The 55,146-nt window shown below is 72.3% G+C and carries 55 protein-coding genes and 1 pseudogene (1 of these 56 running past the window's edge); 33 read left to right on the forward strand and 23 right to left on the reverse strand.

The features are described from left to right. Window positions 1–212 carry the 5' end (the start) of a hypothetical protein gene (locus tag ACIP4P_RS07495; protein ID WP_400915706.1) on the reverse strand. The gene continues 352 nt to the left of window position 1, outside the view, so the window shows 212 of its 564 coding nt (coding positions 1–212); it begins with the start codon at window positions 210–212; its stop codon lies off the left edge, out of view. 126 nt (window positions 213–338) lie between these two features. Between ACIP4P_RS07495 and ACIP4P_RS07500 the strand changes: the two genes are divergently transcribed. Further along, window positions 339–1,292 (forward strand): phosphorothioated DNA-binding restriction endonuclease, encoded by a 954-nt coding sequence (locus tag ACIP4P_RS07500; protein ID WP_400915708.1) that lies wholly within the window; start codon window positions 339–341, stop codon window positions 1,290–1,292. Between the two features lie 51 nt (window positions 1,293–1,343). Here ACIP4P_RS07500 and ACIP4P_RS07505 read toward each other — a convergent pair whose 3' ends face one another. Both ACIP4P_RS07505 and ACIP4P_RS07510 read right to left on the reverse strand, forming a co-directional pair. After that, entirely contained in the window at window positions 1,344–1,658 is a 315-nt protein-coding gene (locus ACIP4P_RS07505) for a cold-shock protein (RefSeq protein ID WP_400915710.1), read from the reverse strand. 88 nt (window positions 1,659–1,746) lie between these two features. Continuing rightward, entirely contained in the window at window positions 1,747–3,159 is a 1,413-nt protein-coding gene (locus ACIP4P_RS07510; protein WP_400915711.1) for a hypothetical protein, read from the reverse strand. Between the two features lie 627 nt (window positions 3,160–3,786). Between ACIP4P_RS07510 and ACIP4P_RS07515 the strand changes: the two genes are divergently transcribed. Further along, complete coding sequence (locus tag ACIP4P_RS07515; protein ID WP_400915713.1) at window positions 3,787–4,383, forward strand: histidine kinase dimerization/phospho-acceptor domain-containing protein; 597 nt, start codon at window positions 3,787–3,789, stop codon at window positions 4,381–4,383. A gap of 85 nt (window positions 4,384–4,468) precedes the next feature. On the opposite strand, the gene ACIP4P_RS07520 is transcribed toward ACIP4P_RS07515, so the two are convergent. Next, window positions 4,469–5,518, reverse strand: coding sequence for a hypothetical protein (locus tag ACIP4P_RS07520; RefSeq protein WP_350512405.1), 1,050 nt, complete (start codon window positions 5,516–5,518; stop codon window positions 4,469–4,471). 315 nt (window positions 5,519–5,833) lie between these two features. Between ACIP4P_RS07520 and ACIP4P_RS07525 the strand changes: the two genes are divergently transcribed. The 6 genes and pseudogenes from ACIP4P_RS07525 to ACIP4P_RS07550 all read left to right on the forward strand — a co-directional run. Next, a complete protein-coding gene (locus ACIP4P_RS07525; RefSeq protein WP_400915715.1) occupies window positions 5,834–6,268 on the forward strand; it encodes a hypothetical protein in 435 nt (144 codons plus the stop codon). A gap of 487 nt (window positions 6,269–6,755) precedes the next feature. Beyond that, window positions 6,756–6,920 carry a hypothetical protein gene (locus tag ACIP4P_RS07530; protein ID WP_400915716.1) on the forward strand — a complete coding sequence of 55 codons (165 nt, stop codon included), beginning with the start codon at window positions 6,756–6,758 and terminating at the stop codon, window positions 6,918–6,920. Between the two features lie 38 nt (window positions 6,921–6,958). Then, on the forward strand, window positions 6,959–8,140 hold the full coding sequence (locus tag ACIP4P_RS07535; RefSeq protein WP_400915718.1) for a sensor histidine kinase: 1,182 nt from the start codon (window positions 6,959–6,961) through the stop codon (window positions 8,138–8,140). An 813-nt stretch (window positions 8,141–8,953) separates the two neighbouring features. After that, window positions 8,954–9,469, forward strand: coding sequence for a SigE family RNA polymerase sigma factor (locus ACIP4P_RS07540; protein WP_350512384.1), 516 nt, complete (start codon window positions 8,954–8,956; stop codon window positions 9,467–9,469). Then, complete coding sequence (locus ACIP4P_RS07545; RefSeq protein WP_400915720.1) at window positions 9,466–10,398, forward strand: hypothetical protein; 933 nt, start codon at window positions 9,466–9,468, stop codon at window positions 10,396–10,398. Before ACIP4P_RS07540 ends, ACIP4P_RS07545 begins: the two co-directional genes overlap by 4 nt. 211 nt (window positions 10,399–10,609) lie before the next feature. Further along, window positions 10,610–11,533, forward strand: a pseudogene (locus ACIP4P_RS07550) (glycosyltransferase 87 family protein); the annotation flags it as partial. A 365-nt stretch (window positions 11,534–11,898) separates the two neighbouring features. Here ACIP4P_RS07550 and ACIP4P_RS07555 read toward each other — a convergent pair. Beyond that, entirely contained in the window at window positions 11,899–13,569 is a 1,671-nt protein-coding gene (locus tag ACIP4P_RS07555; protein WP_400915721.1) for an AMP-binding protein, read from the reverse strand. A gap of 272 nt (window positions 13,570–13,841) precedes the next feature. Here ACIP4P_RS07555 and ACIP4P_RS07560 point away from each other — a divergent pair, with 272 nt between their 5' ends. Continuing rightward, the gene (locus ACIP4P_RS07560) at window positions 13,842–14,711 is read left to right on the forward strand and encodes an arylamine N-acetyltransferase (protein ID WP_400915723.1); all 870 of its coding nucleotides are present in this window, start codon (window positions 13,842–13,844) and stop codon (window positions 14,709–14,711) included. Window positions 14,712–14,997: 286 nt separating this feature from the next. After that, window positions 14,998–15,927: a phenylalanine 4-monooxygenase gene (locus ACIP4P_RS07565; protein WP_400915725.1), complete on the forward strand. Its 930-nt coding sequence runs from the start codon at window positions 14,998–15,000 to the stop codon at window positions 15,925–15,927. 57 nt (window positions 15,928–15,984) lie between these two features. Here ACIP4P_RS07565 and ACIP4P_RS07570 read toward each other — a convergent pair whose 3' ends face one another. After that, window positions 15,985–18,330, reverse strand: a complete 2,346-nt coding sequence (locus ACIP4P_RS07570) for an MMPL family transporter (protein ID WP_400915727.1) — start codon at window positions 18,328–18,330, stop codon at window positions 15,985–15,987. Window positions 18,331–18,646: 316 nt separating this feature from the next. Here ACIP4P_RS07570 and ACIP4P_RS07575 point away from each other — a divergent pair, with 316 nt between their 5' ends. From ACIP4P_RS07575 to ACIP4P_RS07585, 3 genes are all read left to right on the forward strand, one after another. Next, window positions 18,647–19,951 (forward strand): sensor histidine kinase, encoded by a 1,305-nt coding sequence (locus ACIP4P_RS07575; protein ID WP_400915728.1) that lies wholly within the window; start codon window positions 18,647–18,649, stop codon window positions 19,949–19,951. After that, window positions 19,948–20,661, forward strand: a complete 714-nt coding sequence (locus ACIP4P_RS07580) for a response regulator (RefSeq protein ID WP_400915730.1) — start codon at window positions 19,948–19,950, stop codon at window positions 20,659–20,661. Before ACIP4P_RS07575 ends, ACIP4P_RS07580 begins: the two co-directional genes overlap by 4 nt. 183 nt (window positions 20,662–20,844) lie before the next feature. Beyond that, a complete protein-coding gene (locus ACIP4P_RS07585; protein WP_400915732.1) occupies window positions 20,845–21,678 on the forward strand; it encodes a hypothetical protein in 834 nt (277 codons plus the stop codon). A gap of 59 nt (window positions 21,679–21,737) precedes the next feature. On the opposite strand, the gene ACIP4P_RS07590 is transcribed toward ACIP4P_RS07585, so the two are convergent. Continuing rightward, a complete protein-coding gene (locus ACIP4P_RS07590; RefSeq protein ID WP_400915734.1) occupies window positions 21,738–22,829 on the reverse strand; it encodes an ADP-ribosylglycohydrolase family protein in 1,092 nt (363 codons plus the stop codon). A 74-nt stretch (window positions 22,830–22,903) separates the two neighbouring features. Then, window positions 22,904–23,521 (reverse strand): hypothetical protein, encoded by a 618-nt coding sequence (locus ACIP4P_RS07595; protein WP_400915736.1) that lies wholly within the window; start codon window positions 23,519–23,521, stop codon window positions 22,904–22,906. Between the two features lie 346 nt (window positions 23,522–23,867). Here ACIP4P_RS07595 and ACIP4P_RS07600 point away from each other — a divergent pair, with 346 nt between their 5' ends. Then, window positions 23,868–24,128 (forward strand): hypothetical protein, encoded by a 261-nt coding sequence (locus ACIP4P_RS07600; protein ID WP_400915737.1) that lies wholly within the window; start codon window positions 23,868–23,870, stop codon window positions 24,126–24,128. A 114-nt stretch (window positions 24,129–24,242) separates the two neighbouring features. Here the strand turns inward: ACIP4P_RS07600 and ACIP4P_RS07605 are convergent, their stop codons facing one another. Further along, a complete protein-coding gene (locus ACIP4P_RS07605) occupies window positions 24,243–24,833 on the reverse strand; it encodes a hypothetical protein (protein ID WP_400915738.1) in 591 nt (196 codons plus the stop codon). A 318-nt stretch (window positions 24,834–25,151) separates the two neighbouring features. On the opposite strand from ACIP4P_RS07605, the gene ACIP4P_RS07610 reads away from it, so the two are divergent. Next, entirely contained in the window at window positions 25,152–25,937 is a 786-nt protein-coding gene (locus ACIP4P_RS07610) for a DUF4232 domain-containing protein (protein WP_400915739.1), read from the forward strand. A 57-nt stretch (window positions 25,938–25,994) separates the two neighbouring features. Continuing rightward, complete coding sequence (locus tag ACIP4P_RS07615) at window positions 25,995–26,120, forward strand: hypothetical protein (RefSeq protein ID WP_350512371.1); 126 nt, start codon at window positions 25,995–25,997, stop codon at window positions 26,118–26,120. A gap of 12 nt (window positions 26,121–26,132) precedes the next feature. Here ACIP4P_RS07615 and ACIP4P_RS07620 read toward each other — a convergent pair whose 3' ends face one another. Then, complete coding sequence (locus tag ACIP4P_RS07620) at window positions 26,133–26,639, reverse strand: NUDIX hydrolase (RefSeq protein ID WP_400915741.1); 507 nt, start codon at window positions 26,637–26,639, stop codon at window positions 26,133–26,135. 153 nt (window positions 26,640–26,792) lie between these two features. Between ACIP4P_RS07620 and ACIP4P_RS07625 the strand changes: the two genes are divergently transcribed. After that, window positions 26,793–28,004 (forward strand): alpha/beta hydrolase family protein, encoded by a 1,212-nt coding sequence (locus ACIP4P_RS07625; RefSeq protein ID WP_400915743.1) that lies wholly within the window; start codon window positions 26,793–26,795, stop codon window positions 28,002–28,004. Between the two features lie 63 nt (window positions 28,005–28,067). On the opposite strand, the gene ACIP4P_RS07630 is transcribed toward ACIP4P_RS07625, so the two are convergent. Then, on the reverse strand, window positions 28,068–28,769 hold the full coding sequence (locus ACIP4P_RS07630) for a response regulator (RefSeq protein WP_400915745.1): 702 nt from the start codon (window positions 28,767–28,769) through the stop codon (window positions 28,068–28,070). Next, window positions 28,766–29,965 carry a sensor histidine kinase gene (locus ACIP4P_RS07635; protein ID WP_400915747.1) on the reverse strand — a complete coding sequence of 400 codons (1,200 nt, stop codon included), beginning with the start codon at window positions 29,963–29,965 and terminating at the stop codon, window positions 28,766–28,768. Before ACIP4P_RS07635 ends, ACIP4P_RS07630 begins: the two co-directional genes overlap by 4 nt. A gap of 143 nt (window positions 29,966–30,108) precedes the next feature. Between ACIP4P_RS07635 and ACIP4P_RS07640 the strand changes: the two genes are divergently transcribed. Next, window positions 30,109–30,837 (forward strand): ABC transporter ATP-binding protein, encoded by a 729-nt coding sequence (locus ACIP4P_RS07640; protein ID WP_400915749.1) that lies wholly within the window; start codon window positions 30,109–30,111, stop codon window positions 30,835–30,837. Further along, entirely contained in the window at window positions 30,834–33,254 is a 2,421-nt protein-coding gene (locus tag ACIP4P_RS07645; protein WP_400915751.1) for an ABC transporter permease, read from the forward strand. Before ACIP4P_RS07640 ends, ACIP4P_RS07645 begins: the two co-directional genes overlap by 4 nt. Before the next feature lie 79 nt (window positions 33,255–33,333). Here ACIP4P_RS07645 and ACIP4P_RS07650 read toward each other — a convergent pair whose 3' ends face one another. Together ACIP4P_RS07650 and ACIP4P_RS07655 are read right to left on the reverse strand one after the other, a co-directional pair. Next, window positions 33,334–33,699 (reverse strand): DoxX family protein, encoded by a 366-nt coding sequence (locus tag ACIP4P_RS07650; protein WP_400915753.1) that lies wholly within the window; start codon window positions 33,697–33,699, stop codon window positions 33,334–33,336. Between the two features lie 75 nt (window positions 33,700–33,774). After that, the gene (locus ACIP4P_RS07655; RefSeq protein ID WP_400915755.1) at window positions 33,775–34,269 is read right to left on the reverse strand and encodes a cupin domain-containing protein; all 495 of its coding nucleotides are present in this window, start codon (window positions 34,267–34,269) and stop codon (window positions 33,775–33,777) included. 81 nt (window positions 34,270–34,350) lie between these two features. Between ACIP4P_RS07655 and ACIP4P_RS07660 the strand changes: the two genes are divergently transcribed. Further along, the gene (locus tag ACIP4P_RS07660) at window positions 34,351–35,223 is read left to right on the forward strand and encodes a LysR family transcriptional regulator (protein ID WP_400915757.1); all 873 of its coding nucleotides are present in this window, start codon (window positions 34,351–34,353) and stop codon (window positions 35,221–35,223) included. A 73-nt stretch (window positions 35,224–35,296) separates the two neighbouring features. Here the strand turns inward: ACIP4P_RS07660 and ACIP4P_RS07665 are convergent, their stop codons facing one another. Further along, on the reverse strand, window positions 35,297–36,049 hold the full coding sequence (locus tag ACIP4P_RS07665) for a hypothetical protein (RefSeq protein WP_400915759.1): 753 nt from the start codon (window positions 36,047–36,049) through the stop codon (window positions 35,297–35,299). A gap of 153 nt (window positions 36,050–36,202) precedes the next feature. On the opposite strand from ACIP4P_RS07665, the gene ACIP4P_RS07670 reads away from it, so the two are divergent. After that, a complete protein-coding gene (locus ACIP4P_RS07670; RefSeq protein WP_400915761.1) occupies window positions 36,203–37,558 on the forward strand; it encodes a hypothetical protein in 1,356 nt (451 codons plus the stop codon). Window positions 37,559–37,564: 6 nt separating this feature from the next. Here the strand turns inward: ACIP4P_RS07670 and ACIP4P_RS07675 are convergent, their stop codons facing one another. The 3 genes from ACIP4P_RS07675 to ACIP4P_RS07685 are packed head-to-tail and all read right to left on the reverse strand — an operon-like array spanning window position 37,565 to window position 39,798. Next, window positions 37,565–37,966, reverse strand: a complete 402-nt coding sequence (locus ACIP4P_RS07675; RefSeq protein ID WP_400915763.1) for a hypothetical protein — start codon at window positions 37,964–37,966, stop codon at window positions 37,565–37,567. A 30-nt stretch (window positions 37,967–37,996) separates the two neighbouring features. Further along, window positions 37,997–38,869, reverse strand: coding sequence for a hypothetical protein (locus ACIP4P_RS07680; RefSeq protein ID WP_400915765.1), 873 nt, complete (start codon window positions 38,867–38,869; stop codon window positions 37,997–37,999). Next, complete coding sequence (locus ACIP4P_RS07685; protein ID WP_400915766.1) at window positions 38,866–39,798, reverse strand: ATP-binding cassette domain-containing protein; 933 nt, start codon at window positions 39,796–39,798, stop codon at window positions 38,866–38,868. Before ACIP4P_RS07685 ends, ACIP4P_RS07680 begins: the two co-directional genes overlap by 4 nt. A 133-nt stretch (window positions 39,799–39,931) precedes the next feature. Here ACIP4P_RS07685 and ACIP4P_RS07690 point away from each other — a divergent pair, with 133 nt between their 5' ends. From ACIP4P_RS07690 to ACIP4P_RS07715, 6 genes are all read left to right on the forward strand, one after another. Continuing rightward, window positions 39,932–41,161, forward strand: coding sequence for a sensor histidine kinase (locus ACIP4P_RS07690; RefSeq protein WP_400915768.1), 1,230 nt, complete (start codon window positions 39,932–39,934; stop codon window positions 41,159–41,161). Further along, complete coding sequence (locus ACIP4P_RS07695) at window positions 41,158–41,829, forward strand: response regulator (protein ID WP_400915770.1); 672 nt, start codon at window positions 41,158–41,160, stop codon at window positions 41,827–41,829. Before ACIP4P_RS07690 ends, ACIP4P_RS07695 begins: the two co-directional genes overlap by 4 nt. Window positions 41,830–41,964: 135 nt before the next feature. Then, window positions 41,965–42,255: a DUF4287 domain-containing protein gene (locus tag ACIP4P_RS07700; RefSeq protein WP_400915772.1), complete on the forward strand. Its 291-nt coding sequence runs from the start codon at window positions 41,965–41,967 to the stop codon at window positions 42,253–42,255. A gap of 60 nt (window positions 42,256–42,315) precedes the next feature. After that, the gene (locus ACIP4P_RS07705; protein ID WP_400915774.1) at window positions 42,316–43,125 is read left to right on the forward strand and encodes an alpha/beta fold hydrolase; all 810 of its coding nucleotides are present in this window, start codon (window positions 42,316–42,318) and stop codon (window positions 43,123–43,125) included. 204 nt (window positions 43,126–43,329) lie between these two features. Continuing rightward, complete coding sequence (locus tag ACIP4P_RS07710) at window positions 43,330–43,569, forward strand: DUF397 domain-containing protein (RefSeq protein ID WP_400915776.1); 240 nt, start codon at window positions 43,330–43,332, stop codon at window positions 43,567–43,569. A gap of 123 nt (window positions 43,570–43,692) precedes the next feature. After that, window positions 43,693–44,640 carry a helix-turn-helix domain-containing protein gene (locus ACIP4P_RS07715; RefSeq protein WP_400915778.1) on the forward strand — a complete coding sequence of 316 codons (948 nt, stop codon included), beginning with the start codon at window positions 43,693–43,695 and terminating at the stop codon, window positions 44,638–44,640. Between the two features lie 71 nt (window positions 44,641–44,711). Here ACIP4P_RS07715 and ACIP4P_RS07720 read toward each other — a convergent pair whose 3' ends face one another. From ACIP4P_RS07720 to ACIP4P_RS07730, 3 genes are all read right to left on the reverse strand, one after another. Next, complete coding sequence (locus tag ACIP4P_RS07720; RefSeq protein ID WP_400915779.1) at window positions 44,712–45,515, reverse strand: SAM-dependent methyltransferase; 804 nt, start codon at window positions 45,513–45,515, stop codon at window positions 44,712–44,714. A gap of 303 nt (window positions 45,516–45,818) precedes the next feature. Further along, window positions 45,819–46,325 carry a hypothetical protein gene (locus ACIP4P_RS07725; protein ID WP_400915781.1) on the reverse strand — a complete coding sequence of 169 codons (507 nt, stop codon included), beginning with the start codon at window positions 46,323–46,325 and terminating at the stop codon, window positions 45,819–45,821. A gap of 285 nt (window positions 46,326–46,610) precedes the next feature. Further along, window positions 46,611–47,867 (reverse strand): alpha/beta hydrolase, encoded by a 1,257-nt coding sequence (locus tag ACIP4P_RS07730; protein WP_400915782.1) that lies wholly within the window; start codon window positions 47,865–47,867, stop codon window positions 46,611–46,613. 184 nt (window positions 47,868–48,051) lie between these two features. On the opposite strand from ACIP4P_RS07730, the gene ACIP4P_RS07735 reads away from it, so the two are divergent. Beyond that, window positions 48,052–48,510, forward strand: coding sequence for a MarR family winged helix-turn-helix transcriptional regulator (locus tag ACIP4P_RS07735; protein ID WP_400915784.1), 459 nt, complete (start codon window positions 48,052–48,054; stop codon window positions 48,508–48,510). A gap of 53 nt (window positions 48,511–48,563) precedes the next feature. Here the strand turns inward: ACIP4P_RS07735 and ACIP4P_RS07740 are convergent, their stop codons facing one another. Next, window positions 48,564–49,382: an MBL fold metallo-hydrolase gene (locus ACIP4P_RS07740; protein ID WP_400915786.1), complete on the reverse strand. Its 819-nt coding sequence runs from the start codon at window positions 49,380–49,382 to the stop codon at window positions 48,564–48,566. Window positions 49,383–49,496: 114 nt separating this feature from the next. On the opposite strand from ACIP4P_RS07740, the gene ACIP4P_RS07745 reads away from it, so the two are divergent. The 4 genes from ACIP4P_RS07745 to ACIP4P_RS07760 all read left to right on the forward strand — a co-directional run bounded on the left by ACIP4P_RS07745 (window position 49,497) and on the right by ACIP4P_RS07760 (window position 53,724). Continuing rightward, a complete protein-coding gene (locus tag ACIP4P_RS07745; RefSeq protein ID WP_400915788.1) occupies window positions 49,497–50,141 on the forward strand; it encodes a helix-turn-helix domain-containing protein in 645 nt (214 codons plus the stop codon). Between the two features lie 133 nt (window positions 50,142–50,274). Further along, window positions 50,275–51,018: a hypothetical protein gene (locus ACIP4P_RS07750; RefSeq protein WP_400915790.1), complete on the forward strand. Its 744-nt coding sequence runs from the start codon at window positions 50,275–50,277 to the stop codon at window positions 51,016–51,018. Window positions 51,019–51,301: 283 nt separating this feature from the next. Continuing rightward, entirely contained in the window at window positions 51,302–52,462 is a 1,161-nt protein-coding gene (locus ACIP4P_RS07755) for an ATP-binding protein (protein WP_400915792.1), read from the forward strand. A gap of 338 nt (window positions 52,463–52,800) precedes the next feature. After that, window positions 52,801–53,724: a hypothetical protein gene (locus ACIP4P_RS07760; RefSeq protein WP_400915793.1), complete on the forward strand. Its 924-nt coding sequence runs from the start codon at window positions 52,801–52,803 to the stop codon at window positions 53,722–53,724. Window positions 53,725–53,770: 46 nt separating this feature from the next. On the opposite strand, the gene ACIP4P_RS07765 is transcribed toward ACIP4P_RS07760, so the two are convergent. Then, window positions 53,771–54,460, reverse strand: a complete 690-nt coding sequence (locus tag ACIP4P_RS07765) for a hypothetical protein (protein WP_400915795.1) — start codon at window positions 54,458–54,460, stop codon at window positions 53,771–53,773. Between the two features lie 205 nt (window positions 54,461–54,665). On the opposite strand from ACIP4P_RS07765, the gene ACIP4P_RS07770 reads away from it, so the two are divergent. Continuing rightward, entirely contained in the window at window positions 54,666–55,130 is a 465-nt protein-coding gene (locus tag ACIP4P_RS07770) for a DUF4279 domain-containing protein (protein ID WP_400915797.1), read from the forward strand. The last annotated feature ends 16 nt before the right edge of the window (window positions 55,131–55,146 follow it).

Raw genomic sequence — 55,146 nt, forward strand, 5'->3', positions numbered from 1 at the left:
TCCTCGTCCGTGACGCCCAGCAGGTGGCCCAGGCAGCGCAGGATCGCATCCTCGCGCATGGCGCTGAGGGTGTGCTCCACGTCCTGGAAGTTGGCCCCGCCTCCGAAGCGGCTGGCCTCGTGGGCCTTCCGGTGTGCTTCTTCCCGGAGTTGCAGGACGTCCCTGACGATGGCTTCAGCGGCATCGACGGGTGAGGCGAAACTCTGCGTCATGGCATCGACCGTACCGGAGCGAACCATCGGCCGTCGTGCCGGGCGTCCGGCGCCGGCATCCCTGACCTGAGGCGAGGCGGGTTCGCGGTGGGGTCGTGTCGGTGCCCCCGAATACGCTGGGCGGTCATGGACTGGCTGGAGCGGGTGGCGAAGCTGAGACGGTGGACGAGCAACGACGTTCGGGCGCCGCACAAACCGCTGTTGCTGCTGTACGCGCTGGGCAGCTTCCAGCGCGATGCCGACGGCGAGCTGCGGTACAGCGCTGTCGAGGGGGAGTTGAAGCGGCTGCTCGAAGAGTACGGGCCGTCCCATCCGACCACCCCCGCGTACCCGTTCCACCACCTGGTCAGTGACGGGGTGTGGGAGGTCAGGACCGACCAGGGGGCCGGGAGCCCGGGGACCGGGGTGCGGGTCCTGCGTTCCAGTGGTGCGGCCGGACGGCTCGCGCCCGGGTTGCGGACGGCGCTGCGGAAGGAGCCGGCGCTGCTGGGGCGGCTGGCGCGGGTGCTCCTGGACTTCCACTTCCCGCCGTCGCTGCACGCCGACCTGTGCGAGGCCGTCGGACTCGACCTGGACCCGGCCGGGATCGACGGAGCAGGCGGGATCGACGGAGCAGGCGGGATCGACGGAGCGGGTGGGAGCGAGCGGGCGGCACGGCGGCAGCGGGACCGGCGGATGCGTGAACTCGTGCTGACCGCCTACGAGTTCCAGTGTGCCTTCTGCGGTTACGACGGGATGCTGGGCGCGAGCGCGGTCGGTCTGGAGGCCGCGCATGTGCGCTGGTGGTCCCACGACGGGCCGGACGAGGTCGACAACGGCCTGTGCCTGTGCTCGCTGCACCACAAGCTGTTCGACAAGGGTGTCCTGGGCCTGGGGGAGGGGCGCCGGATACTCGTCTCACGACGGTTCGTCGGGCGCAGCGAGGCCAGCCGGCAACAGGTGCTGGCGTTGGCCAGGCGCTCGGTCATCGGCCCGCAGGCGGGGGTTGCGTCGGTCGCCGGCCGGCACCGGCGGTGGCACGCCGAGCAGGTCTTCCGGGGTGAGGCCCGGGAGTCGCTGAGCCCGGCGCCTGCGGGCTGACGGGGCCGGGGTTGGGGTCGGGGCTGGGGTCGGGGCCGGGGCCGCACGGGGTCATTCGTCGTGGGCGATGCGCAGGATCGACGCGTACCCGGGGCCGTCTCCACGGTCCGGGCCGGACTCGGGAGGGGCGTCGGGCAGCAGCACCCGTACGGCCCGCCAGTGGAAGAAGTCCTGGTCGGCCTGCTCCGCAGTGAACCGGACGGCCTGTCCGGCTGTGAGCTCCCGGTAGCCGACGCCGGGGATGACGGAGAAGTGTGCCCAGACCGGTTCCGGCAGGGTTCGGGAGACCAGGACCCCCCATCCCTGGTCGGCGTGCCACTCCAGGACGTGTCCCGTGTGGACGGTTTCGTTCGCGGCGTCGGACATGCGCTCTCCTTCTCTGCTTCGTCAGGCCCGTCCCGGTGGGTAGGGGCACTTCGCTCGTTCTCCATGCAGCCGATCCGGTGACCGGCCGTCAGTCGGGGCCGCTGCTCTGCCCGACCCGGCGGTGCGGGACCCGGCCGTCGACGGTGCGGGGTGTTGTTCTCGCGGCCAGGTGGGCGAGGGCCGCCTGTACGGGCGGCTGGTGGGTGTGGGGAGCGAGGAGGGCCTGGAACCGGTCGGTGAGGCCCGGCGGTAGGTTGCCGGATCGGTCGACCGCGTGGCGGACGGTGGCTGCGGCTTCGTCGGTCCGTCCGGCGGCCAGCTGGGCTTGCACCACGAGGGACAGGTCGGTGACGGCGTACGGGGTCGGGTGTCGCCCCGCGGGCGTGCCGGTGTCGAGCAGGGCGCTGAACCAGGTCAGGGCGCGGGCGGGCTCCCCGAGGGCGAGCCGGGTGCTGCCGTGGGAGACGGCGAGGTAGTTCTCGTCGATGGTGGCGCCGGCGGGGTCGGTGTCCGGGTCCCACTGCGGTGGGGCTGCGGCGAGGGCGTGTTCGGCGTGGTCCATGGCGCGCAGGGCGGTGGTGGGTTGGGCGAGCCGGGCGAGGGCGAGTGCCTGATGGGTGTGCAGGACGGCGGCCAGCCGGGGGGTGGGGTGGGGGTCGATGGTGCGGGCGGCCTGGACGAGGGAGAGCACGTCCCGGGGGTGGCCGTGGTGGCGGTGCCTGAAGGCGAGCTGTGCGAGGTGCGCGGCGGTGCGGTGCGGTGCCCCGGCGGCGGCCGCGGCTCGGATCGCGGCCAGGTTGTGGCGTTCGGCCTGGGCATCCTCGCCCAGGACGTGGCTGGTCCAGGTGCACAGGGCGGCGGTGCGGGCGGCGAGCAGGAGCAGTTCGGTGCCGAGGATGCGGTCGTAGCCGTGGCTGGTCAGCAGGTCGCTGATCAGCTGGTGTTCGGTGCGGGCGGCGAGGTGGAGCGCGGCCGGGTGGGTGGGGCTTCCGGTTTCGAGCCGTTCGAGGGCGCGGATGCGGTGCTCGGCCCAGCTGAGCGTTTCGGGTGTGATGCGCGGACCGTTGCGTTGGAGTGGGCGGGCGTTGCCGTCGAGAGCCGTGATGGCGCCGCGGATCTGGGCGGTGAGGGAGGGGCCGACGGCTGCCAGTCCGGGACGGGGGTCTCCGGCCGTCGCCGAGGTGAGCCGGGAGACGGCGATGGCGCCGTGCGGGGTCCAGGGCTGGTGCAGGAGTTCGTGGTCGCCGACGGTTGCCGTGAGCCATCGTGGCCAACCCAGCCGGCGCACGAGGTCGGTGTCCACCTGGTGGATGCGGGCGATGGCGAGTTGGGCCGTGAACTCCGGGGCGATCCGGCCGGATTCCCAGCGGGACACCTTCTCCCGCCGGGCGGCCATCCGTCCGTGTCCGAGTTCCGCGTGGGTGCGGGCGACCAGTTGCGCGTACTCGGCCTGCGAGAGGCCGGTCGAGGTCCTCAGAGCTGCCAGGGGGTGTGTGGTCATCGGGGTGCGTGAGCTCTGTTCTCCAGGACTACGTCCATGGCGGGAACGGAATGGATCCGGCCGTGGTCGACCGCCTGGACGGACACGGGTTCGACCGCCTGGACGTAGCAGGGTTCGGGGACGGGTTCGGAGCAGGGTTCGGAGCAGGGGTCGGGGACGGGGACGGAGCAGGGTTCGGAGCCGACGAATGACAGGGCGGGACGTCCACGGCGTGTCGCAAGCCGTGCAGACCACCGCGAGCGGGAACAGCCTCCGCCGTGCCGGCAAGCGGCCGTAACCCCCTGACCGGCCAAGCCCCGTCGGCCTCCCGGCCACCCCCGGTGTGCCGCCCGGCCACCACCGATGCGCCACCTGGCCATGACCGACATGCGGGCACCCCGGGTTCCGGGGCACCGGGGAACGACTGCGGCCGAGCCCCGGAGCCGTCGGAAGGGGTTCCAGACGACCGCAGAGGACAGCCCGTGCGCCGCCGACAGCGACACGGTGCCGGCGCCCCGCCGCCACTACAGGAACGGCCGGACCCTCGACGGGGAACCCGCCCGCATCCTCACCGTCGACTACGGGCCCGCCGTCGTCGACGGGCGCGGCGTTCACGTGGCGGTCCTTCTCGCGAAGCCCGTGAAGCCGGTGGACGACGCCCTCGACCACATGGCTTCGATGACGTGCATCGCCGCAGCCGCCGTCATCGGGCTCTGCGCCGCCCTCGCGTCACGAGCCGTGAGAAGGCCCCTGGCCGTCGTCGAGCAGCTGGCGCGCAGCGCCGAGCACAGCGCCCTCGCGAAAGAGCCCGGCCGAACCGTTCCGATCACCACGAGCCCCGAACTGGCCCGCCTCGCCCACGCCTTCGACGAGATGAACACTGCACTCGCGTCCTCGCACCAGCAGCAGGCACGGCTCATCGCGGACGCCGGACACGAGCTGCGCACCCCCTTGACGACCCTGCGTGCCGACATCGGCCTGCTGGTTCGCAGCCATGACACCGGGCGCGAACCGCCCCCTGACGTACAGGCGAGGTTGCTGAACGACCTGCGAACCCAGATCGCGGAACTCTCCGCGCTCGTCGACGGCCTGCTGCTGCTCGCCGGTCCACCCCGGCCGTCCTCGCAGCAGAGCACGGTCGGCACCGGGGCCGCACCGGGACCGGGTTCACCTCACCGTCGCCCCGGCTGCCGCCACCCCGAACCGCCGAACGCGCCGCCGTCTCGGCCGGTCGGCGGCGCCTGACCATGTGGTGACCATCGACGGCAGCCCACGACGGCGCCCCCTCGGGTACGGGACCCGAGGGGGCGGTGGGGGGATGAGGGGCAGGTCAGCCCGGGTAGCCGTAGTAGACGTAGATGGCGTTGGCCCGGTAGTAGTTGCCCTGGACGTCGTAGAAGTTGCCGCCCCGGATGGTCACGTCGACGCCGTTGGGCCCGTAGCTGACGCGCGGGGCCGACGGGCTGGTGACGTTGTTGTTGCGGGGCACGCCATGGGGGGCCGTGTTCTCGGCGGCGTACGTCACGCTCTCCGAGGTCAGGACCTGGCCGGTGCCGGCGTCGCGCCAGGCCTCGGTCATCAGACGGTCGTAGCTGTTGTAGGCGATCGACGGGGCGGCGTCGGTGTTGGTGTTCGGCACCCGCTGCCAGGTGCGGTCCCACTGCCAGTTGTTGAGGTACAGGCCCTGGCGGTAGATGCGGTTGTCGGTGCCGCGGTGGAGGACGGTCAGCCGGTTGTCGGGCGAGGTCGAGGCGGCTGCCGCGGACTCCGTGCGGGCGCCGCCCGGCATCTCGGACCAGGAGCTGAAGTTCCGGTTGGCGTCCATGAAGCCGTGGTAGATGCGCTCGTTGGCGCCGACGACGATGAAGTGCAGGTTGTCCGGGGCGGCTGCGACGGCCGGGCCCGAGGTCGGGCGGCCGGTCGAACCGGAGCCGCCGATGTTCTGCGTGCGGAACTGGATGGCCGAACTCCAGTACCAGCGCTGGTGGTTGGGTTCGTTGCGGTTGGCGAGGGTCTGGCCCCAGACGTCGCCGTTCTGCCCGGTGTGCCAGATCCAGAGCTCGCCGCGGAACGAGGTGATGGTGGGCGCGGCGTACGTGACGCCTCCGATGTGGTTGAACGGGCCGCCGTCGACGTTGAACCAGAGGGCGTTGTCCTGACCGCGGATGACCTCGACGTGGCTGCCCAGGTAGTACGCCATCGCCGGGGAGTCCGGGGTGCTGGCGTTGTGGTCCGCCTCGTGCCAGGGCGAGGTCGCGCCGGCGGGGCTGGTGGTCGCGAAAACGGCGGCCAGCGCGGTGAGCAGGACGGCCACCAGGGTGGCGAGCCTGGAGGACCCGCGCAGCTGCAGCGGGGGGCGAAGTGGTGCTGGTGCGGTCATGTCTGCTGCCCTTCTCGTCCGTGAGCCCGCGTACGTGGGTGGCTCCGGAGCGATGACGTGGTGTGGCTCGGATCCGACGGTGTGCCCGCGCTGGGCGTGGGCCCCGGCGGGTGCGGAGCCGCTCGACGGAGAGGTTGTCAGCGGGGGCGGCCGCGGCACATCGGTCATCTGACTCCCGGCCCGCTGCCGGGCATCCCGGATCCCGGCGCCGGTGGGGCGGACGTACCGTCAAATGACTGATGCCGACCAGCGGCGCGGAACCGATGCTGGGGAGCACACACACGGGGAACGGAACGTAAAGGAAAGGTGGTTCACATGTTCACACCCAAGGCCATCCTCCGCGGCTCGGCCGCCGGGACGACCGGTGTCGCGACGGCCGGTGTCGCGAGGACCGGCGTCGCGACGGCCGGCGTCGCGACGACCCTCGTCACGGCGACCGTCGTCGCGGCCGTGCTGGGCCTCGGCGCCGGAACGGCGCAGGCGGCCGGCTGGCCCCCGCTGCAGCCGGGCGCCCACCTCTACTCGGGCACCGGCGGAAGCGGCGCGGCGACCGCGGTCGACCTCGCCGACCTCGGCACCTGCCACACCCTGGCGGCGCCCGCCCGGTCGGTCCAGGTCGTCTCCGGCTCCGCGTCCGTGGTGCTGTACCCCGGCGCGGGCTGCACCGGCGCCGTCCCGTGGGCGACCGGCTCGCTGGCCCAGTCCGACCTGCCGTGGCCGGTGCTGAGCTACCGGGTGGTCCCGGCCTGACCCGACGGCGCCGCCGCCGGGCCTCCGGTCGGGTCCGGCGGGGCGTCGGAAGTAGCCACCCGGACGGGCGAGGGGTAGCCGGGTGGCGGTCGGGGAGTAGCCGGGTGGGGGGTTTCGGGTCGGCGTCGGACGGGAGAGGCTGGGCACGCCTCACGGGCCCCGGCTCGTGCCACTGCGGCTCATGTCACTGCGGCTCATGTCACTGCGCCGGCCGGGAACGGACCCCGATCCGTAGCCCTTGACGGCGACCCCGGGGGGCGGCAGGGAACCAGCCCGTGCGTGGCCCGTACCGGGAAGTGCTCACAACGGGTGCCCCGCCGGGGTGACCTGGGCGGGCCCGTCGGCCGCAGCCGGTCCCATCGGCAGATGGATCCGGTGCGATCGGTTATGGTCTGTGGGCTGCGCGGCTCGCGTTGGCATGGACGGGACAGGCTCGGCATTGTCGACCGGATCCAAGGGAATCAGGACGGCAGGGCGGAGCGTGGGCGTGATCCGGGGTGTGGTGGTCGACGACGAGTCGCTGATCCGGTCGGGCTTCCGCCCGATCCCGGACGCCGCCGAGGACACCGAGGTCGTGGCCTCCGTCCCGGGCGGTCGGGCCGCCCTGCGGGCGCAGCGGGCCGGGCTGCCGGCTGCCGGGGGCGCTCGATGAGCAGGATCGGCGCGGCTGTCGCTTCGATGCGTCGTGCGGTGAGCCGGAACCGGTACCGGCTCGGAAGGTCGGTGCCGCTGTGGGTCGTGGACGTACTGCCCACGGTGGTGCTGTTGTCCGTGCAATGGTCCGTCCAGCTGTTCAACGCCTGGCTCCAACTCGACTCGCGTTACCACTTCATCGGCTTCAACCCGAGGGTCCAGGCTGTCGAGTCCCTGATGGCCCTGGCTCTGCTGCTGCGCAGGCGCTATCCGGTCACGGTGTTCGCCGCCGTCCTCATGGCATCGACCGTGTCCAAGGTCGACGGCACCTTCCCGGTGCTGGTGGCCCTTTCCATCCTCGCGGAACAGTCCCTGCGCAGGGCCCTGGGCGGGGCGACCGCCTATCTGGCCGTGACGTCGTTCGTGTACTGGCACCGCGTCAGCCCCTACGACCTCAGCGCTGATCCCTTGTACGCCTTGACCCTCTCCCAACGGGCCGTGTTCGCCGCCGCGGCGGTCTTCCTGGGCCGTCTGATACAGACCCGGCGGGAACTGGCCCGGAGCATGGCCGAGCTTCGCGAGGCCCAGGAGCACGAGCGCGAGCTGCACGCCCAGGCCGTGCTGGCGCGCGAACGGGCGCAGCTGGCCAGGGAGATGCACGATGTGGTGTCCCACCAGGTGAGCCTGATCGCCGTGCAGGCGGGTGCTCTGCAGGTCGGTGCGAGGAGCGCCGACACGAGGGAGGCGGCGCGGACGATACGGAAGCTGAGCGTCGCGACCCTGGAGGAGCTGCGGCACATGGTCACCCTGCTGCGCGCGGCCGGAAGTCGGGACACCGAGATCACCCCGCAGCCCACCCCGGACCAGCTCGCGGAGCTGGTGGCGGGCAGTGGTCTGGACGCCCGTCTGGTGGGTGAGGTGCCCGGCGACGCCGGTTCGACCGTGCAGCGGGCGGTCTACCGGATCGTCCAGGAGTCCTTGACCAATGTGCGCAAGCACGCCCCCGGTGCCACCGCCGTCGTCGAGATCCGCAGACCGGCAGCGGCGCTGGAGGTGACCGTCTCCAACACGGCCCCCACCCGTCCCGGTCTCCGACTGCCCAGCTCCGGGCACGGACTCATCGGCCTGGGCGAACGTGCCGAGAGCCTCGGCGGCACCCTCGTCAGCGGTCCCACACCCGACGGTGGCTACCGCGTCCACGCCACACTGCCGGTCCCCGTGCCCGTCCCCATCCCTTAACGCTGAACCGCAGAAGCTCCGAGGCGACCGCCGACCGGCCCGACCCGGTCGCTGGCGTGGGTAGGGAGGTGCAGGTCGGCGGCGGCGTCCTCCCAGGGGAGCCCGGCTCGGTGTCGTCCAGCAGCGTCAGTACGGCGGGTAGGTCGCCGCTGGTGGCGGCGGCGAGGATGGCGGTCGGTGGTCCCTTGAACACCGCCCCACGGCAGAATGAGTGTATGGCGACTTGAAGAGCACCGGCCGGACGGAAGTCCTGGCGCAAGAGGGGATACGGCTGGTCAGTCCGCGACGGTGACCGCTGGATCTGCCTCGTGTGCCACGAGCCTGTCCGCTCCTACCAGTACCGTTTCCATCCGCCTGAGTCCTCCCTCTTCGAGCGTTGCGTCGGGTTTGCCTGGTGCTCGGGGTGCCGGATCTACTCGGGCAACGTGGTCCACGTTCCTCGCAAACGTGTTCTGGTCGACGCCCTTGCCCCGCTACCTGCCGATGACCGCGATCAGTTGCTCCGGAAGGAGGCCGCACTGGTCGACTACCTCGACAGTCGAGGCCTCGGCCAGCACTGACCCGAGCCTCCGCCCTGGGCCGTCGTGCTTGGCGCGGGAGTGGGGAGCACGGGCACGGTCGGCCCGTGACGTCCGCGGGTGCCGGCCCCCGGCCCGGGGACACGGGCCCGTCACGGTTCGATGCTTCGCCGCCAGTCCGTGGACCCCCGGCCCACAGCCAGGGCCCACCACCGGAGCACCGACCCGTCATGCCTGCGGAAATTGATCTCGAAGTCGTGTCATCCGTTTTCGGCGGGTGGTGCGTCCAAGGAGTATGAAGCGCGAACCGATGCGCCCGGGGGGCTGCCGATCCGACCCGTTCGACGAGTTCGTCGCGGCGCGGTACCAGGCCCTGCTGCGGGGGGCGTACTTGATCACCGGGAACGTTCACGATGCCCGGGACCTCCTGCACGACGCGTTGGTGCGGGTCTACCCGAAGCGGTCGGTGATCCGGGACGCGGGGGCGGCCGAGGGGTACGTCCGTACGACGATGGTCCGCACCCACGTCTCGCGGTGGCGCCGGACCAGGCGGGAGGAGCTCACCTCCGTGCTGCCGGACCGGCCGGTGGTCCAGGAGAGCGGGTGGGACGACCAGTTGGCGGCGGCGCTGGCCGGGCTGCCGCGGCGGCAGCGGGCGGCGGTGGTGCTGCGCTACTACCTGGATCTGCCGGTCGCGCAGGTGGCGGAGGAACTGGGGTGTTCGCTGCCCACGGCGAAGACGCACCTGGCGCGCGGGATCAAGGCGCTTCGGCAGGAAATGGAACTGGTGAGGGAGTTGGTGGGGCCGTGAGCGCTGAGGCCGCGTTCGAGGAAGAGCTGGCGGGCCGGCTCGCGGAGCGTGCGGCATGGGTCGGTGGCAGCGCGCCGCTGGCCGAGCTGCACGCGGCCGGGCGGCGGCGGGCGCGGCGGCTGGTGGCCGTGCGGGGAGTGGCAGCGGTGGCGGTGCTGGCCGTCGGGGTGGGAGTGCTGACACAGCTGGGCGGCGGTTCCGGGGACTCCCGGACGGGCCCGGCCGGTGCGGGCGTGAGCCTGGTGAGCCCGACGCCGGGAGCGACGCGCCCGGTCGCCGTGATCCTGAGGTGTGCGAACGGGCCCACGGACTGGCGGACGCCGGGCCTGCACCAGCACGGGAAGCAGGTGCTGTCGGACTCCCCGTCGCCGGGTGGGCGCACATCGTCCGGTGCCCCGTCGTCCGGGGTGCCGTCGTCCGGCTTCCCCTCGTCGGGGGCGCCGTCCTCCGGTGGCCCGTCGTCCGACGACCCGTCGTCCTGGCCCACGCTGTCGGGCTCGCCGTCGCCGCTGTCGTACGCCACGACGGCGCAGTCCGATCTGGAACGGGCGGGTCAGGCCATCGAGTACATGGCGATGGCGAGTTACCGCGACCACTACTTCGGCACCTGCCGCGACACGAGCACGAACACGCTCTATCTGATGCGGGTCCCCGGCAGCGGCCTGGATGCGGCGGCGGCCTCGATGGTGACCGAATGGCCGGGGGTGAAGCTGCAGTTCGCCGTCGCGGCCGGTTCGCGTGACGAGCTGTCGGCGCTCGGCGCCCGGATCCGGGGGGACCGGGAGGACTGGCTGGCCAAGGGTGTGGAGATCGAGTCGGTGACGCTCGCCATCGACGGCGCCGGAGTGGTGGTGGACACGCCGCAGTGGCAGACCGCGGCGGCGCAGATCGTGGCGACCTACGGCCCCCGGGTGGCCGAGGTCCGCTGAGGCCCGACGCGAAGGGCTGATGCGAAGGCCTGACGCGAGGCGCCGGCGCCACGCCGACTCGTGAGGAGTACGGCGGCCGGCGGCCCTGAGGAACAACGAGAACACGACCGGCGGGCCGTGCGACGGGCACCCCGCCGTGCCTCGCCATGCCCTGCCGCGCCCCGGCACGCCCCGCCGCGCGAACCATTCCGCCCAGTCGAACGGGAGACCGATGTCCGAGACAGCCGCCGAGGAACCACGCGAACCACGCGAACCACGCGAACCACGCGAACCACGCCGGAACGAAGGACCGCCTCCGGACCGGTCCGACTCGACGGTCCTGGTCCTGACCGCAGTGACGGCGGTGGCCGCCGCGCTCCTGGTCCGGTTCCTGCTGCTGGAGTACGAGTCGCCGGACTGGTACCGCTTCCTCGGCCCCTGGTACCGGTACATCACGGAGCAGGGCGGGTTCCGAGCCCTCGGCAACGTCGACTTCTCGGACTACAACGTCCCCTACCTGTACCTCATGGCCGCGCTCACCTACCTGCCGGTGCCGGCGATGGCGGGCGTCAAGTGCCTGTCGATCCTCTTCGACCTGGCGCTCGCCCACTACACCTACCGCATCGTCGCACTGCAGTCGCCGCACCGGCCCCGGCGGGCGCTCACCGCAGCGGTGATCGTGCTGTTCCTGCCCACGGTCGTGACCAACAGCGGCTGGTGGGCCCAATCCGACGCGGTCTTCACCACGTTCCTGGTGGCAGGCGTCTACCACCTCCTGCGCGACCGGCCCTGGTGGACCTGCTCGTTGTTCGGGATCGCCCTGGCCTTCAAGCTCCAGGCGGTCTTCCTGTTCCCGCTGCTGCTCGTCGCCGTCCTGACCCGGTGGATACCGTGGCGGAGCCTGCTGGCCGTCCCGGCCGCGTACGTGGCACTCGACGTCCCCGCCGTCCTGCTCGGTTCCGACCCCTGGCAGCTGCTGACGGTGTACGTGCGGCAGACGGGGACCTACAAGGACCTCACGCTCAACGCGCCGACGGTCTACCAGTTCGTCTCGGTGCCGTACGGCGAGGAGGACCCGGTGCGCCGGGCGGGTGTCCTGATCGCGGGCCTGCTGGTCCTGGCCCTGATCTGGCCGGCGGTCCGGGCCGTACGGCGCACGAGCCGGGCACGACCGGAGGACCGCACCGCGGGCGACGCGCGCACGGGGCCCACCGCGACGCTGGTCCTGCTGCTGGCCACCGCCTTCGCGATCACGGTGCCGTTCCTGCTGCCGTCCATGCACGAGCGCTACTTCTACGTCGCGGACGTCCTCAGCGTGCTCGCCGCCTTCCAACGGCCGCGCCGGCTCTGGTACCTGCCGGTCCTGGTCCAGCTCTCGTCCTTCGGCAGCTACCTCAAGTTCATCGCGCCCGGCGTGGCGCCGTACCTGTCGATGCCGGCCCACGGCGTGCTGATGCTGCTGGCGCTGATCGCCGTACTCCGGGCCACCGCCCGCGAGTTGGTGATCCACCCGGGTGGTGTTCACGCGCGGTGTCCGGGGCGGACGGTGGGGGAGTCGGGGGAGTCGGGGGAGCCGGGGGAGTCGGCGGCGGGCAGCGGCTGGGTGCCGGTCAGCCAGGCCCGGAGGGTGTTCTTGCGGACCTTGCCGAGTTCGTTGCGGGGGAAGCCCGGTACGGTCTCGACGCGGGTGGGCCAGTACCAGTCGGTCATGCCGCGATCCGCCAGCCAGGCGTGCAGTTCAGCCAGGTCGGGGGCGGTGTGGCCGTCCGCGGGGACGAGGACCGCGCAGGGCAGGTCGCCGTTTTCGGCGGGGTAGCCGACCAGGACGGCGTCGGCGATCGCCGGGTGCTCGCGCAGCTCCGCCTCGACGTCCAGGACGGGGATCATCAGCTGGGTGGTGCCGGAGATCCGGTCGGAGGCCCGGCCCGCGTAGCGCAGGCCGCCCGCGCCGTCCGGGCGCACGAGGTCGCCGGTGGCGAACCAGCCGTCGGTGTCGGCCGGGCGCCACCGGAGGCGGCCGGTGTCGCGGTCGAAGGTGCCCAGGCAGGTGGAGGGGCTGCGCAGTTCGAGCGCGCCGGTGCCGGGGTCCGTGCGCAGTTCGACTCCGGGCATCGGGCGGCCGATGCTGAGCGCGGCCCGTTCGGGCGGGTCGGCGGGGCTGGTGGCGGTGATGCCGGCGGTCTCCGTCGAGCCGAGGGAGTTGACGACGTGCCCGCTCAGCGTCCGGCACAGGAGGTCGACCAGTGCGCGTGAGGGGCCGGCGGCCAGCACGGCCACCGCTTCCCAGGCGGGCAGGTCCCGTGGTCGGCGGAGCTGCTCCTCGGCGAGGGATTCCAGCATGGCCGGTGGGGCGAACGGGGCGCTGGTGCGGTATGTGGCGCACAGGTCGAGCCAGCGGCCGGCGTCCCACGTGTCGCAGTACAGGGCGGCGGTGCGGTGGACGAGCGGTCGCAGGATGCCGTTGCGCAGGCCGACGCCGTGGCTGAGCGGGGTGAGCACCGGGAAGGGCTGCCCCGGTGCCGGGGGCGGGAACGGCAGCGGGCGGCGGACGCCCGCGTACAGGGTGTTCAGGCTGTGGACGACGGCGGTGGCGCTGCCGGTGGTGCCGGAGGTGAAGAGCACCGTCGCGGCCTCGTCCGGCCCGAGGTCGATGCCGTGTGGCGCGGTCCGGGCGGCGGGGTGCGGGAAGTCGTGGCCGAGGACGGCGTGGTGGCGCAACGACGGTGGTTCGGCGGCGGGTTCCGCCGGGGCGTGGAGGTGTCCGGGGGTGGGGGCGCGGTCGGTCGTGACCAGCAGGACGGCTCCGGTCGAGGCCAGTGCCCTGGCCACTTCGCGCCGGCCGAGGCGCAGCGAGATCGGCAGGATCACCGCGCCGACCCGCCAGCAGGCGAGGGTGAGGGCGGCCGTCTCCCACCGGTCGGGCAGTCGGAAGGCCACCACCTCGCCGGGCCGTACGCCCAGTTCGTACAGCCCGCCGGCGAACCGCTCGACCTGCTCGGCGAGTTCGGCGAACGTCAGGGCGGCGGCCCGGCCCTCCTCCGCGCGCCAGTTGACGACCACGCGCTGGTCGGGCAGTTGCTCGGCAGCCTCGCGCAGGTCGTCCAGGAAGGTCGCGTCGCGCCACCAGCCCTGCTCGCGGTAGCGGGCGGCGGTCGCGGGCGGCGGCCGCATGGCGTCGAACGGCTCCGGCACGGTTTCCTGCTCCCTCGGCGGGACGGGGACGATCCCCGGCCACGCCGGCACTCTGACACGGCCGGGCCGACCGGTTCGCCCCCGCACGGCCGCCGGGCACCCGAACGGGTGGACGCGGACGGCCGGTTGACGGTTCGGTGCCCCTCGTCCGGCTGAACTCAGCGATCGGGCGCGGGAGACGGGGTGGCCGTGACGCGCCGGCCGTCCATCATCGTCGGTTGGTGGAGGTTGTCGGTGGAGGTCGTTGGTGGAGGTCGTCGGAGGAGGAGCACATGGGCGGGCCGATCGGTTCCGTGTGGGGCGGGGACCGGCTGGACCTCGACGCCTACCTGGCACGCATCGGGTACGCGGGGGAACGTGCGGCGACACCGGAGGTGCTGCGTGCCCTGCACGCCGCCCACATCGGCTCGCTCGCGTTCGAGGACCTGGAGGTCGTCCTGGGCCGACCCGTCCGGCTCGACCTGGAGTCCGTGCAGGCGAAGATGGTCCGGCGCCGCCGCGGGGGCACCTGCTGCGAGCAGACCCTGCTCTACGCCGCGGCCCTGGAGGCGCTCGGCTTCACCTTCACCGCGACGGCCTCCCGGGTCCGCCTCGGCGAGGAGCGGGTCCGCCTCGGCGAGGGGCGGATCCGCCCGGCCACCCACGTGTCGCTGCGGGTGGAACTCGGCGGCGAGGAGTGGTTCACCGACGTCGGCTTCGGCGCCGAGTGCCTGCTGGAGCCGGTCCGGCTGCGCGACGGCGTGGTCGTGCGGCAGGCCGGCTGGACGTACGGGCTGGTCCGGGAGGCGGGCCCGACCCCCGGCACGGCCGGACCGCTGGTGCTGCGGCGGCTGCGGGGCGACGGCTGGTTCGACCTCTACGCGATCGGCACCGAACCGCGCTTCCCGGTGGACTTCGCCGTCACCAGCCACTTCACCTCCACCCACCCCCGCTCCCCCTTCCACCAGCGGCTGCTGGTCGGAAGGGCGGCGGCGGGCCAGCGGCTCCTGCTGCACAACACCGAACTCACCAGGACGCTCCCGGACTTCACGGAGGAGCGCCGCCAGGTGCCGGCGGGCGAACTGCCGGCGCTGCTGGAGAGGGAGTTCGACATCGTGCTGGGCGCCGAGGACAGCGCCGCGCTCATCGCCTGCTACGAGTAGGAGGTGTGTCGGACGGCCGCTGCTGACGCCCCGGTACGGGGAAGGCGGGGTGGAGGCCGATGGAACCGCTCCTGCCTCGGCCTGTGACCTGCGGGGAGTCGTCGCCGCAGCGGGCCGGGGGCTGTCGTGCAGCAGCCGGTCCCGCGTCCGGACGACGGGGTGGCCGTCGACCGGGCTGTGGAGAGCACGCTTCGGGCGGTGGAGAGCACGCTCCGGGCCGGGCTGCTCGCCACCCGCGTCCCGGGGCGTCTTGCGTGGGCGGAGCGGGCGCCCGAGGATGCTGTGCATGACCGACTGGTTCGGTCGGACTCCGTTGGACCCCCAGGGCGAGCGGCTGGGCCGTGCCGACGACCATCCGGCCTTCGCCGACCGCGGGTACCTCCGCCGCCGGAACGCGATCGTGGCCGCTGCCAAGGGACACCGGGTGGGCGCCCCGTCGCCGTCCGCGGTCTACAGCGATGCCGAGCACGACACCTGGCGCACCGTCCACGCGACCCTGACCAGGGCGCAGGAGGGCCGCGTGTGCCAGGCGGTGGCGCGGGCGCGGGAGGCGGCCCCGATCCCCTGCGGCCACGTGCCGCAGCACGAGGAGATCTCGGACCGGCTGCAGCCGCTGGGCGGATTCCGCTTCACGCTGGCCGGCGGGATCGTGCCCAACAAGCGGTTCCTGGGGGCCATGGCGGACGGCTACTTCCACGCGGTGCAGTACGTCCGCCACCCGGCGATGCCGCTGTACACGCCGGAGCCGGACATCCTGCACGACGTGTTCGGCCACGGAACCCACCTGTGCGATCCGTGGTTCGCCGATCTCTACCGCACCGTCGGCCGCGCCGCGGCCCGCGTGGAGTCGGCGGACGCCCTGGACCTGATCAGCCGCGTCTACTGGTTCACCCTGGAGTACGGCGTCGCCTGGGAGGCGGGCCGCCCCAAGGCGTACGGCGCCGCGTTGCTGTCCTCCTACGGAGAACTGGGATGCTTCACCCGGGCCGACATCCGGCCGTTCAGCATCCCCGAGCTGGTCCGCGTTCCCTACCAGGTCGCCGGCTACCAGCCGGTCCTCTTCGCCGTCGACTCGCTACCCCGCCTCGCCGAACTCCTGCACGGGTTCCTCGACGACTTCGACGAGGACACCGGCGCCCGCCACGGCCTGCCACCGCTGCGTGAGCGCGGATTCATGGCACGCCCCGACCAGCCCGGCGGTGGGGCCGACGGGTGAGAGCCGGCACTCGGGGGATCGAGTGCCGGCTCTCACCGGTGCTGTTTCGGGCGGGGCCTACGAGTGGTGGCTCGGAGGGGCCCAGGCGGGGTTCGGGTGCTGTTCCTGCTGCGGTGCGTACGGCTGGGGGTGGGCGTACGGCTGGGGGTGGGCGTAGGGGTAGGGGTGGGTGTCCGGGTGCTGTTCCGCCTGCGGCGCGTACGGCTGGGGGTGGGCGTAGGGGAACGGGTGGGTGTCCTGGTGCGGCGTGGTGGGCCACGGGGACTGCTGGATGTCCGTGGGGTGCTCGGCGGTGGGGCGGGCGGCCGTGCGGCCCGGGCGGAGGGGCCACCAGAGGGCGCGGCCGAGGAGGGCGGCCAGGGCGGGGACCAGCACGATGGAGAGCACGAACGCGGAGAGCAGGATGCCGACGCCGGTGGCGAAGCCGACCTGCTGGTTGGAGGGTTGCGGGTTCGCGGCGAGGCTGGCGAAGGAGCCGGCCAGGACGAGGCCCGCGGTGGCGATGGCCGGGGCGGTGTGCCGGAGGGCGCGGGCGACTGCGGCCCGGGGCGGGCCGGGCTGTGCCATCTCCTCGCGGATCCGGTCGCTGATCAGGATGTTGTAGTCGGTGCCGAGCGCGACCACGAACAGGAACAGGACCAGGGGCAGCATGAAGTTGACGCCCGGGTTGTCCATCGTGTGCTGGAACAGCAGGGTGGCCGCGCCGAGGGTGGCCGCGAAGCCGAGGCCGACGGAGAGCATCAGGATCACCGGTGCGAGCAGGCTGCGCAGCAGCAGGAGGAGGATCACCCCGATCAGTACCGCCGCGACCGGGAAGACCAGCCGCAGGTCGTGGCTGGCGGCGGTGGAGACGTCGGCGAAGACGGCCGCGGTGCCGCCGACGTGGGCGGTCAGGTCGGCGGGGGTGTGCTGGGAGACGGCGGCGCGGAGCGGGCCGGAGACCAGGTCGCGGGCCCGCTGGGACTGCGGGTCCTCGGTGAGGAAGAGGTCGATCCGGGCGGCCTGCTTGTCCTCGCTCAGGACCGGCTTGGCCACCTGGCCGACGCCGGCGACCCCGGTGAGGTGCCGGGTCAGGCCGTCCAGGGCTGCGGGGGAGAGCGGGCCGGCGTTCTTGGTCTGGACGTAGACGCTGGTCGGGTCCGCGACGCCGGCGGGCAGGGCGTGGGAGATCTCCTGGGCGGTGGTCTGGGACGCGGTGCGCGGGCCGCCGCCCATGCCGTAGTCCATCTTGATCCCGGCCAGCCCGGCGGCCAGGGCGCCCAGGAGGGCGAGCGAGGCGAGGGCCATGGCCAGCGGCCGGCGGGTCACCAGGTCGGCGAAGCGGGCCGTGGCGCCGGGGCGGGGTTCGGCCGCGAGGGCGCGGGAGGGCCAGAAGAGCTTGCGTCCGCAGGCCGCGAGCACGGCGGGCATCAGGGTGAGGCTGGCCAGCAGCATGACCAGGACCGAGACCGCGACGGCCGGGCCGAGCACCCGGAACTGGCCGAAGCTGGCGACCCCGAGGGTGGCGAAGGCGGCGACGATGGTCAGCGCGGCCGAGGTGATCGCGGTGCCGACCTTCTGGCCGACCTCGGCGGCGGTGGCGCGGTGGTGGCGGTCGGGTCGGGCCCGCAGCTGCTCACGGAAGCGGAACATCAGGAACAGGAAGTAGTCGATGCCGATGCCTATGAGCACCACATTGATCAGGCTCGGTACGGAGGGGGAGAGCTTGATGCCGGTGAGCAGTGAGGTGCCGACGATCGCGCCGCCGGCCACGCCGCCGATGAGGGCCACCGAGAGCAGCGGCAGCAGGGCGGCCAGGACGCTGCGGAACACCAGGATGTGGAGCAGCACGATCAGGGCGGCGGAGGCGGCGCCGGCGATGGTCGCGAGGGTCTTCCCGTCGTCGCCGGAGTCGACCTGGTCGGCGAGCGGGCCGGTGAAGCCGGTGCGCAGGCCCTGCGCGGCGAATTCAGCCCGGGCGTTGTCCCGGAACGCCCGGTAGGTGTTCTCCAGGCCCGGGTCGGCGGGGTTCCCGGTGAGGTTGGCGGAGAGCAGCTCGAAGGTTCCGTCGGGCGCCGTCATGGCCGGGCCGACCTGGGGGATCTGCGAGTAGTCCTTCTGGAAGGGCGCCGCGTCCTTGGGCTTGGGCATGGTGACCTTGAGGCGGCTCAGCCGCTTCGTCCCGGCGTCGATCTGCTCGTGGTCCGCGGGGGTCAGTGCCCGGCCGTCGGTCCGGGCGACCAGGACGGTCACCGGGTTGGCGTCGGGGTTCGTCCCGAAGCGGTCGTGGGCGATCTGCATCGCCGCGGCCGAGTCGTAGCTCTTCGGCAGGAAGTCGGCCGTCTGCGTCTCGGTCACCCGGTAGATCAGGGTCTGGCTGAGGACGGTCAGGAGTAGTCCCAGGACCGTCCATACGGTGATCACTTTCCACGGATTCCTGGTGGAGAATCCGGTCAGGGCGCGGATCACGATGTTCCTCCGGCTGTGGTGCAGAGTGCGGGGTGCGGGGTGCGGTAGCCGGGGGGTTCCGGCGCATCTCCAGACCATCACGGTGACCTGGGCGTTCTCGTCCGAGCGGGGAAGGAGAACGCTGTCGGGACCTGGGCCCGGTCCACGGCCCCGACCAGGACCAGGGGCCTGGTCGGGGATCGGCCCGGGGTGCCGGCCCGCGGCCGGGGGGCTGCGGGGAGAATGGACCGCGGACGCCTTCCCGCAGCACACAGATAGGACCAGCACCAGCATGTCGACGCCCCACCGGCCACTGCCGCCGACGCCGACGCCGACGCAACCCCCGCCCCCGGCGCCGTCCCCGTCCCCGTCCCTGTCCCCGCCCTCGTCGCCGGGAGCGGACGGGCTGCCCTGGACGGCCAGTGACGCGCTGCTGGCGGTCGGGGCGGCCGCCCTGGACCTGCTCGGCTACACGGTCGGCGGTCCCGACGGAACCCAGCCGATCGCCGTGACCGCGGTGGTCCTGCTCGTCCTGGCTGCCATGCCGCTGCTCACCAGGCGCCGCTACCCGCTGACGTCACTGGCCGCTGTGCTGCTCCTCGGCCTGGCGCTGAACCTGAGCGGGCCGGTGCCGAACCACTTCAACTGCACGCTGTGCGTCGCGCTGTTCGCCGTGGCCCGTGCCCGCAGCATCGCGGTGGTGGTGCCGGCCGGCCTGGCGGCGGCCGCCGTGCCGCTGCTGGGCCGGGGGCATCCGCTGCCCCCTCGGGCGGGGGAGGTGGCGGCCAACGTGTTCGCCGCGGCGCTGGTCATCGTCGCGGCCGAGGTGCTGAAGCGCTGGCAGCAGGAGGTGGAGGTCCGGCGCAGGCTGCTGGCCGACCGCGCGGTGGCGCAGGAACGGCGCCGCATCGCACGGGAGCTGCACGACATCGTGGCCCACCACATCACCACCATGCAGCTGATGGCCGGCGGTGCCAGGGCGAACCTCGGGGGCGACACCGAGGTGGTGCGCGACGCCCTGGTCACGCTGGAGGGCTCCGGGCGGATGGCGCTGCGCGAGATGCGCCAACTGCTCGACGTGCTCCGGGCCGGCGACGTGCCGGAGGAGGAGGCAGCGGCCGGGGCGCCGTCCGCGCCGCAGCCCGGTGTCGGGGACCTCGCAGGGCTCGTCGAGGAGTCCCGCCGGGCCGGTCTGCCCACGGAGTTCGCCGTCCTGGGGAAGGAACGTCCGCTGTCGCCGAGCACGAGCCTGGCGGTGTTCCGGATCGTCCAGGAGTCCCTCACCAACACCCGCAAGCACGCCGGCGGTCGGGCCCAGGCGCGGGTCCACCTGACCTACCACCCGGACCGGGTCACCGTCGAGGTGTCCGACGACGGTTCCGCCGTGCCGGCCGACGCCCTGGTCGGCACCCTGACGGGGACGGGCGGTGCGGCCGGACCGCGGGCGGGCCGCACCGGGTACGGTCTGATCGGCATGCGCGAACGCGTCGCGCTGCACGGCGGCAGCATGGTGGCCGGCGGTGTCGACGGTGGTGGCTTCCGGGTGGTGGCCAGCCTGCCGGTGGCGCCGGCCGACGGAGAGGAACGGCTCGGATGACGGGAACGGGAACCCCGGAGCGGATCAGGGTGCTGATCGCGGACGACCAGCCGCTGGTGCGGCGGGGTCTGGCGCTGATCCTGGGACCGGACCCGGCGTTCGAGGTGGTGGCCGAGGCGGACGACGGGCAGCGGGCGGTCGAGCTCGCGCACCTGCACCGGCCGCACGTCGTGGTGATGGACATCCGGATGCCGGTGCTCGACGGGGTCCAGGCGACCGAGCGGATCGCCCGGGAGCTGCCCGAATGCCGGGTCCTGGCCCTGAGCACCTTCGACATGGACGAGTACGTGGTGGCCGCCCTGCGGGCCGGCGCCTCCGGGTTCCTGCCCAAGGACGTCTCCCCGGAGGAGCTCTCGGCGGCCGTGCGCACCGTGCACACCGGGGAGGCGGCGGTGGCGCCGCGTCTGCTCACCCGGCTGATCTCCACCTACGTCACCACGCCCCGCCGGCCGCAGCCGCCGTCGTCGGTCGCGGTGCCGGTGTCCGACCTGGGGGAACTCACGCCCCGCGAGATCGAGGTGTGGCACCTGCTGGCCACCGGCCTCGACAACGCCGAGATCGCGTCGGCGATGGGCATCAGCGTCTCCACGGTCAAGAACTACATCACCAGCATCTTCGCCAAGCTGAGCGTCCGCGACCGGGCCCAGGCGGTGATCGCGGCCTACGAGTCGGGCCTGGTGGAGGCCCGGTCCGCGAACCCTGCGGGCTGAAGTGGGCTGAAGTGGGTTGGGGTCGGTCGGCATTGAGCCGGTCCCGGCCCGGCACGACCATCGACCCCACCGGGACGGGATCCCGGTGGGGTCGAATCCGTCCGTGGGCGGGTCAGCGGAAGAGGGCCGCGTCCAGGGCGTCCGTCATGTGCTGCGCGCCGGGGCGCCCTCGGCGTTCCCACCGTGCCCCTGCCGCGGACCCGCCCATTTCCCGTCACCGACGAACTCCAGCAGGAGGGCGTCACTCAGATGTTCGAGCACGGCCCCGTCCGGTGGTCGCCGAACGAGACCGCGAACCCGCTGATCCCCCGCGCGAACGCCCAGTTCTTCCAGGGCAGTCCGGCCCCGGGCGATCTGAAGGAGAGCGCCACGCTGCTGCCCAAGGGCCCCGACCGGGGCATCGTCGTGGTGCGCGGCTACATCGGCGACGACGGCAACCCGGTCAACCACGCCCTGGGCAACCACCGGCTGTGGAGCACCGAGCCCGAGGCCAGCTCCAAGGTGGCCATCGCCTGGGACACCGCCACCGGCCAGGTCGGGATCTACGTCGACCGGTCCTGCGTCGGGGACCTGACCTGCCGCAACGCCAAGCCCCTGGTGCGCACCGAGCACGCCAAGGTGGTTCAGGACGACCGGACCCCGCAGAACGAGTACTGGGTGGAGCCCTACGGCGACGGCGGCATCCGGGTGGACGTCTCGGCGGTCAACTCCTTCGTCGACGTCCCCGGCTCGCAGTACGCGGACCTCGGCCGGATCAACGCGACCTTCCACATCTACCCGCACGGCTACGACGACAAGAACAAGAACTTCACCGGCTTCGACGTCGACACCAACAAGGACAAGTACCCGTCCTGGGAGGTCCTGCGCTACCCGCGTCTGCTGGAGAACTCCGGTTCCCCGCAGGCCCTTTGGCAGGGCACCGTGTGGCAGGGCTCCATCACGGACCTGAAGGCCCCGCAGCACCTGTGCCACCGGAACGATCCGGACCACGCCCCCGTCGCCATGACCTGCAACTGACCATCCCCCCCCCGGGAGGGCCGGCTCGTCCGGCCCTCCACGGGCGACGTCGGGCGACGTCACCAGCCGGGATAGCGCTCCCACCAGTGCGGGTCGCGGGCCGGCAGGTACTCGCCGCCGCCAGGTGAGTCGACGTACTGCTGGAGCAGGTCCCGCGCCAAGGTGTCCAGCACCCAGCCGAGTTCGAGCCGGCTCAGCAGCTCGACCGGCAGCGCGTCGACGCCGTGGGCCGCGCCGAGCAGGGCCCCGGCGGTGGCCGCCACCGAACTGCCGTCCGGTGCGCCGGCCGCGAACCGCAGGGCGGCGTCGACGGTGTCGCGACCGGGGAAGCGGGAGACCACGAGGAGGGCGCCGAGCAGGGCCGAGGAGGCGGTCGCGTCCGGGGCGATCCAGGCGAGCTGCCCGTGGTCCGCTACGGCCCCCGGGGCCTTCAACAGGTCGAGGACCGGGTCGGGGCCGGCCGGGTGCGGCATGGCCGGCGGCCGCACCAGGGCGTCGATCGGGTGCTCCTCACCGACGCGGGAGGCCGTCCACGTCCGGAAGGGATCGTCCTCGGCGAGGCAGTGGGCCACCAGCCCGGCCGCGGCGACGGCCGCCTCCTGCGCCTCCGGAGCGCCGTGGGTGAGGGCGGCCGTCTCGCGGACCGCCGCGGCGCAGCCCGTGGGACCGGAGAGGTGGTGCAGCACGCCGAGGGCCAGGCCCCGGGTGAGCGCATGAGCCCCCCGGCTGCCGGTGACCGGTTTCGTCGGCGTGCCCTGCGTCAGCCCGGTCAGGGCCGCGACGGTGGCCGGCGCCGAGCCGCGGCGCTCGCGAAGAGCGGGCACCCGCGCGAGCCAGCCGTCCGGCCAGCGGTCGTCGCGGCCGTGCGTCCAGCGCTCGGAGAACCACTCCGGTTCGATGCCCTGGAGGAAGGCCCAGCGGCAGTACGCGTGCCAGATCACGGACGGTGCGTGGCAGATGCCCTTGTGGTCCATCCGGACCGAGGCCCGGATCGCCCCCTCGACGGTGAAGGCCGCCAGCTGGGTGCCGACACCGATCCGCAGCGGCCCCTCGGTCGGCCAACGGCCCCGGACCACCCCCGCCGCGTCCCCCAATGCCGCCCCCAGCACCAGCCCCCGCACCCGTGTCTCGCCCACCGTCGCGTTCCGCACCGGTCGCCCCTCCTCCGCTCGTCGCCTCACATCCCACCACGGCTGCGGAGGAGTGGCGGAGCCCGGCAACGGCTTCAGTAGTCGAGGGGCCAGCTGTACGGGCTCCAGCGGCCGAAGCGGGCCAACAGGTGACGGGCCCCGTCCTCGTTCAACCCGAGCCCGGCGGCCGCCTCCGCCAGACCCACCTCGCACCGGGCATCGCGAGCGGCCCAGTAGGCGGTCCGCTCCGCGGTCACCTCCAGCAGCCGGGCGGCCCGCAGGGCCGCCAGCGGGGAGTCCTTCGTCAGCCGCTCGACGGCGTCACCCAGGCGCCGCAACTGCTCCATGACGTCCTCGGGCACGACCACGGCCGACTTCTCGACCTCGACCGTGTGCTCGTCCCACTCCTGCTCGCAGGCGTCCGCGGGCTCCATGGCCGCCTCCCCGAGCAGCCGTTCACCGATCCGCTCCCAGTCGAGTGGGTGCTCGCGGCCGGACCATCCGCAGGAGCACACGGCGCGCAGGGCGTGGGCCCGCGGGGCGAGACCTGAGCGGCCGTCGTACACGGTCCACTGCGAGGTGGTCAGCCCGGACCCGTGCTCCGTCATCATCAGGTACGCGGGTTCGGGGACGGTCCCGTCACGCAGGAGCACGCCGACGGATCCCGTGTGCGAGGGCCCGAACTCGTCCGTCGTCCACGTCTCCTGCTGCACCACGGCGTCTCCCCACTCCTGCGCCTGCCCGGAGCACCCGGCCCCGGGCGCGGGACCGACGATCCCAGAACGGGTCCTCCCGTACCGCCGGATCCAGGACCCGCCCCCGATCCGCGGCCCCTTCGAGGACACTTCACCCGGTACTGATCGAACGGCTGATCGGTTCTGGCACTGCTGGGCGACCCGGACGCTGAGGCTTCGGCGGCCGGGCCGGAGCCCGTCGCGGCGGCCGGTAGACGGGGCCCTGCTGCCCTCAGCTGCGGCTTGCGGGAACGGCGTTGATCAAACGTCTGCGAATGCCTGGTCGACTACGGACATCACTTCTTCGAGTCCCAGGAGGACCGTCATGATCAAGCACATCGTGGTCGGCGCGGCCGCGGCCGCCCTCGCCGTGATCGGCGGTGGCATCGCGCTCGCCGCCCACGCGGGAGCGGACGGCAGCGCACAGCCGGCCCCGGTCCGGGCCGCCACCGTCGTCGAGCACCCGGCCACGTCCGACACCGGCCGGGCCGGTACCGCGGCCTGGACCTGGGTCAACGGTGCCGGGGTCGGCACCCACGTGACCGCCGCGGGCTGGCTCGACAAGCCCCGCGAGGGAGTTCTGTAGTCCGACCAGGCCCCGCCGGTTTCCCCTGTACCGGCGGGGCACAGGAAGTCGGCCCGTCCGACTTCCTGTGGTTCAGCGGTTCAGCGGTTCAGCGGTTCAGCGGGTTCAGCGGGTTCAGCGGGTGATGTCGCCGTCCGGCACGTCCTGGACGGTGACCTTCGCGCGCGGCTGGCCCAGCAGCTTGGCCACCGTGTCGCCGATGCCCTTCGCGTCGCCGGTCGGCTCGGGGGGCGTGCCGTCGGTGTAGTGCTCGATGGCCTTCTCGAAGTACGAGGGGTTCCAGGCCCCGACGGCCCCGCTGACGTCGACGGCCTTCACCGGCCGGTGGCCGACGGCACGCCTGATAGCGGGGAGGATCTCGTCGGAGGTGTACTTCCCCGGGACCTGGAACAGGCTGGCGTGCCCGCCGACCTTGCCGCCGTCGCGCAGGTAGACGGTGACGACCAGGCAGCTGGTCACCGACGGGTAGGTGATCGTCCCGCGCGGGCGTACCTCGCCGACCTCGCCCTCGGTGATCGAGACGGCGGCCGCGGCCCGGTCCGGGGAGACCGTCGCGGCCTTGGCCTGTGCGACCTGAGGGCTCGGTGCGACCGGTGCGGCCGAAGCCACGCCGCCCCCGGGGACGGCACAGGCCGCCACCACCAGCGCCGCGCCGACGGCGAGGCCGGCCCTTCCCCTGCCCTGCTCGGACACCATCAACGTCATGACCCCCACACCTCGGGAAAACGATCCATCCGCGAACGCGCGCACAGGCGCGGCGGAACATGCTCCCGAGTACGAACGATCTCGTCAACTCCGTGCCCAGCCGGCCCCGCCCCGGCCGTCCCGACGGGTTGGTCCCGAGGTCGCCGTGTCCCGTTCCAGCGTTCCAGGTGCGTTACGTTCCTGCTGGTCAGAGCCGGTACCGGCGTTCCACCGTGCCGGTTCTGCCGACGGACCTTCCGGCCGGGACGGGTCGGCCCGCAAGCTCTGGTCATCGAGTCGGCGAACCGCTCGACCGAACGCCGAAAGGGGCCAGACCACATGTCCGTCCGCACCTCCCGCATCCGTCTCATCGCCGCCACCGGCATCGCACTCGCCACCCTCTCACTGACCGCCTGCGGCAGCGACCACGGCGCCGGCAACGGTAACAACAGCGGCGGCAAGGCGGCCGCCACCCCGTCGGCCACCGCCCGCCCTACCCAGGAGGCCACCACTGCGGCCTCCGCCCCGACCGCCGCCACCGACACCGGTGCCACCACTGGTACTGGCGCGCATGCTGCCGCTGACTCCGGCACCGGCACCGGCACCGCCGCCACTCCCAAGGCCCCCGCCGTCCCGAAGGCCCCGACCCGCATCCCGGCGCCGTCCAAGCCCGCCAAGCCCGCCAAGCCCGCCGAGCCGGTCACCTGCACCGGCTCCAACACCAAGACCACGGCCGCTCCGTTGAACCGTCCGGTCAACCACATGCTGCTCACCGTCACCAACACCGGTGCCGGGGCGTGCTTCCTGTACGGCTACCCGGCGGTCCGCTTCGGCGAGGCCCAGGCCGTGCCCCCGGTCATCGAGGACTCCAAGCCCCAGGCCGTCGTCACCCTCCAGCCCGGCGAGTCCGGCTACGCCTCCGTCAACCTCTCCTCCACCGACGGCGGCAACGCCGGGCACGGCTACACCGCCACCTCGCTGACCGTCTACTTCTCCGGCCCCGCCATGAGCGGGAGCGTCGGCACCGGAGCCCACCCCGCCCTGCCCGCCAAGGGCGTCTACGTCGACGACTCCCTCAAGGTCACCTACTGGCAGCAGTCCATGGACGACGCCACCTCCTGGTGACCCGCATGCCCACCCCCACACCCACCGCCCACCGAACCCGGAAACGGAGACCCCACCATGCAGAAGACCCGCAGGATCGTCCGCCTCCTGGCCGTCTACACCGGCGCGGCCCTCCAGATCCTCGTCCTCGGCACCCCGGACGACCCGCACCTCACCCACCGGGCCGGCCTCGTCCGGCGCTGATCCGGACGGACGTCAGTGGTGCCAGGGCAGGTGGACCGGTTCGGCCGGGGCATGCCCGGCCACCAGCCGGGCCGTCAACTCGGCCAGGCCGAAGGGATGGACCGTCTCCTCGGTGGCCGCCAGCTCGGCGACGGGCCACCAGCGGTACCCGGCGTGGTAGGTACGCTCATGCGCCTCCTGGCCCGTCACATCGACTTGGTGGCCGGTGACGCGACAATGGAAGAAGACGTCCCGGAAAACCCCTTCGGCCCACCCGACATCCGCATAACCGGAGGTCTCCGCGACCGCCGCTCCCAGGGCCTCCGGCGCCACGGACAGGCCCGTCTCCTCACGAAGCTCGCGGGCCGCCGCCTCCGCCAGGCTCTCCCCGTCCTCGACGCCACCGCCGGGCGTGCACCAGCCGTGACCGCTCCCGGGGGCGTCCGGGTCGATGTGGAACTTCAGCAGGAGCAGGCGGTCCAGCTCGTCGGTCAACAGCACCCGGGCGGACTCGCGGCGATAACTTCCCTGTTCGGACATACCCGCAGCGTAGTCAGGGCGCCAGGGAACCCGGGCCGCACGGCATACTCCCCGCGGTGTACTCCGATACCTCACGGGGGTTACGGACGCCGTCGGAGTGTTTACATCCGCGGGCCGATTCGACACGGAGCCGCGGAATCTAGCGTCGTTCCCATGAAAAGCAACCGCCGTATCAGCGCCGTCGCGGCGCTGGCGCTCGCCGCCCTCGTCACCGGAACCGGCCCCGGGTTCGCCGCCACGACCACGCCGTCGGCCGCACCGTCGGCCACCCACGCGTTCAGCGCCGCTCCGGCCGCGGCCACCGCGCCCACGCGGTCCTTCCAAGGCACGCTCCCCGCGCCGACCGGCCGCTACGCCGCCGGCGAGGAGATCATCCACCTCACCGACGAGAGCCGTCCCGACCCGTGGGTGCCGTCCTCCGGCCCCCGCCAACTGACCGTCACCATGCTCTACCCGGCCGTCCCCGGGACCGGGACCCCGGCCCCTTACATGACCCTCGGCGAGGCAGCCGGCATCATCCAGCGCCAGAAGTTCCCGGCGAGCACCGGCATCAACCCGCAGACCCTCTCCGGCGTCACCACCCACGCCTTCGACGGCGCGCGGCCGCAGCACGGCAAGCATCCGCTGGTGGTCCTCTCGGCCGCGGCCGAGAACCCGCGCATGATGCTCACCTCGCTCGCGACCGAGCTGGCCAGTCACGGCTACGTCGTCGCGCTCGTCGGCCACACCTACGAGGACAGCGGCGAGACGCTGGCGGACGGCCGGACGCCGCCGTGCGCGATCTGCGACGACCCGGCACACCTCGACCTCCCCGCCGAGGTCGCCAGCCGCGCGCGGGACGTGTCTTTCGTGATCGACCAGTTGACGCACGGCAACAGCGCGTGGCACCTGGCACACCTCATCGACAAGCACGAGATCGGCATGGCCGGACACTCCCTCGGCGGAGCGACGGCGGCCGCCGCGATGATCGCCGACCCGCGGGTACGGGCCGGAGTGGACATGGACGGCGCTTTCTTCCCGAACCCGCTGCCCGGCCAGATCAACCGGCCGTTCCTCCTGCTGGGCAGGGCCGACGGCCACACGCCCGGCAGCGGCGACGGCATCACCTGGGGGCAGGCCTGGGACGCCCTCGGTGGCTACAAGAAGTGGCTGACGGTCGACGGCGCCGCCCACTTCAGCTTCGCCGACCACGAGGTGCTCGCCGAGGAGGCCGGGCTCCCGACGCCGGCCCTCTCCCCGGATCGCGGGGTGGCGATCACCCGCGAGTACGTGACGGCGTTCTTCGACAAGTCGCTGAAGGGGATCGACAGTCCGCTGCTGGACGGCCCCTCGCCGGACAATCCGGAAGTACTCTTCCAGCCCTAGTGACGCCGGGTCGGCGTGGAGAGGAACAGCCCGACGTGGTCGGGCTGTTCCTCTCCACCTGCGCTACCGTTTGCGCGGCACGAGTCCGGTGTCGAAGGCGATGATCGCCAGGTGGACGCGGTCCCGGGCCTCCAACTTGGCGAACAGGCGCGCGACATGGGTCTTCGCCGTCGCCGCGCTGATCACCAGCCGCTCGGCGATCTCACCGTTCGACAGTCCCTGTCCGACCAGTGCCAGCACCTCGCGCTCCCGGTCGGTGATCTCCGCGATGAGGCTCAAGTCCGCGTCGGGCTCGATGTCCGGTACGGGAGTGGCGGGTGCGGCGGCCACGGGGGTCGCGGAGGTTCCGGCGAAGTCGGCGATCAGCCGTCGGGTGACGCTCGGCGCGAGCAACGCCTCGCCGGCCGCCACCACGCGGATCGCGTCCAGGATCGCGTCCAGGGCCATGCTCTTGAGTAGGAATCCGCTGGCCCCGGCGCGCAGTGCGCCGTAGACGTACTCGTCGTCGTCGAAGGTCGTCAGCACCAGCACCTTGGGCGGGTCCGGTTCGGCGGTCGCCTGCCGGGTCGCCTCGATCCCGTCCATGCCCGGCATCCGGATGTCCATCACCACGACGTCCGGCCGCAGTTCACGGACCAGGCGCACCGCCTCCCGGCCGTCGCCGGCCTCGCCGACCACCTCCAGGTCGTCGGTGCTGCCGATCAGGATCCCGAGCCCGACCAGCATCAGCGGCTGGTCGTCGACCAGCAGTACTCGCACGCTCATGCCGGGAGCCTAGCCGTCACTCGGAATCCGCCCTCCGGGCGCCGGCCGGCGCTGAACTGGCCGGACAGCAGCGACACCCGCTCGCGCATGCCGAGCAGGCCGAAGCCGCTCCCGGCGGGCGCCGTCGAGGGCCTCGGCCGGCCCGGCTCGCCGGGACCGTCGTCCCCGTCGTCCACCACCTCGATCGTCACCCCTTCCGGCTCGTAGCCCACCGCGACCCGGCAGGTGCTCGCACCGGAGTGCCGCACCACGTTCGTCACCGACTCCTGGACGATCCGGAACGCCGACAGCTCGATCTCCGGCGGCAGTTGACGCCGCTCGCCCCGCCAGTCCACCTCGACCCGCACCCCGGCGTCGGCCGTGCGTTCGGCGAGCCGCGGGATGTCGGCCAGGCTGCCGGCCGGCGCCAGCGGGGCGGCCCCCGGCATGGCCTCGTCCGGCTCGGCGCGGCGCAGCGCCCCGAGCATGCGCTGCAGTTCGAGCAGCGTCTGACGGCTGGTGGACTCGATGCCGGCCAGCGCCTGCCGGGTCTGCTCGGGCTTGGTGTCCACGACCCGCGCCGCCGCTCCCGCCAGCACCGTGATGATCCCGATGCTGTGCGCGACGCTGTCGTGCAGTTCGCGGGCGATCCGCAGCCGCTCGGTGACGACGGCGCGGGCCTCCCGCTGCTCGCGCAGGGCGCCGAGGTATTCACGGCGTTTGAGGTACACACCCCCGAAGACCCACGAGATCGCGAACCACAACGCGATCCCCCCGGCCCACTGGGCCGCGTCGCTGACGGTTTGCGCGCGGGCGTGGAGATCGTTGACGAACGCGGCCGCGACGCCCGCGACCGAGCCGACGGCGGCAGCCTTCGGCCGCCGGACGGCGAGGTACCCGGCCAGGACGATGAGCAGGCCGAACATGATGTCGGGCCGCGCGCCGAAGGCGTTGCCGAGGACCGATTCGCCCAGGACCACCGCGAAGACCGTACCCGGCAGACGGCGCACCAGCAGAACCGGCAGGGCGAGCACGACGTACAGACCCAGCATCTCGACGGGTTCGAGGTCGGGGAACCGGAACAGGCCGTTCTCAGGAACCCCCATCGTCAACGGGATCAGCGCCGCGTAGAGGCAGGCGACGGCCAGCACCACGGCCCGTGGCGTCAGTTGGGTCACGCGCTTCGAGGTCGAGAGACGCTGGAGGAGCTCTTCCATGCGGAGATCGTATTCAGCGGCGTCGGCTCCGCGCGTCGCCCCGGGGATGTACGCCGGTACACCGCCGGGCCGATGGCCCGGGGGGAGAGCTGACATCCGCCGGCCGACGCGGCGGATGACGGCCCGCTCCTAGGTTCATGGCCATGACGAATGCACCGATGATCGCTCTCCAGGACGCGATGAAGAAGTACGACGACGGCCCGCCCGCGCTGGCCGGTGTGACCTTGTCCGTGGCGTCCGGTGAGTGCGTGGCGATCCTCGGGCACTCCGGCAGCGGGAAGTCCACGCTGCTGAATCTGATCGCCGGTCTGGACAAGCCCTCCAGCGGCACCGTGACCGTCGACGGCGTCCGCGTGGACCAGCTCGGTGAGGCCGGTTCGGCGAAGTACCGCCGGGCCTCGATCGGCATGGTGTTCCAGTTCTTCAACCTGCTCGACGACCTGACCGTGCTGGACAACGTCATGGTTCCGGCGCAGTTGGCCGGGATGGGCAAGGGTGCGGCGAAGCGCCGGGCCGTCGAACTGCTCGGCTCGCTGGGCATCGACCGGCACGCCAAGGCCTACCCGCAGCGGCTGTCCGGCGGGCAGCGGCAGCGGGTGGCGGTGGCCAGGGCCCTGATGAACCGGCCGGCGCTGCTGCTGGCCGACGAGCCCACCGGCGCGCTGGACTCCGGTTCGGCCGAGGACGTGCGCCAGTTGCTGCTGGACCTGAACAGCGAGGGCCAGACCATCCTGTTGGTGACCCACGACGTGCAGTTGGCCGCGAGCACCGCGCGTCGCACGATCGAGTTGGTGGACGGCGCGGTCGAGCGGGACGTCGTCAACGATGTCAGCGGTGCCGTCAGCGGTGCCGGCCTGGCGGTGGGCCGGTGAGCGCCCTGGGCAAGGTCGTCCGCTCCGGCGTGGGCCGGCGTCGGGTCCAGTCCGTCGTCCTGGCCCTGACGACGTTCGCCGCGGTGACGTCCTCGCTGCTCTCCCTCGGCCTGCTGGCCGTGGTGCAGGCCCCGTTCGACCACGCCTTCGGCGCGCGTCATGGGGCGCACCTGGCGGTCCAGTTCGACGGCTCGAAGGCCACGGCCGCGCAGGTCGCCGCCACCGCGCACGCCGCCGGTGTCACCGAGGCGGCCGGACCGTACCCGATCGCCGCCGCCCTGGACACGACCGTCGGCACGGACTGCCCCGAGCAGGATCTCGCCGGTCACGACAACGGTCCGATCACCGTCACCACTCGCCCCGACCCGGGCAGCACCTCCGGGATGGACCAACTGGTGCTGACCCAGGGGCGCTGGCCGACCGGCCCGGGCGAGATCGCCCTGCCGTGGCAGCACTACGCCACCGCCTGCTTCGGCGGTTCGGTGGTGTTCTCCTCCCTGCCGGGCAGGCCGTCGTTCAAGGTCGTCGGCTTCGGCGGCTCGGTGACCGACAGCGCGACCGCCTTCGCCACCGCCGACGGTTTCGCGCGGCTGACCGCCGCCGGTGCCACCTCCGACGAGCAGATGCTCTACCGCTTCGCCGAGGCCGGGACCGCCGCCGACATCGCCACCGACAAGCAGGCGGTGGCCGCCGTCGCGCCGGCCGGTTCGGTCGAGGCCGGACAGTCGTACCTGACCACTGAGCAGCAGGCGACCGGCAACGCCAAGGCCTACGTGCCGTTCCTGATCGCCTTCGGGATCCTCGGGCTGCTCATGTCGGTGCTGATCATCTCGATCGTGGTCAGCGGGGCCGTGGCCTCGGGAATCCGGCGCATCGGGATCCTGAAGTCGCTGGGCTTCACCCCTGCGCAGGTGGCCCGCGCCTACACCGCGCAGGCCGTGATCCCGGCGACGCTCGGCCTGGTGCTCGGCACGGTCTGCGGCAACCTGCTGGCCGTGCCGATCCTGGACCAGGCCACCAAGCAACTCGGCGAGGCCGGCGCCACGATCCCGTTGTGGGTCAGCGCCGTGGTGCCGCTGGGCACCCTGCTGATCGTCGGCGTCACGGCCGTGATCCCGGCACTGCGGGCCGGCCGGATGCCGACCGTGCGGGCTCTGGTGGCCGGCCGCGCCCCCAGGGCCGGGGCCGGGGGCGGGGGCGGTCGGCGGGCGCAGCGGCTCGCCTCGCGGCTGCCGCTGCCCCGGGCCGTGTCGCTGGGGCTGGCCCAGCCGTTCGCCCGGCCCGCCCGGACCGTACTGGTCGGTGCGGTGGTGCTGTTCGGCGTGGTCGGTGTCACCTTCGCGGTGGGCCTGGGATCCGGGTTCACCACGTACCTGGACACCAGCACCTCGGGCTTCAACGTCGCGTCGAAGATCGTGATCCCCACCGCCGACGTCGGCGTGCCCTGGGGTCGATACGGCCCCGACGACCCGCGCAACCCGCACCTGGACGCCGCCCAGGTGGCCACCGCGCTCGCCCGGACCCCGGGCACGAAGGCCGCGTTCGGCTGGGGCGAGAGCGGCGCGACCATGGTCGACGCCCCGCCCGGCGGCGAACCGGCGAAGGTGTTCACGGTCACCGGCGACTTCTCCTGGACGGGCCTGGAGCTGGTGTCCGGCCGCTGGTACTCGGCGCCCGGCGAGGCCGTGGTCGGCGACAAGCTGGCCTCGGCGGTGGGGATCCACGTCGGAGACGACGTCACCGTGGTGCAGCAGAACAGGCAACTGCCGCTGAAGGTCGTCGGCATCAACTTCGACACCAACGTGGGCGACTACACGGTCATGACGGACGCGGCCACCTTCACCGCCGCCGGTCTGACCCCGCACATCGACCAGTTCAACGTCGAGCTGGCCGACCACGTCAACGGAACGGACTGGTCCACCTCGGCCGCCACCGCGTTGACCCCGCTGAACGCCTCGGTCCAGTCGAACGACGGCGGGGGTAAGAACATCGTGATGATCACCATGGGCGCCCTGGTGGCCGTGCTCACGCTGATGATCATGGCGGTCGCCGCGCTCGGGGTGCTGAGCACGGTCGTGCAGGACACCCGGGAACGGGTCCACGACCTGGGGATCTTCAAGGCCCTCGGGATGACGCCCAAGCAGACCGTCGCGATGGTGCTGACCTCGGTGTCCCTCACCGGCCTGATCGCCGGGCTGATCGGGGTCCCGCTCGGGGTCGCGGTGGAGAAGGCGACGCTGACCCCGATGGGGAACGCGATCGGCCGGCACCTGCCGCCGAGCGTCTCCCACGTCTACACCGCCGGGCTGCTCCTCCCCCTGCTGGCCGGCGGGATCGTGATCGCCCTGCTCGGCGCACTGCTGCCGGCCGGCTGGGCGGCACGGACCCGGACCGCCGTCGCGCTGCGGACCGAGTAGGACCGAGTAGGACCGAGTAGGACCGGACAGGGCCGCCGGGCGTCGGTCCGCCGCTCGCTGCTCGCCGCAGCAATGGCGTTCAGCGTCCGGCGGCCAGCCAGACGGCCACGGTCACGGCCGCCGTGACGGTGAGCGCGGCGTTGAGGGCGATCCGGCGGTCGCCGCCCGTCAGATGGACGGTGATCGCACCGAACTGCAGGAGGACGAGCCCGATGGCCGCGGCCGGGGCCAGTGCGGGGGCGATGCCGGTCAGCGGCGGCAGCAGCAGCCCCGCCGCGCCGAGCACCTCGACCGCGCCCAGCGTCCGGAGGGCGGGCAGGGGCACGCGGTCGACCCAGGCCATCATCGGTCGGAGCTGATCGCGGCTGAGGGTCAGCTTCAGGGTGCCCGCGTAGAGGTAGAAGAGCGCGAGCAGTCCCGCGACGATCCAGTAGGCGATGTCCATGATCTCCGTTCAGACGTCCCGTTCAGACGTCCCGTTCAGGGTTCCCGTTCATGGGCCGTGCCGCAGCGTCGGGGGTCACCCGTGGTCGGTGGCGGGCTCGGTCGCGTAGCGGCTCATCGCGTCGATGTTGACCTGGGGCGTCAGCGGCCGGCCGTCGGCGAGCGCCTGTCGGAGGTCCCGGAAGTACTGCACGTACAGGTCGGGGGTCAGGATGCTGAGCATGACGGCCGGCTGGTCGGTCAGGTTGCCGAAGGTGTGCGGGACGCCGGGCGGGACCATCACCAGCGTGCCCGGGGCGGCGTCGTGGTCCTCCGTCCCGACGGTGAACCGCACGGTGCCGGAGAGGATGTAGAAGCCCTCGTCGTGCTGGGCGTGGCGGTGCTGCGGCGGCCCCTGGGTGTGCGGGGCGAGGACGGACTCGGTGATCGCGACGCGGTGCCCGGTGTGGCTGCCGTCCTCCAGCACGCGCATGTGCGTGGTGCCCAGGACGATCGCCTCGCCCTCGCCGGGAGCGACCACCGAGACGGTGGGGGCGGTCTTGGTGTCCTCGTTCTTCGTTTCATCGGTCATGTCCACCAGTGCACCGCCGGGCACCGGCCGGCGTCCAAGACCTGTTCCACCGTGCCGATACCCGCTGGGTATCGTTGCAGCGTGGAGCTACGGACCTTGCGCTATTTCGTGGCGGTCGCCGAGGAACTCCACTTCGGCCGGGCCGCCACCCGCCTGCACATGAGCCAGCCACCGCTGAGCCGGGCGATCAAGCAGCTGGAGGCCGACGTCGGGGCCCTACTGTTCGACCGCTCGCCCACCAGGGTCACACTCACCGCGGCGGGATCGGTGCTGCTCGACGAGGCGCGGGCCCTCCTCGACCACGCCGACCGCGTCAGGGCCCGGGTCGGCGCGGCGGCCGGGGCCGCGACCATCACCATCGGCATCCTGGGCGACGGCACCGACCCGGGAGCGGCCCGGCTGGCCGCCGCCTACCGCCGGAACCACCCGGGCATCGACATCCGCATCCGCGACACCGACCTGACCGACCCGACCTGCGGGCTGCGCGCCGGACTGGTCGACGTCGCGCTGACCCGGGCGCCGTTCGACGAGACCGCCCTGACGGTCCGTACGCTGCGCGCCGATCCGGTCGGCGTCGTCCTGCGCGCCGACGACCCGCTGGCCCGGCGTGACGGGCGCGACCGGCGCGACGGGCTGCGGCTGGCCGAGTTGGACGACCGTCGCTGGTTCCAGTTCCCGCCGGGCACCGACCCCCTCTGGCAGTCGTACTGGAACGGCGGCACACCGCGCGAGGGCCCGGTGGTGCGCGCCGTCCAGGAGTGCCTCCAGGCCGTGCTGTGGAACGGCACGGTCGGCCTGGCCCCGCTCGGACACACCGTGCTGCCCGCGGACCTGGCCCTGGTGCCGCTGGCCGACATGGCGCCGAGCCGCGTCGTGGTGGTGTGGAAGGCCGACGACCCCAACCCGCTGATCCGCTCCTTCGTCGAGACCGCCGCCGCCGCGTACCGCCGTTGAGCACCGACGGCCGTTGGAGCAGGAAGTCGACAGGACCGACTTCCTGCTCCAACCCCCAAGGTTCTGCTACGAGTTACCGGTGGAGCCGAGCGACGACGCGGGTGTGGCGGAGCGCGCGGTGGCGGATGTGTGCCTGGGGGCTGTCGATCTCGACGCCTTGGAAGAGGCAGCTGATGAGCATGGGGCCGCAGTCCTGGCGCTTGTCGGGGTAGCTCGTCCTGCTGCCACACAGGCCGACCGGGATCTTGGCGTGCCCGGTCCCGAGGAAGCGGTGGCTGAGGCCGCCGACGGTCTGGAAGTCCCAGTCCTGGTACCGGACGTACACGTCGAGCACGCCCATCGTGTCGGCGGGGACGGTCCAGGCGATGTTCTCCTGCACGGTGACCTGGTTGGTCTTGGTGTTGGTCACGCTGCCCTCCAGGTTGAGCGCGGCCTTCAGCACGGGGAGGGAGATCTTGACTCCGCCGGTGGTCGACCAGGTGGCGGTCTTGGCGACGGCGCGCGTGAAGGAGAGGTTCATCCCGGGCCCTCCAGCGACCGACTGGTACACCTGCTCGTTGTAGTCGCAGTACGCGCGACCGTGGACGGCGTTGACCGCCCTGGCACTGATCCGGTCGAACCACTCGTAGGTGGAGTCCTCGCTCTTGTGCCCGTGCCCGGCGGCGACGGGGCGGGCCCGGTGGTGCGAGGGGGCCGCGCTCGCGGCCGTGGCGGTGGCGAGCACGCCGGCCAGGGTCAGCGGGAGCAGGGCCGCCGCGCCCCACCCGGTGAGTCGCCGGGAGTCGGGCACGGACGTGGTCGTGGTCGTGGTCGTGGTGTGGGACACGGAGTGCCTCCTGATCGTCGGAACCGCTTGAACACCACGCTGCGGGCCGGTCTGATTGTCCATCAACGGCCGACGGGTGAAACCGCAGGTCGGCACCGGACAATGCGATTGTCCGGTGGGGCGGACAGGACAACAGGACAAGGGGGAGCGGGCATGGCGGGACGCAAACAGGACGAGCCGGTCGGGGAGTCCGCAGCGGCCATCGAACTCGTACGGCTGCTGCGTCGTGTCACCTCGGGCCTGACCGTCCGCGAACTGGCCGAGCGCTACGAGGGAATGGGAGGCAAGACGACCTGGGCGGAGTACCGCAAGGGCACCCGGCTACCGCCCCGACACGTGGTGCGGTACCTGATCGAGCACCGAGTGCGTGACGCGCAGAGCCGTACGCACCTGCTGAAGCAGGCCGATGAACTGTACGGGCGGATCGAGCGCGGGGAGGGGCTCCCGCCGGTGGAGCCGGCGCCGGTCATGCCCGAGCCCGTCGGGGCTGAGCCCACCCCCACGGCGGACACCACCCCGGCCACCGCCACTGCCCCAGCGCCCAACACCCGCGCATCGCGCAGGTGTTGGGCGCTGCCCCTGGGTGCCGTCGTACTCGCCCTGGCCACCGTCGGGGCGATCCTGGTCCACGCGAACAGCCCCCACACCCCCACGACCGCGACCTCACCCGCCCCCGAGGCCCGGCCCCCGCGGACCGGCACCCCGTTCCCGCGCGGCGGCGCGGCCGACCGCCTCTACGCCGTTGCCCCCGACCACAGCGCCGTCCTGGCCCGGGACGGCGGCGCCGATTGGACGGTCGTCGGAGGCCGGGTCGGCACGCTCCACACCGGCCGGGGCGAACTCCTGGCGACCGACCCGGACACCCACGCCGTCTTCCGCTACGAGGGTGCCGCCGGCTCCTGGACCAACATCGGCACCCCCGGCGCGGACTTCGCCGTCGGCGACAGCTGCGTCTATGCACTCGCCCCCGACCGCGGCACGGTGCTGCGCTGGGACGAGCACCCCGGCACGCCGTGGCGGCGGATCGGCGGCCCAGCCGGCCACCTGTACGCGAACGGCGGAGACCTCTTCGCCACCGGCCCCGACGACACCGGCGGCCTGTTCCACTACGACACCGCCGACGACACCTGGACGCACGTCAGCGCTCCCGCCGCCGCGTTCGCCGTCGACGACCACGCCCTCTACCGTCTCGCCGCCGACCGGGGGAGCGTCTGGCAGTGGAGCGGCGCCGGCGAGACCTGGACCAGGATCGGAGGCCCCGCCACCGCCCTCTACGTGGGCGGCGCCGGCCTGTTCGCCACCGACCCCGCCACCCACCGGATCACCCGCTACGGCGGAACACCCGGCGCCTGGACCCCCATTGGCGAGGCTGGCGCGGACCTCGCCATCGGCGATCACGCCCTCTACCGTCTCGCCGCCGACCGGGGGAGCGTTTGGCAGTGGAGCGGCGCCGGCGAGACCTGGACCAGGATCGGAGGCCCCGCCGCAGCCATCGCCACCGCCCGCTGACCGAGGTCAGCGGGCGGCCGGGTCAGCGCCCCGCGGGTCAGTGCCCTGTTGCCGCCCGCCGCCGCGCGACCAGCCAGAGCGGGCCGTCCGGGCCGCCCTGCCACGCCCACTGGGCGTCAGGAATGACGGTGATCCCGTAGTCGTACCGGTTCGGGCGGCCGAGTGTCTCCCCCCGGGACCAGGCGTCAGCACCCCGTCGCCGATGCGGCGCAGTCCGCCCTGGAACAACACCACCGTGCCGTCATCGCGCGCGGTGAACGCGGCCCACGACCGGTCGCTGTCGTGGATCCAGGCGTTGACGCCGTCCGCGTCGCGGCCGGTGAGCAACACGGCGTCCGGTACGGCCACGCGCAGCGCGAACCGCAGGTCCCAGTCGGCCTCCAGCGGGTGCAGGTCGCGGACCAGCACCCGTTCGGTCTGGAAGCCGAAGGGCCGTCGTCAGACGTCGCGGGAGCGGAAGGCCGCCACGACGACGGCGAGCGAGCCGACCGCCCACGCGCCGAACGAGATCCATCCGTGGGCGGCGGACGGGTGGTGGCCGACGATTCCTCCGGTGGGGCCGAGCGCGGTCAGGAAGATCCATCCGGAGAAGGGCAGGCTGTTGGTCACGAAGGTGAACAGTTGGCCGGTGTGGAAGAGCGTGTCGAGGGTGGACGAGCCGCCCGCGAACAGCGGCACCATCACGAAGTTGACGAAGAGGGCGAACACGGTGGCCGCGGTGTTGCGGACGAGCGCGGCGACGGCCATGCCGATCAGACCGGACACCGGGAACGCGACCACGGTGGCCAGTGCCCACCGGCCGAGACCGGGGGTGCTCCAGGAGAAGGCGGCGATCCGGTCCGCGTAGCAGGCCAGGGTGACGGACCAGGTCAGCACGGCGACGAGCGCGCCCATGGCGGTCAGGACGGCGGTCAGGACGCCGGCCTTGGCGAGCAGGACCCGGCTGCGGTTCGGTACGGCCATGAAGGTGGTGCGGATCAGACCGCCGGCCGTCTCGCCGAGCAGGGTCTGGGCGCCGATCACGCCGGCGATGGTCATGAGCAGGCAGAAGACCGGAGGGAAGAGGGCGTCGTGCCCGGGGTCGTAGATCTGCTTGAACGAGTCGGGGAAGCCCGGCCAGGCGCTGTACGTGCCGGTGGCCACCTTCCAGGCGGAGAGGCCGGCCAGCGCGGGGCCGGCGGCGACCACGACGAAGGTCGAGCGCAACGACCAGAGCTTGATCCACTCCGCGCGGAGCAGGTCGGGCCAGCGGGCGGGGGACCCGACGGGAGGCCGGGTGCCGGTGGTGGGCACTGCTGCGAGGGTGGTCATCGGCCCTCACTCCTCTCCGGGGACGCGGCTGCGGCGCGGTACTGGACGCTGTCGGCGGTGAGCTGCATGAAGGCGTCCTCCAACGTTCCGCCGTGGGCGGTGACTTCGTGGACCATGACGCGGTGGGTGAAGGCGAGTTCGTTGATGTGGGCCGCGGTCAGTCCGGTGACGCTCAGGACGTCCGGGCCCTCGGGGAGCACCGAGCCGCCCGCGTCCCGCAGGACCCCGGTCAGTGCGGCCGGGTCCGCCGTGCGCACGGTGACGGCGGCGGTGGTGGCGCGGGCGGCGAAGTCGGCGGTGGGCTCGGCGGCGATCAGTCGGCCGCCGCCGATCACGATGAGGTGGTCGGCGGTGTTCGCCATCTCGCTCATGATGTGGCTGGAGACGAAGACGGTGCGTCCCTCGGCGGCCAGGCTCCGGAACAGCTCGCGTGCCCACCGGATGCCCTCCGGGTCGAGGCCGTTGACCGGTTCGTCGAAGACCAGGACCGGCGGGTCGCCGAGCAGTGCGGTGGCGATGCCCAGGCGCTGCCGCATCCCGAGCGAGAATCCGCCGATCCGCCGTCGGCCCGCCCCGCCCAGTCCGACGGTCTCCAGGACCTCCTGGACCCGGCGCTTCGGCAGACCGTTGCTGCGGGCCAGCGCCGTCAGATGCGCCGTGGCGGTGCGCCCCGGGTGGAGGTCGCCCGCGTCCAGCAGCGCCCCCACGTGGCGCAGGCCGGTGCCGAAGTCGCGGTAGCGGCGGCCGTCGATGGTCGCGGTGCCGCTGGTGGGCGTGTTCAGGCCCAGGAGCATCCGCAGGGTCGTGCTCTTGCCCGAGCCGTTGGGGCCGAGGAAGCCGGTGACCCGGCCGGGCCGCACGGTGAACGTCAGGCCGTCCACCGCCAGGACGTCGCCGTAGCGCTTGGTCAGTTCGTTGATGTCGATCACGCATCGGATGCTGTCGCGGCTCGGGTCCGCGCCGCATCGGTCGCGGGAGCGGACGGTGCCTCCGGTGCATCGGTCGGAAGGATGACGCCCGGGGAACGATTCCGCCGGCTCGTCGCGTGGCTAGCATCGCGGCGTGACCCGAGTGCCGAAGTTCCCCGTGCTGCCGCGACGGTTGCCCGACGCCCTGACCGCCCTGAGCCTGGCCGCCCTGAGTTGGTGCAGCGTCCCCGCGTTCGCGATCGTGCTGCTCACCGCCACGATCGCCGGAGACGGGCGCTCGCTCCACCTGGGGCGGCACGACGGCTACGCCGCCCCGCTGCTGATGGTGGCGGCGGCCGTCGTGCTGGCACTGCCGATCGGTTGGGCCGGTCGGCGACCGGTGCCGGTGCTGGGGGTCGTGCTGGCCGAGGCGGTCGGGGTGCGGGTCTGCGGGGGGAGGACCTGGCCGCTCCTGCTGGCGGCGACCGTCCTGGTCTTCTACGTCACCGTCACCCGGTCGCAGCGCACCGCGGCCGCGGCCGCGGGCGGCGTGCTGATCACCTGGGGCGTCGTCAGCACGGCCGACACGCCCGCCGCGGACCTGCTGACCGTCTTCAAGCTTCCGTCGGCCTACCAGGTGGTGGCCACCTTCGTCGCCTGGATCCTCGGCAACTGGATCCGGCTGCGGCAGGACCACGCCGAGACCCTGCGCGAGCAGGCCGCCGCCCAGGCGGTTCAGGCCGAACGGCTCCGGATCGCACGGGAGTTGCACGACATGGTCGCGCACAGCGTGGGCATCGTCGCGATCCACGCGGGTGCGGCGGCCCGGACCATCGAGATCGAACCGGCCGGGGCCCGCGAGTCCCTGACCGTCATCGAGAACACCAGCCGGGAGACCCTGGCGGGGCTGCGCCGGATGCTGGTCGCACTGCGGGAAGCCGACTCGGAGGAACCGGGGACGGCCCCCGCACCGGGCCTCGCGGACATCGAGGAGCTGGCCGCGACGGCCGTGGACGCCGGAGTGGGAGTCACCGTCCAGTGGCGCGGCGAGCAGCGCCGGCTTCCCGCCGAGATCGACCTGTCCGCCTACCGCATCGTCCAGGAGTCCCTGACCAACGTGCTGCGGCACGCGGGCGCCGCCACCTGCCGCATCCGGCTCGACTACACGGTGGACGGGCTCGACATCGAGGTCGTCGACGACGGACGCGGCAGTGCGGGCGGCGGCAGCGGCAGTGGCGGCGGCGCCGGAACCGGTGGCGGCAGCGCCGGGCCGGGCTTCGGCATCTCCGGGATGCGCGAGCGCGTCAGCCTGCTGCACGGCCGGTTCAGCGCAGGACCGAGGCCCGAGGGCGGGTTCCGCGTGGCGGCTAGGCTGCCGATATGACGATCAGTGTCGTACTCGCCGACGACCAGCCACTGGTGCGCGCCGGACTGCGGCTGCTCATCGCCAGCGCCCCGGACATCGAGATCGTGGGGGAGGCCGGCACCGGGACCGAGGCGGTCCGACTGGCCGGGGAACTGCGCCCCGACGTCGTGGTGATGGACATCCGCATGCCGGTCATGGACGGCATCGAGGCCACCCGGCGGATCAAGGCCCACGGCGCGGGGGTGGGGCCCGGGACGGTGGGGGTGGTGATGCTGACCACCTTCGACGACAACGAGAACGTGTACGCCGCGCTGTACGCCGGTGCCAGCGGATTCCTGGTCAAGGACATGGTGCTGGACGAGATCCTCGCGGCGATCCGCGTGGTGGCCGGCGGTGAGGCCCTGCTCGCCCCGGGCGTCACCCGCCGCCTCATCGAGCGGTTCACCGACCAGGCGCAGGAGGCCGAACCGCGGCGGAGGATCACGGGGATCACCGAACGCGAACGCGAGGTCCTGACCCTGATCGGGCGGGGCATGTCCAACAGCGAGATCTCCGCCGAGCTGTACATCAGCCTGGCCACCACCAAGACCCATGTGGCACGGCTGCTCGCCAAGCTCGACGCGCGTGACCGGGTGCAGCTCGCCATCGCCGCGCACGAGGCGAAGATCGTCCCGCCGTCCGCCTGAGGGCTGCTCGGTGATCCGGCGGTCGTCCACGGACCCGTCTGAAAATTTTCGGCGTCGAGCGATGAGTTTCGCGCTCGGGGCAGGTCTACACCCTGAACACCGACACGGAACACCGATACGAGCAGGAGACGGCACATGTCCTTTCAGGCGTACCTGGACACCATCGAGACCAAGACCGGCCTGACGCCGCGTGAGTTCATCGCCCTTGCCGAGCAGCGCGGCTTCGACGACCCGGCCACGAAGGCGGGAGCGGTCCTCACCTGGCTGAAGGAGGAGTACGGCCTGGGCCGGGGGCACGGGATGGCGCTCGTCCACGTCTTCAAGCACGGCGCGAAGATCGACGCCAAGCACGTGGGCACGACGGGCTCGCACCGCGACGAGTCCGACACGCTCTGGCTGGACGGCAAGGCGACCCGGCCCGCGTGACGCGGCACCTTTCCACACCTCCCCCCGAATCACTCCGCAGCTCTTCGAAGGGTCGGCTCGATGTCATGGACGGAGCGCACGGTGGTGCGCGACGGGGTGCGGCTCTCCTGCCGTGACTGGGGCGGCCGGGGCCCGGCCGTGGTCCTGTTGCACGGGCTGGCCGGCCACGCGGGCGAATGGGACGTGCTGGCCGGGGCGCTGAGCGACCGGTACCGGGTGGTCGCCGTCGACCAGCGCGGCCACGGCGGCAGCGAGCGACGGCCCGAGGACGTCTCCCGGGCGGCGTACGTCGCCGATGTCGTCGCCGTACTGGAGCAGTTGGACCTCGGGCGGGCCGTGCTGGCCGGCCAGTCGCTGGGCGGCCACACCGCGATGCTCGCGGCGGCGGCGCACCCCGGGCGGGTGTGCGCCCTGGCCCTGGTCGAGGCCGGGGCCGGTGGGCCGGACCCGGCCGTCGCCGACGGGGTCGGGCAGTGGCTCGCCTCCTGGCCGCTGCCGTTCCCCTCGCGGGAGGCGGCGGTGGAGTTCCTCGGCGGCGGCCTGGTCGGCGAGGGCTGGGCGGCCGGGCTGGAGGAGCGCGACGGGCGGTGGTGGCCGCGCTTCGACCGGGACGTGATGGTCGCCTCGCTGGCCGAGAACGCCCGGCGCTCCTTCTGGGAGGAGTGGGAGCGGGTGGCCTGCCCGACTCTCGCCGTCCTGGGGCAGTCCGGCTTCATCCCCGCGCAGGAGGTCGACGAGATGCTCGCACGGCGCCCCGACACCCGGGCCGCGAGCGTCCCGGGCGCGGGTCACGACGTCCACCTGGAGCAGCCGGAGGCCCTGCACCGCCTGCTCGCGGAGTTTCTGTCGGATATTCCGTTCAGCAAATAAGCGCCGAGCCCCGGATTTATCCCCCCATTTGGCGGCGTGCCGTATGCGAACTCCACTCGCTAGCATTCCCACTAGTCGGTCCGCTGCAATTGCAGCGGACCGACTATCGGCCCGTGGCCGGATCTCGGCATGCCCCGATCGGGTATGCCCGGATCGGCTATGCGCCGGGAGAATGTCACATCGTTGCATTGGAAGGATGATCTGATGAAGACTTTCGTCAATGGAATGCCCGCCGGGGACATCGAGGGAGCGACCTGGATCAAGGCGGCGGCCAGTGCCGACACCGGGGTGTGCGTCGAGATGACGCGACTGCCGCAGGGTGGGGCCGCCGTGCGCAACTCCACCGACCCTGAGGGTGTCGCCCTGATCTTCACGGCCAGGGAGATCGAGGTGTTCTTCGGCGGCGTCCGGAACGGCGAATTCGATCACATGTTTGTTGCCTGATTTTGGCATTTTACGACTCCGGCTCGGCTTCCGCACGAGTTCCGGCCGGATTCGCGTGAGGGTGGGGTGCGTGGGCTTCGCATATGCGACGATGAGCAAAATGGAGTCGCACTTGGAGCCCCCGTGCCCACCCTTTTCGAGAACGGCGATCATCTCGCCCGAGTGATTCCGCACCGCCGGGCGGGCGCGGACCCCGCCAACAATCCGCCGGCCGCCGCCCTCATCCTCGGCTGCCGGCTGAAAGCGCTGCGCGAGAGCCTGGGGCTGACCCAGACGGCGGCGGTCCGCAACACGGGGTTCTCGAACTCCACGCTCTCGCGGCTGGAACGGGGGGAGAGCCCGCCCGAGGAGATCGACGTCCGGGCGCTCGCCCGCCGGTACAACATGGTCGCCCACGAAGAGGCGCAGCTGATGCAGCTGGCGGCGCAGGCGCGACGGCCGGTGTGGTGGTCGCGGTACCTCGAACCGACGGCCGGCTACCTCACCACCTTCATCGGCCTGGAGGAGGCCGCGCGCCGGATCGACACCTACGAGGCGCTCGTGGTGCCGGGCGTCCTGCAGACCGAGGCGTACGCGCGGGACATGATCGAGCGGCACTTCCTGTCCAGCGAGCAGGACAAGGTGGAGCTGGCGGTGGGGCTGCGGATGGAGCGCAAGCGCCGCTTCCTCGACTCGCCGCCGGAGCTGGCGAGCATCCTGATCAGCGAGTTCGTGCTGCAACCGCTGGTGGAGGACAAGAGCGTGATGGCCGGGCAGATGCTCCACCTGCACGCGATGGCCCTGACCCCCGGGATCAAGCTCCGGGTGGTGCCGATGGCGAGGATCATCGGTCTGCAGATGGCCTCGATCACCCACCTGGAGTTCGACGCCGGCGGGCCGCCGCCGATGATCTACCTGGAGGGGTACGAGAGCGCCGACTACCGTCCCAAGGCCACAGGGGTCGCGGGCGGGCGCAACAACGGGGCGGACTACGAGCGGCACCTGCAGCTGCTGGTGAAGATGAAGGCGCGGGCCGCCACGCGGTTCCAGAGCATGCGCCTGATCGAGAACGCCGTCGAGCGGTACTCCTAGAGCGCCGTGGAGCGGTACTCCTGGGTCCTGTTCGGGAGGCACGGTCCGGCCGCCCTCACGGGACCCGGGCCTCACGGGACCCGGGCCAGGCCGCCGAACGCCGTCAACTCCCGGCTGCGCTGGTGCTGTTGCAGCTCGGAGGCCGGCCGCCAGTCGGCGACGTCGACCAGGCCGGGCCGTTCGAGGTGCAGTCCTTCGAAGTAGGAGTGGACGTCCTCCTTCTCCCGGACCCGGCCCCAGTGCCTGGGCACCTGCCGGTTCATCAGCTCGCTGACCTCGGTGCGGACGCGGGCGTCGTCGCTGACGAGTTCGGAGACGACCACGAAACTGCCGGGGGCGAGCCGTGACACGACCTGGCGGATGAGCTCGCCGGGATGCTGCTCGTCCGGCAGGCAGTGCAGGACGGCGGCGAACAGGACGGCGGTGGGCTCGTCCGGGTGGATCAGGTCCAGCGCGGCGGGGTGGCCGAAGACGGCCTCGGTGTCGGTCATGTCGGCCCTGATCAGGGCGGTGCGGCTGTTCTCGTCCAAGGACTCGCGCCCGTACGCGATCACGATGGGGTCCTTGTCGACGTAGACGATGCGCGAGCGCGGGTCGATGCGCTGGGCGACCTGGTGGAGGTTGTCGCCCAGCGGCAGCCCGCAGCCGTAGTCCAGGAACTGGCGGACGCCGTACTCGGTGGCCAGCGCGTGGACCACCCGGTGGAGGAACCACCGGTTGTTCAGGACCAGTTGTCGGCTGGTCGGCGCGATCTGGAGCAGGCGCTCGGCTGCTCTCCGGTCGGCGTAGAAGTTGATCGACCCGCCCAGTAGCCAGTCGTAGACTCTGGCATCACTGGGCACGGTCACGTCGATGCCGTCGTTCTTGATCCCCATCGGGCCCTTCAACGGTCGCCAACCCCGTCCAGCGGCAGGGCAGTTGCCGATCAGTGTAGGGAAGGCATGGCGGCGAGCGCCATCACCCTATGGGGTGGCGCGGACACGGAGAGGGAACTCCCGGCCACGCTCCGGCGTTCTGGAGTACCGGTGTGGCCCCCCGGTGCCGGACGGCGCGCTGGTGCGCTGCCAGGTGCTCCCACGTGCGCTCATGTGCGCTCATGTGCGCTCACGTGCTCTCGCTCGCTCGCTCGCTCTCGCGAGCACTCATGCGCGCTCATGTGCTCGGCTGTGCTCAGGTGTTCAGATGTGCGGGATGACCTCCCTCAGGTCGGACACGTACTCGTCGAGCAGCCGCTTGGCCGTCAGGGCGCCCGCCTCGACCACGGACACCTCGGTGCCCATCAGGGCGGCGACGGCCTCCGGGGCCAGGCCGAGGCGGTGCCGCAGCAGGACGATGTCGGCGATCTGGCCGGGCAGCAGGCGGTGCAGCAGGTCCTCCCCGACGGCCGCCGCGTCCGGGTCGTCGCGCCCGCGCCGCGCCGCGGTCACCGAGCGGCGCAGCGCGGACCAGGCCTCCTTCGCCGGACTGGGGCTCTGCAGGACGACCTCCCAGTGCAGGTGCGTGCAGTGCAGGGCCTCCGCGACCGCGGCCTCGCCCGCCCGGTCGTCCTGCAGCCGCGCCTGGGCGTAGAGCAGGTAGCGGCCTCGGGAGAGGGTGACGAACGCCCCGAAGCCCAAGGGCGTGCGGCCGGGGGCGGGGGCCGCGGTGTGCGGGGTGACCGGTGCTTCCGGGATGCCGTGCTCCATGCGCGTCTCTTCCTCACCGCGGGCCGCAGGGTGGGCGCGCGGTGTGCGACGGATCGAGGGGCGCCCCGCTCCCGGGGCCGGTCATCAATGTACTGGGCAAAGTTGGCCCGGTAGGCCGTCAACGACCCTGCTGCAAAACCACGGTGCCGGGGCGCGTGTTGACGCTCTCCATTCGCACGGGTGCCCCATTTGCCGCACCGACGTTCGATCGCCGCCCGAGCGCCTCCGTCGAGGCGCCCGGGCGGCGTGTCAGGTGTGTCAGGCGCGGCGGGCGCGTCAGGTGCGTCAGGCGCGGCGGGCGTCGGCGATCTGGGCGGGGGTGGTGCCGAGCCACCAGCTGGGGTGGGCGGTGCCGTCGGTGGTGCGGCCGTCGGCGTGGACGTAGTGGCGCACGTCGCGGCCGGGCTCGGCGAACTCGCCGTTCAGGGCGCGCTCGACCCACTCGGCGCCGAAGCGGAAGACCTCGGCGGCGGTGCCGCCCAGCGGGTGGAACTCGTTCTCGTACACGCGCATCTCCTTGGGGGCGCGGATCCGCTCGTAGTTGGCCAGGGCCTGTTCCAGGACGGTGAGTTCGTCGAACTCGCCGATGCCGTACAGCACCGGGCAGGTGATCTGCCGGACCAGGTCGCCGAGCGGCATCCTGGCGACCAGCTCGGCGTCGAAGGCCTCCTCGTCGGTGTAGCCGGCCATGAACATGTAGTTGTTCTTGAAGGTGGGCTGGGCCCGCTCGAAGATGGTCCGGAAGTCGCCGGTGACGGCCTCGAAGGCGGCCAGGGCGGCCAGCCGGGGGTCGGTGGCGGCGGCGCGGGAGCCCCAGTAGCCGCTCATCGAGATGCCGAACATGCCGATCCGGGCCGGGTCGACCTGCGGCAACGAGGCCAGGTGGTCGATGTAGCGGCCGATCGCCCGCTCGTAGTTGGTGAGGTCGACGGTCAGCCCGTTGGCCCGGCTCTCGCCCTGGCCCGGGCCCTCGATGGACAGGGCCACCATGCCGCGCGAGGTGTAGTACCGCTCGGCCGCGTGGATGTAGTCCTCCTTGATCATGTCCATCCCCGGGCCGAGGATCACCGCGGGGGCGTTCCGGACCTCACCGGCGGGCAGGTGGAGCAGGGCGAAGATCTGCTTGCCCTCGAAGTCGAGGACGACCCGGCGCACCCGGTTCCCGCGCAGGGTGCCCAGGCGCTCGACGCAGTGGTCGGCGTGCGCGCGGAAGGCGAGCTTGCGCGGGTCCGCGGCGTCGAAGATCGAGTACTGGGCGCGGCCCCACATCACGGCGGCGCGCACGTACAGGTCGGCGGCGGTCTGCTGGAAGCCGTTCGCCTCGTGGTGGGCGGCGCGCTCCTCGGCCTGGCCGGCGATGGTGGCCCACGCCTTGGGCAGCATCACGCCGCTCCGGACGAGGTCGAAGACCTTGTCGAAGTCGGTGTGGTCGTGGCCGAGCTGCTCCAGGGTGCCCTTGGCCTGGGGGTGCAGGGCGTCGAAGCCGCCCTGGGCGAGGGCGATGTCCAGGGCCCAGCTCTGGCCGGTGGAACGAACGGTCATGAGGGGTGTCCTCTCCAGAAAAGGGGGTGCCGACGGCCGGTGCGGACCCTGCGGGTGTCGCGGGCGGTGCGGCCGTGCCGTGCGGAAACACCTAAGTACTTAACTATTAAGTACTTAGGCTAGAATCCTTGTCAACTCACGCCGTCCCACCCCACCCCACCTCGCCCGCCAAGGAGACCGCATCGTGCCGGACCAGCAGCCCACCCCCGCCCGTGGCCCGGCCCTCGACCAGCTCGCCCGCGCCGCCTACAGCCTCAGCGCCGCCGACTCCCGCCTGCGCGGACGCGCCACCCGCACCGCCGGCGCGCTCTCCCTCACCCACGCTCGCGCCCTGCGCGCCCTCGCCGAGACCGGCCCGCTCCCGATCGGCCGCCTCGCCGCCGCCACCGAGACCACCGGCGCCGCGACCACCCAGCTGGTCAACGGCCTCGCCGCCGCCGGTTACGTCACCCGCGAACGCCCCGAGGGGGACAAGCGCTCGGTCCTGGTCGCCCTCACCGACGCCGGCCGACAGCGCCACCGGGAACGCCAGGCCGCCCTCACCGAGGCGCTGGACGCCGCACTCGCGCACCACGACGTCCAGGCCCTGGAGGCCGCGACCGACGTCCTGCGGCACCTCGTCGGCATCTACGACCGGCTCTGACGCGGTTCTGGCGCGGCTGTGACGCGGTTGTGATGCGGCTCTGTCGGGCCGGGTCAGCCGATCGGCGGGGCCAGGTACTCCAGTGCATAGCCCTGGTGGGACGGCGCCACCCGGGCGATGCCGGGGGAGTCGAGGTGGGCGCCCGCGACGAAGTGGTCCGGCCGGACGAGCCGTTCGAGGAGGGCCGCCCGCGCGGCGCGGGCCTGCGGTTGGTCGCCGTCGTACTCCCAGGCGACGTCCGGCCGGTCGAACTGCAGGGTGGGGACGTGGACGGTGTCGCCCCAGAGCAGCAGGCGGCCGGCGCCGCTCCGGACCTCGTAGACGGTGTGGCCGGGGGTGTGGCCCGGGGTCGGGAGCGCGGTGGTCCAGTCGTTGACCGCGACCTCCTCCGACACGGGGACGACCCGGTCGCGGAGCGGTGCGAGCCGTCCCGTGAACACCGAGGCGTCGCCCGCGCCGATCCACACCCGTTCGAGACCGGTGAACGCCTCCGTGCCGTCCGGCGCGATCAGCCCGCTCACGTGGTCCTCGTGCCGGTGGGTGATGGCCACGTCGGTGATCTGCGCGCGGTCGATCCCCGCCTCGTCGAGCGCGTCGTGGATCAGCCCCATGGTGGGCTCGTGCCAGACGTCGGACGCGCCGGTGTCGACGAGGACCGACCGGGTGCCGTCGGTGACGAAGAACGCGTTGACGGACAGTCGCAGGTTGTCGCCGACCAGCGGGACGGCGGACGGCAGTTCGTCGAGCGGGTGCCCGCACTCGTCGCGCAGCCGGGTCGGCGGCATGTCGATGTACCCGTCCCGCAACGAGACGACCCGCAGGTCGCCGAATGCGAACGTGGCGTGGTGCCGGCCGTGTGAGATCAAGTGCATGGAACCCCTCCGTCGGATCGGGCGTGCATTGCGATTCTCTGATAGAAGAATGAGTCTTCTATAGAAGAAACCCTACACTGTGGGCAGCGGGGGATCCATTGATCGAGGAGCACGGTGGTCGAGCAGGACGCGCAGGACGCGCAAGTCGGTCGAGTCGGGCAGGACGGGAACGCGGCCGGACCACGGCACGGCGACGAGCCGGCCGGCGCGTTCGGCGGCAATGTGCGGCGGTGCCGCGAGGAGGCGGGACTGACGCTGGAACAGCTGTCCGTCCGCTCGTCGGTCAGCCGGGCGATGCTGTCCAAGGTCGAACGCGGCGAGAAGAGCCCGACGATCGGCATCGCGTCCCGGATCGCCCACGCCCTCGACGTGCCGCTCTCGGACCTGATCGGGGCACCGGCGGGCGCCGCCTCCGGCGCGGCCGTCGTCCTACGCAAGGCCGAGCGCCCCGTCTTCCGCGACCCGGAGACCGGCTTCGAGCGGCACATCGTGTCGGCGGCCCCGGGCGCCGGCCGATCCGAACTGGTCGTCCACCGCCTCCCCGCACAGGTCTCCACCGGGCTGCTGCCCGGGTACCCGCCGGGTACGGAGAAGCAGATCGTGGTGCTCGACGGCACCCTCACCGTCACGGTCGGCGGGATCAGCGAGACCCTGGACGCGGGCGACTCCCTGTTCTTCCAGGCCGATGCGGACCACGGCTTCGCCAACCGGACGGACGCCCCCTGCGAGTACCTGATGGTCATCTCGCGCCGGGCCTGACCGGGCCGCCGGGCACCGGGGCCTTCGGCGAACTCCCTCGCGCCCGCCGGGCATCCCTGGCATCATCCGGCGTGCGGCCGGGGGATCGCCGGGGTGGGCCGCACACGGACGGGGCGGGGCGGGTGGGGATCCGATGGACGACCGGACGGGTACTTCGGGGACTCCAGGCGCTCCGGGCACTCCGGGTGCTCCAGTTACCCCGGGTGCGCCGAAGCGGCGGTGGCGGGAGACCCGTGCCGCGCGCACCCTGATCGCCCTCGCGGGCCTGCCGCTGGTCGCCCTCGGCTTCCTCCTGTTCGTCAACGCCTTCGAGGAGCGCGGCGCCTACCGCACCGCCCCCCTCTGCGACACCCCGACGCCCGGCCCGGACGCCGACTGCCTGCTGCCGGAGGGCGGCAAGGTCACCAAGAAGTGGGAGGCCAACTCCACCGACTTCGGCGCCAGTTACTACCTGAACATCGCGCGGGGGACGGGCCCCGCCAAGAAGTACGAGGTCGACGAGCCCCTCTACGAGCACGTGGAGGCCGGCACCGCCGTGGATCTGAAGATCTGGAAGCGCGAGGTGATCCTGATCGCCCACGGCGGGCACGAGGCGACCAACCTGGTCCTGTCCTGGCCCCTCGCCCTCCGCATGGTGGAAGCCACGCTGTTGATCGCCGCCGGCACGGTGGTGACCGCCTTCGGACTGCCCGGCCGCAACCCGGGATTCTGGGAGAGCTCGCCGATCCTGGCGATGGGGATGGCCCTGGCGGTCTTCATGGGCGTCTACTTCTTCGCCCTGATGCAGTGGCCGTTCCTGGTGACCCTGGGCCTGACCGTCACGGCCTGGCTGGCCACGGTGCCGATCGTCAGGTACCTGCACACGTCCTTCTCCTGACGGGCCCCGCCGGCGGCCCCCGGCGGTTCGTGACCGGCCCACCGGGGTCCAGCGGGCCCTCATGGAATTCGGGACCTCGGAGCTGCCGAGAACGGTGCCGTACGTGGCATTGCCGGGTCCGTGGTCGCGGTCCGGGGGCAGTTCTGGCCGGGTTCGGTCGACCGCCCTCCGAGCGGCGCCTACGCGGCCGTCCGCGACCTCAGCAGATATGGCCTGACCTGGCGTTTTCTCAGGATTCACCTAGGCTGGGCAGCTCTGTGGGGACACCTTCGGAGGGGACATCATGAGCGAGGGCAGTGACGCGTATGACGCCAGCCGCATCCAGGTGTTGGAGGGGCGGGAAGCCGTTCGGAAGCGGCCTGGGATGTATGTCGGCGCGACCGGTGAACGCGGCCTTCGACAGCTGGTGTTCGAGGCCGCCGACAGGGCGGTGAACGAGGTCCTGGCCGGCCGTGCCAGCCGCGTCGACGTCACTCTCATGCCTGACGGCGGCGTGTGTGTCACGGACGACGGGCCAGGCGTTCCGATCGACCAGGCGGAAGGCGGCGGTCCCGCCCTCGAAGCCCTGCTGACGCGCATGGGGTTCGGGTCGGGGGCCGGTGGCCGCCACGACGTGACGCTCGGCTTCTGCGGGGTGGGGCCCATCGTCGTCAATGCCCTGTCGAGTCGTCTGACAGCCGAGGTGCAGCGCGACGGAGTTCGCTGGGTCCAGGAGTATGTGCGCGGCGTCGCGGTCACACCGCTGACCGAGGCGGGGCCGGCGACCGGGACCGGGACCACTCTCACCTTCTGGCCCGACGCGGGCATCTTCACCACGTCGGAGTTCTCATTCGGCGCTCTGGCGGATCGCTTCAGGGAACTCGCCTTCCTCAACCGGGACTTGGAGATCTCGCTGACCGACCGGCGATGCCCGCCTGAATCCGTCTCGGTGCGATTTCGGTCTCCGAATGGGGCCCGGGACTTCGTCGCCTTCCTCGACGGCCGGACGGCGTCACCGGGCGACCCGGGCATCATCGGCTTCGAGTGGGAGGACCCGCAGATGGCGGGAGCAGTGGAGGTGGCCTTGAGGTGGCGCGACACCGACGAAGAACGCGTCCAGGGCTTTGCCAACAGCCGGCCCACCGACGGCGGCACGCACGAGCGTGGCTTCCGCGACGGGGTGGCGGCAGCGGTCAACACATACGCGCGGAAGCGCCGGCTGCTGGCAGTAACTGAGCCCGACCTCGATGCCGACCGGATCGGCGTGGGTCTGACGGCCGTTGTGTCAGTCAAGTTGGACGCCCCTGAGTTCCATGGCGCCATGCGGGGCGTGCTGGGCAATGCCGCCGTGCGTGCCTGCGTGGATCAGGGCGTACGGGACCACCTCGGCACGTGGCTGGAGGGTCATCCGGAGCGGGCTGCGGCTGTCATCGACCGGATCGTCCACGGCGCCCACCGGCACTGACCGGCAAGTGAGCACCACGCGCAGGCCGGCTGGAGGTTGTCGCACGTCGATGGCGGCTGGATCGGCCACGGACCCGCCCGTCCGACCGAACAGGAAGCAGGCCACCATGCCGCACGGTGTCCGCGCCGTCCTGCGCACGGCGGTCGAGCGCGGAGACTCCTCACCGCACGCGTTCCGTCGGAGAGAAAAACAGGAATCTGTCGGTCAGTCAGTACTGCTGGCATGAACCAGACTTGCCTGTCTGTCCGTTGTGATACGTTCCGTGAACCAACCGAAAATAGATGACCCCGGCAGCGCGCCAACGCTCCGGGGTCCGGCAACAGGAGCTACCACTCCCGATGCGTGTCCATCGTAGCGCCCACGTGCGCAACTTCACCGTGCTGCCCAATGCCGTCCTGCAGTACCGACGGTTGTCCTACACCGCCCGTGGTCTGCTCGCCGATCTCCTCTCCCGCCCCGACGGCTGGCGCGAGGACGGCCGGCACATGGCCGACACCAGCCCGCAGGGGCGTGGGGCGATCCGCAAGGCCCTGAAGGAACTGATCGCGGCCGGGTACTACCGGGTCGAGAAGATCCGCCTGCCGGACGGCACGATCATCACCGAGACCCACGTCTACGACACCCCGCAGCTCCCGGCGCCTCCGGGTGCCACCCGTCCGGTCCCCGGTGAAGCGACCGCCGGTGGTGCTGTCACCCTTCCAAAGGACCGGCGCAAAGGAACCTCCCTCCCCGCCGAGCAGCCCGACGAGGCCGATCTCGCGGACGAGGCGGACGAGCAGTCCACGGCGGTCCCCGACGAACAGGTCCGCGAGGCGGTCGCCACCCTGTTCCGGGCGATCCGCCCCGAGCCCCGCCTGCGGCTGGGCGAGGCCGAAGCGCACGAACTCGCGCCCCTGGTCGCGCAGTGGCTGGAGCGCGGAAGCACCGTCCAGGAGCTGGCCCAGGCGTTGTTGCCCGGCCTGCCGGTGCCCCTGCGCTCCCCGGTCGGTGTGCTCCGCAGCCGCCTGCAGCGCAAGATGCCGCCGATCCATGCCCCGCAACAGCCTTCCGAGCCCCGCTACACCGAGTGCGCCAAGTGCCACGACCCCGTGCCGCAGCCGGGCATCTGCGCCGCGTGTGCGGGCCTCGTCGGGAGAAGAACGGCCCAGACCGGCGGTGGAGCAGCCGTGGCCGCTGCCGGAGCCGCGCGTGTCCGGGCGGCCGTACTCGCCGCCAGATCGGCGCTGCAGGTGGGGGAGCCGGCCGGAGCAGCCGCAGGGTAGGCGGCCGGTGGTCTGCAGGTTCCGCTGCTGTAGAACCGGCACCCGACTACCGGCAGGCCGGCCCGTACGCCACCTGAATCTTCTTCAGCGGCGGGGCCGGCGTGACGTCGGCCTCGTAGCCCGGATTGTCGCTCGCCCAGGCTGCCTGTGTGCAGTAGCCGGCTTCCTTCGGGGACGTTTTCTCAAGGCTCTGGAACGTCGGTTCGCAGGTTGCGATCGCATACTCTCCGAGGAGCTCCGAGCTTGGCGGAAGGCCAGGCGTGACGAACCGGACGATGATGTCGCGATTGGGCCCGCAGTCGGACGTCACCGGCGTTGTCGGGCTCGCAGGTGCGTGCTGTGCTTGCGGAACCACTGACTGCACCTTCGCAGCCGAGCTGGGTGCGGCCGGAGCGTGCGGCTGTGTGGTGCTCGGTGCCGGGTCGGGGCCGATGGTCGGCGCCGGCCCGGGCGCCGCGACGCTCGTCACTGGTGCCGCCGGTTTCGGGTGCGCGGCCGGTGCGCTGCTCGCCGTCTTCTCCGGGAGGGGGTCGACGATCGAGCCGATGATCCCGATGACCAAGAGCAGCGCGAACAGGCCACCGCACCCCATGCCGACAATCTGCCACGGCTTGAACCTGCGTTGTCGGGGCGGGAACGACTGTCCGCCCGGCAGCCCGGCACCGGGCTGTGTCGGTGCCGGTACGGGGTTCTGCTGCTGGCCCCAACTCGGCGGGGGCGGTTCGGGTTTGGTCACGGGTGGCGCCTTAACTGCTCGTCCGACGGGCTGGCCCGAGTCTGGCAGCGGACGGTGACCAACCACCCGGATGCGCTGACTCGTTGTCAGATAGTGATGTCGGTGCGTCTTCTCCGGCAGCGTCGAGGACGCCTCCGGCGTTCCGGCGTGACCGCGAGCGGAAAAGCAGAGGCCCGACCGGGCCGCCCGCCGCTAACCTCCGCGGGTGGCCCTGAACCAGTACGTCTACTTCGTACTCTCCAGCGAATGCACCGCGGCCGACGAGATCACCGCGCTCCTCGGTATCGAGCCGGACGAGACGGCCGTGCGGGGGAGCCGGTCCACGTCACCGGTCGTCCTTCCGCGCTGCCACCGTTGGAAGATCGTCTGCAACGAGCGCGGGCTGCGCGTCGACGATCAGATCGCGTGCGTCATCGAGCGGCTCAGGCCGCACACGGCGGCCATCGCCCGGCTGACCGGCCGACCCGACTCTGACGAGAGCCCCTGGACCCCGGTCCTACAGGTCGTCCGCTACTTCAACGACGACTTCGAGGAGGAACCCGCACCGGCGTCCGACGAGATCAACCTCTTCGGCTGGCACCTGGACCGCGACGTGCTGGACTTCCTCCTGGCCACGGGCGCGGAGGTGGACATCGACGAGTACGACATGGCGAGAGGCGGAGAGGACTGAACCCGACGTTCAGCCA

Origin of the sequence: Kitasatospora sp. NPDC089509 (genome assembly GCF_044749365.1) — a bacterium.
Lineage (GTDB): Bacteria > Actinomycetota > Actinomycetes > Streptomycetales > Streptomycetaceae > Kitasatospora.

What these genes read in the sequence shown, in the direction of transcription:
- ACIP4P_RS07500 (WP_400915708.1), top strand. Translation starts at nt 339, where the DNA reads ATGGACTGGCTGGAGCGGGTGGCGAAGCTGAGACGGTGGACGAGCAAC.
- ACIP4P_RS07505 (WP_400915710.1), bottom strand. Translation starts at nt 1,658, where the DNA reads ATGTCCGACGCCGCGAACGAAACCGTCCACACGGGACACGTCCTGGAG.
- ACIP4P_RS07510 (WP_400915711.1), bottom strand. Translation starts at nt 3,159, where the DNA reads ATGACCACACACCCCCTGGCAGCTCTGAGGACCTCGACCGGCCTCTCG.
- ACIP4P_RS07520 (WP_350512405.1), bottom strand. Translation starts at nt 5,518, where the DNA reads ATGACCGCACCAGCACCACTTCGCCCCCCGCTGCAGCTGCGCGGGTCC.
- ACIP4P_RS07525 (WP_400915715.1), top strand. Translation starts at nt 5,834, where the DNA reads ATGTTCACACCCAAGGCCATCCTCCGCGGCTCGGCCGCCGGGACGACC.
- ACIP4P_RS07540 (WP_350512384.1), top strand. Translation starts at nt 8,954, where the DNA reads ATGAAGCGCGAACCGATGCGCCCGGGGGGCTGCCGATCCGACCCGTTC.
- ACIP4P_RS07560 (WP_400915723.1), top strand. Translation starts at nt 13,842, where the DNA reads ATGGGCGGGCCGATCGGTTCCGTGTGGGGCGGGGACCGGCTGGACCTC.
- ACIP4P_RS07565 (WP_400915725.1), top strand. Translation starts at nt 14,998, where the DNA reads ATGACCGACTGGTTCGGTCGGACTCCGTTGGACCCCCAGGGCGAGCGG.
- ACIP4P_RS07575 (WP_400915728.1), top strand. Translation starts at nt 18,647, where the DNA reads ATGTCGACGCCCCACCGGCCACTGCCGCCGACGCCGACGCCGACGCAA.
- ACIP4P_RS07580 (WP_400915730.1), top strand. Translation starts at nt 19,948, where the DNA reads ATGACGGGAACGGGAACCCCGGAGCGGATCAGGGTGCTGATCGCGGAC.
- ACIP4P_RS07600 (WP_400915737.1), top strand. Translation starts at nt 23,868, where the DNA reads ATGATCAAGCACATCGTGGTCGGCGCGGCCGCGGCCGCCCTCGCCGTG.
- ACIP4P_RS07605 (WP_400915738.1), bottom strand. Translation starts at nt 24,833, where the DNA reads ATGACGTTGATGGTGTCCGAGCAGGGCAGGGGAAGGGCCGGCCTCGCC.
- ACIP4P_RS07610 (WP_400915739.1), top strand. Translation starts at nt 25,152, where the DNA reads ATGTCCGTCCGCACCTCCCGCATCCGTCTCATCGCCGCCACCGGCATC.
- ACIP4P_RS07615 (WP_350512371.1), top strand. Translation starts at nt 25,995, where the DNA reads ATGCAGAAGACCCGCAGGATCGTCCGCCTCCTGGCCGTCTACACCGGC.
- ACIP4P_RS07620 (WP_400915741.1), bottom strand. Translation starts at nt 26,639, where the DNA reads ATGTCCGAACAGGGAAGTTATCGCCGCGAGTCCGCCCGGGTGCTGTTG.
- ACIP4P_RS07625 (WP_400915743.1), top strand. Translation starts at nt 26,793, where the DNA reads ATGAAAAGCAACCGCCGTATCAGCGCCGTCGCGGCGCTGGCGCTCGCC.
- ACIP4P_RS07630 (WP_400915745.1), bottom strand. Translation starts at nt 28,769, where the DNA reads ATGAGCGTGCGAGTACTGCTGGTCGACGACCAGCCGCTGATGCTGGTC.
- ACIP4P_RS07635 (WP_400915747.1), bottom strand. Translation starts at nt 29,965, where the DNA reads ATGGAAGAGCTCCTCCAGCGTCTCTCGACCTCGAAGCGCGTGACCCAA.
- ACIP4P_RS07640 (WP_400915749.1), top strand. Translation starts at nt 30,109, where the DNA reads ATGACGAATGCACCGATGATCGCTCTCCAGGACGCGATGAAGAAGTAC.
- ACIP4P_RS07650 (WP_400915753.1), bottom strand. Translation starts at nt 33,699, where the DNA reads ATGGACATCGCCTACTGGATCGTCGCGGGACTGCTCGCGCTCTTCTAC.
- ACIP4P_RS07655 (WP_400915755.1), bottom strand. Translation starts at nt 34,269, where the DNA reads ATGACCGATGAAACGAAGAACGAGGACACCAAGACCGCCCCCACCGTC.
- ACIP4P_RS07670 (WP_400915761.1), top strand. Translation starts at nt 36,203, where the DNA reads ATGGCGGGACGCAAACAGGACGAGCCGGTCGGGGAGTCCGCAGCGGCC.
- ACIP4P_RS07680 (WP_400915765.1), bottom strand. Translation starts at nt 38,869, where the DNA reads ATGACCACCCTCGCAGCAGTGCCCACCACCGGCACCCGGCCTCCCGTC.
- ACIP4P_RS07695 (WP_400915770.1), top strand. Translation starts at nt 41,158, where the DNA reads ATGACGATCAGTGTCGTACTCGCCGACGACCAGCCACTGGTGCGCGCC.
- ACIP4P_RS07700 (WP_400915772.1), top strand. Translation starts at nt 41,965, where the DNA reads ATGTCCTTTCAGGCGTACCTGGACACCATCGAGACCAAGACCGGCCTG.
- ACIP4P_RS07705 (WP_400915774.1), top strand. Translation starts at nt 42,316, where the DNA reads ATGTCATGGACGGAGCGCACGGTGGTGCGCGACGGGGTGCGGCTCTCC.
- ACIP4P_RS07710 (WP_400915776.1), top strand. Translation starts at nt 43,330, where the DNA reads ATGAAGACTTTCGTCAATGGAATGCCCGCCGGGGACATCGAGGGAGCG.
- ACIP4P_RS07720 (WP_400915779.1), bottom strand. Translation starts at nt 45,515, where the DNA reads ATGGGGATCAAGAACGACGGCATCGACGTGACCGTGCCCAGTGATGCC.
- ACIP4P_RS07725 (WP_400915781.1), bottom strand. Translation starts at nt 46,325, where the DNA reads ATGGAGCACGGCATCCCGGAAGCACCGGTCACCCCGCACACCGCGGCC.
- ACIP4P_RS07730 (WP_400915782.1), bottom strand. Translation starts at nt 47,867, where the DNA reads ATGACCGTTCGTTCCACCGGCCAGAGCTGGGCCCTGGACATCGCCCTC.
- ACIP4P_RS07740 (WP_400915786.1), bottom strand. Translation starts at nt 49,382, where the DNA reads ATGCACTTGATCTCACACGGCCGGCACCACGCCACGTTCGCATTCGGC.
- ACIP4P_RS07750 (WP_400915790.1), top strand. Translation starts at nt 50,275, where the DNA reads ATGGACGACCGGACGGGTACTTCGGGGACTCCAGGCGCTCCGGGCACT.
- ACIP4P_RS07755 (WP_400915792.1), top strand. Translation starts at nt 51,302, where the DNA reads ATGAGCGAGGGCAGTGACGCGTATGACGCCAGCCGCATCCAGGTGTTG.
- ACIP4P_RS07760 (WP_400915793.1), top strand. Translation starts at nt 52,801, where the DNA reads ATGCGTGTCCATCGTAGCGCCCACGTGCGCAACTTCACCGTGCTGCCC.